The organism is Pseudomonas sp. Marseille-Q5299 (genome assembly GCF_943737035.1).
Taxonomy (GTDB): Bacteria; Pseudomonadota; Gammaproteobacteria; order Pseudomonadales; family Pseudomonadaceae; genus Aquipseudomonas; species Aquipseudomonas putida_E.
In genome coordinates this window covers 340,202-397,872 of the sequence record NZ_CALSFR010000006.1, presented here as the reverse complement: position 1 = coordinate 397,872, position 57,671 = coordinate 340,202, and the positions used below count along the sequence as shown (strand labels likewise).

Here is a 57,671-nt window from a genome sequence, read left to right as displayed (position 1 = left end):
GGCTGCGGCCACCGGACAACACCAGGCAAGCCCGCCCTTTCGCGGCGATGGCTGCGCGCAAGCGCTCGGCCACATCAGCCGCCAATGTTGCCGAAAGTACGCGGGCATCATTCAGCTGATGCGCCTTGACCGATGTCGGCAAATTCAATTCAGATATCCCCATACCACGCCCTCCCATCCCGTGTAATCAGTGCGATCGAGCTCATCGGCCCCCAAGACCCAGCCGCATACGGCTTGGGCGCATCGCCGGCGCTTTGCCAGCCCGCGATCAACTGGTCGCACCACTTCCAGGCATATTCGATTTCATCCTTGCGCACGAACAGGTTCTGGTTGCCGCGCATCACCTCGAGCAGCAGGCGTTCGTAGGCATCCGGAATCCGCGCGGTGCGCCAGGTGTCGGAAAAATTCAATTGCAAGGGGCCGCTGCGCAGTTGCATGCCTTTGTCCAGGCCCTGCTCCTTGGTCATCACACGTAGAGAGATGCCTTCACTCGGCTGCAGGCGGATGATCAGTTTGTTGCCGACCTGCAAGCGCTGCTCCGGGGCGAAGATGTAGTGCGGCGTCTCCTTGAAGTGGATGACGATCTGCGACAGCTTCTGCGGCATGCGCTTACCGGTACGCAGGTAGAACGGTACGCCCGACCAGCGCCAGTTACGAATGTCGGCACGCAGGGCGACGAAGGTTTCCGTGTCGCTCTGGGCGTTGGCGTTGTCTTCTTCCAGGTAACCCGGCACCGGCTGGCCGTCGCTGTAGCCGGCAATGTACTGGCCGCGCACCACGCGGGTACTCAAGCCCTCGCCGGTGATCGGCGCAAGGGCTTTGAGCACCTTGACCTTCTCATCGCGGATGCTGTCAGCCGACAGCTCGCTGGGCGGGTCCATGGCAATCAGGCACAACAGCTGCAGCAGGTGATTCTGAATCATGTCGCGCAGCTGCCCGGCCTTGTCGAAATAGCCCCAGCGGCCTTCGATGCCGACCTTCTCGGCCACGGTGATTTCCACGTGGGAGATGGAGTTCTGGTTCCACTGGGTTTCGAACAGGCTGTTGGCGAAGCGCAGGGCGATCAGGTTCTGCACCGTCTCCTTGCCCAGGTAATGGTCGATGCGGTAAACACGGCTTTCCGGGAAGAACCGCGCCACGGCGTCGTTCACCCGGCGCGACGACTCAAGATCGTGCCCGATGGGCTTTTCCAGCACCACACGGGTGCGCGCGGCGAGGCCCGCCTTGTCGAGGTTTTCGCAGATCGCGCCATACACGGCAGCTGCGGTGGCGAAATAGGCAATCAACGGCAGCTCGGCAGGTGCCTGCTCGGCCAGGGCCTGGTAGCCCTCCGGCTGCAGGAAGTCCAGGTGCTGGTAGCTCAGACGCCCCAGAAAACGCCCCAGCGCCGCAGGTTCCAGATCGGCCTCCGCCACATGTTTGCGCAGATGTGCATCGATGGTATTCAGGTGCTCCTGCACGCTGCCAGGCTCGCGGGCCAGCGCCAGCAAGCGAGTATCGGCGTGCAGCAAATTGGCGCGGTCGAGCTGGTAGAGCGCAGGAAACAGCTTGCGCAATGCCAGGTCGCCCAGGGCGCCGAACAGGGCAAAGGTGCAAGGTTCAACACTGATCGCAGCCATGATGTTGGTTCTTTCCTAAAGTTGGCCTAGGAATACCGCTTTCACATACGGTTTTCAAGAGAAAATGTAGTAAAAACCACAACATTACACACAAGTGTTACAGATAAGTGGTGCGCCACCCGTACCGACAGTACGATAGACGACCGTGCAAAAAGCCTGCTGCTTCGCCAGCCGGCTGTCTTCCCGACCCAAGGACACACCCATGGACCGCGTGCGAAACCTCCTGGAGCAGATCCAGGGACGCCTCGACGAGCTGAACAAGGCCGAACGCAAAGTCGCCGAAGTCATCCTGCTCAACCCGCAACAAGCCACCCGTTTCAGCATTGCCGCACTGGCCCAGGCGGCCAAGGTCAGCGAACCGACCGTCAACCGTTTCTGCCGTTCGTTCGGCGTCAGCGGTTACCCCGAGCTCAAGCTGCAGCTGGCGCAAAGCCTGGCCAGTGGCGCGGCCTATGTCAGCCGCGCCGTCGAGGCCGATGACGATCCTGCAGCCTACACCCAGAAGATCTTTGCCAGTGCCATCGCCTCGCTCGACAGTGCCTGCCAGCAGCTTGACCCGCAGCAGGTCAGCCGCGCCGTGGACATGATGATCCAGGCCCGGCAGATCCACTTCTTCGGCCTGGGCGCTTCTGCCCCGGTAGCCCTGGACGCCCAGCACAAGTTCTTCCGTTTCAACCTCGCCGTCTCGGCCCACGCCGACGTGCTGATGCAGCGCATGCTGGCTTCGGTGGCTCACACTGGCGATCTGTTCGTGATCATCTCCTACACCGGGCGCACCCGCGAATTGGTGGAGGTGGCGCGCCTGGCCCGGGAAAACGGCGCCTCGGTGCTCGGCCTGACCGCCGCTGGCTCACCCCTGGCCCAAGCGTGCAGCCTGAGCCTGCACATCCCGCTGCCGGAAGACACCGACATCTACATGCCGATGACGTCGCGGATCATCCAACTGACCGTGCTCGACGTACTCGCCACCGGGATGACCCTGCGCCGCGGCGTGGACTTCCAGCCGCACCTGCGCAAGATCAAGGAAAGCCTCAACGCCAGCCGCTACCCGATCGAGGACGACGAACTCAGCTGAGCCGGTGCGCCTGCAGCCGCAAATGAGCGCGCTGCCCCGGCGCCAGGCTCAAGCCTTCGCCACTGCCGCTGGCCGCCTCGACACAGACGAAACCCTGGCTCTCGCGCCCGCTCACACCCATCAACGGGCGGTTGCCTGGGTGCCACACCACAGTATCGTCGCTGTCACCCGTATCGATACACAGTTCACGCTGCCAGGCGGGGTCCTGCAACTGCACGCGTGGCGTGCCGGGGTAGACCTTCTGGCAGCCGCCCTTGAGCTTCAATGCGCCCTCCTCGCGGCAGGCTTGCCGGCTCAGACGGTCATAGCCTTCGATATCTTCAAGCCCGGACAGCGCTATCTCGGAAACGTCACTGATACGCCAGTAGGCCAGCAGTGCATGGCTCAACTGGCAGGGTTCGCTGTCCTGGTGCTCGGTACTCAGGCTCAGTTCCATGCGGCTGCCCAGGCGGGCATGCAGGTCGACCTGCCAGTCGCACAAGTCCAGCCGCCACTTCAGGCTCACGCCCTCCTCGTCCTCCCGGCTGTCCACCAGCTTCCAGTCCAGCAGGCGCGCCCAGCCATGGGCCGGCCACAGGTCCTCGCTGGGGTGGCGGCCATACCACGGCCAGCACACCGGCACGCCGCCACGGATTGCCCCCACCTGCGGCCACTGTTCGGCGCACCATAGCCATGGCCGCTCGCCGGCCGGCTGGAAGTGCAGCAACTGTGCGCCCTGGCGGCTGAAAACCGCCTGGCAGCAGGGGTGATCGATGATCAGCACATCGCGCTGCTGGTAACGCTCCCACTCGAATGTCGGCCTCGGCCTCTGTACGGAAAAGAAGCGATGTAGCGGATGTTCAGGCATGGTTCCAAGCTCTTGTTGTTTGAGATAGCGCTGTCTCGGCCTATCCCCGACAACCACTGCAAGCCAGTGGATGCCGGGAGCCGTTTTTGGATTGGCGTAAATTTACAACAAATGTGCTCAGAATGACGACTGAATCTTCAACCCTGCGACCAGCGCGTTGTCCACCTCATCCACGCCACCCGGGCTCTTGATGTACTGAAGGTTCGGGCGCACGGTCAGCCAGTTGGTCACATGGAAGCCGTAATAGAGCTCGGCGTTGTACTCGGTACGCTGCAGCGGCACGAAGCCCGGGTTGTCGTAGTCATTGATGCCGCTCTGGGCGTTAAGCTGTTCGGCGCGCTTCTTCACATCATCGTTGACGTGGATGCGGGCGACACCAAAGCCGATATCATCCTTGGGCCGGGCATCGAAGGCACCTTTGTACACCAACCCCACCTGCTGGTAGTTGTCGACCACGTTGGTGGCCTTGTCGTGCACGGTGAAGTTGGCGAACAGGCTGAGACCGCGGCTGACGTCGCCGCCGTGGGCGGTGACCTGCTGCTGCGCAACCACCCACCAGCCGTGCTTGCTGGAGTGTGATTTGAAACCGGCGCCGCTGATCCCTTGCGGGTTGCCATTGACGTCTTCGTAGACGTCTTCGGCGTCAGCCGTGCTGTAGTAATAGCCCAGGCGGTACTCGCCCGGCAGGCCGTTGACCTTGGGCGACCAGACGGCCTCCACCGGCAGGATCGCACCCTTGGTGCCGCTGCCGCTGAGCTTGAAGCCGTTGCCGGTTTCCAGGTTGGAGGGGTTCTGCTCGAACGCGCCGACCTGCACGAAGAACTCCGGCGTGATGTTGTACTTGACCCGCAGCGCCCACTGGCTGACCGGCCAGTTGTACCAGATGCCGCCGACCCAGTTGCCCACCTGCGATCCACAGAAGGCCAGGTTCTGGAAGTCGCAGGGGAAGCTGTTGAAGTCCTCGCCCTCGCCGAAACGGCCGAATTTCACATCCAGGGCACCGTCGAAGTACTTCTGCTTGATCCACATCTGGGTCAGGCGCCAGGTCTGGCCGCGGCCCCACACCTCCTGCACCGAACTGAACTGGCCAGCACGCGGGTCGCTGATGCGATCATTGGAGAGGTTGCGGCCACTGCGCTCGGTGATCGCCAGCTTGAACTCGGCATCGTGCCAGCCAAGGATCTTCTGCAGGTCCAGGTGCGCGCCGAGGGCGAACTGGTCACTGTAGCGTGCGGTCTTGTCGTCGTTGTAGCCGCCATTGAGGTTGCCGGCGACCTCGCCCACATAGTCGAGGGTGAAGTCATAGCCTTTTTCCAGCAGTTCGGTGCGGGTACCGCCCCAGTCGCCGGTCATCCATTTCGATTCGCTGGAGAAGGCCTCGGCGGCCTGCACCCCGCTACTCCCAACCATGGCCAGAAGGGCCAGCGAGCCCAAGGTCCTTATGCGATTGCGCTGTTCCATCCCTTTGCGTCCTCTTTTTCTTATTGATGGTATCGACGATTCAACGGCTCTTGAGGTGAGTCACGTTGCCCTTCAGTGAAGCGTTGGCAGTATTCAAGTCCAGGCGTTCGCCGCTGGCGGCGTCGAACAGCAGCACCCGTGCCGGGTCGAACTGCAGGTTCAGGCTGTCACCGACCCGGCACGCCACATCCGGCGCCAGGCGGCAGCACACTTTGGTCTGGTTGAGGGTAACGAAGACCAACAGGTCAGGGCCGGTAGGTTCGGTTACCTGCACCTCGGCGCGAATGCCCGGCAGGCCGTTGCCCTCCCCCGTACCCAGGCTGATTTGCTCCGGGCGGATGCCGAGGATGATCTCGCGCCCGTCCAGCTCGTCGCCGGCCACGCCCAACGGCAGCTCACAACGTGCCTGGCCGCTGTCGAGCAGGGCCAGCAGGCGCCCGTCCTGCCTGGTCAGGCGTACCGGTATGAAGTTCATCGGCGGCGAGCCGATGAAGCTGGCAACGAACTGATTGGCCGGGTCGTTGTAGATCTGCTGCGGGGTACCGAACTGCTGGATGATACCGTCCTTCATCACCGCAACCTTGTCGCCCAGGGTCATGGCCTCGATCTGGTCGTGGGTGACATACACCGTGGTGGTCTTGAGCCGCTGGTGCATCAGTTTCATTTCCGTGCGCATCTCGACGCGCAGCTTGGCGTCGAGGTTGGACAACGGCTCGTCGAACAGGTAGATCTTCGGCCGCCGCGCCAAGGCGCGGCCCATCGCCACCCGCTGCTGCTGGCCACCGGACAATTGCGCCGGCTTGCGTGAAAGCAGATGTTCGATCTGCAACAGCTTGGCCACACGCGCCACTTCCTCGTCGATGGCAGCCTGCGGCATCTTGCGGATCTTCAGGCCGAACTCGATGTTCTCGCGCACGCTCATGGTCGGGTACAGCGCGTAGGACTGGAACACCATGGCGATATCACGGTCCTTGGGGCTCATGCCGCTGACATCCTGGTCATCGATGAGAATCGCGCCACCGGTGATGTTCTCAAGGCCTGCGATGCAGTTCATCAAGGTCGACTTACCGCACCCCGAAGGGCCGACCAATATCAGGAACTCGCCGTCTTTGATCGACAGCTGGATGTCCTTGAGCGTATCCGGCAGGCCGCTGCCGTAGGTCTTGTTCACATTACGAAGTTCAAGCGTTGCCATGACTTACCCCTTGACGGCGCCGGCTGTGAGCCCGCGAACGAAATACTTGCCTGCCACCACATAGACCAGCAGGGTTGGCAGGCCGGCGATCATCGCCGCCGCCATGTCGACGTTGTATTCCTTGGCCCCGGTACTGGTATTGACCAGGTTGTTCAGGGCTACGGTGATCGGTTGCGAGTCGCCGCTGGAGAACACCACGCCGAACAGGAAGTCGTTCCAGATCTGGGTGAACTGCCAGATCAGGCAGACCATGATGATCGGTGTCGACATCGGCAGGATGATGCGGCGAAAAATGGTGAAGAACCCGGCACCGTCCAGGCGTGCGGCCTTGACCAGCGCATCGGGAATGCTCACGTAGAAGTTGCGGAAGAACAGCGTGGTGAAGGCCAGGCCATAGACCACATGCACCAGCACCAGGCCACTGGTGGTGCTGGCCAGGCCCAACTTGCCGAGGGTGAACGAGGCTGGCAGCAGCACGGTCTGGAACGGCAGGAAGCAACCGAACAGCAGCAAGCCGAAAAACAGCTGCGACCCGCGGAAGCGCCACATCGACAGCACATAACCGTTGAGCGCACCGATGGTGGTCGAAATCAGCACCGCCGGTACGGTGATCATGATCGAGTTCCAGAAGTACCCGCTGACCGTGCTCCAGGCCTTGACCCAGCCGATGCCGCTGACCACGGTCGGCCAGCTCAGCAGGTTGCCGGTACTGATGTCCTCCGGGGTCTTGAAGCTGGTCAGCAGCATCACCACCAGCGGCACCAGGTAAAGCAGCACGGCCATCAGCAATACAGTGTAAATCGCGATGCGGCTGATGCTCGGCACCGCTTTATCGACAGGGCTATGCATGGCGTTTGCTCCGCAGCTCCGAGTACAGGTAAGGCACGAGGATCGCCAGGATCGCCCCGAGCATGAGGATGGCGCTGGCCGAGCCCATGCCCATCTGGCCGCGGCTGAAGGTGAACGAATACATGAACATCGCCGGCAGGTCGGATGAGTAGCCCGGGCCACCGGCGGTCATTGCGGCCACCAGGTCGAAGCTCTTGATCGCAATGTGCGAGAGGATCATCAGCGAACTGAAGAACACCGGGCGCAGGCTCGGCAGCACGACGGTCCAGTAGATGCGTGGCAGGCTTGCGCCATCCATCTGCGCAGCACGGATGATCGACTGGTCGACCCCGCGCAGGCCGGCCAGGAACATCGCCATGATGAAGCCCGAGGCTTGCCACACGGCAGCGATCACCAGGCAGTACACCACCCGGTCGGGGTCGATCAGCCAGTCCAGGCGAAACCCTTCCCAGCCCCAGTCACGCAACAGCTTGTCCAGGCCCATGCCAGGGTTGAGCAGCCACTTCCAGGCGGTACCGGTGACGATCATCGACAAGGCCATTGGGTACAGGTAGACCGTGCGGATGAAACCTTCGCGGCGGATGCGCTGGTCGAGCAGCACCGCCAGCAGTACGCCGATGGCCAGGCTGATACCGATGAATAGCCCGCCGAACACCAGCAGGTTCTTGCTGGCCACCCACCAGCGATCGTTGTCGAACAGCCTGGCGTATTGCGCAAGGCCCGCCCACTTGTAAGTCGGCAGGAAGGTCGAGGTGGTGAAAGACAGGACGAACGTCCACAGGATGTAGCCGTAAAAACCCACCAGGACGATGAACATGCTGGGTGCCAGCACCAGCTTGGGTAGCCAGCGCTGCAGAGCGTCCAGGGGAGAGGCCCGCAGTCGGGCGGTTGCTGTAGTCATGATTCACCTTGAAGGCACTGCCCATCTGCTGTAGGAGCGGCCTTGCGTCGCGAAAGGGCTGCGCAGCAGCCCCAGGGGCTCGAGAACAAAGACAGACCGTCGAACCTGGCTTGCAGGCTTGGGGACCGCTTCGCGGTCCTTTCGCGACACAAGGCCGCTCCTACAAGAGCGATCGTGCCTGCCTTGAGCTTGGTTACTTGGCCGATCTGATCGCCGCCGCCAGCTTCTTCGCAGCATCGGCAGGGTCGGCCTTGGGGTCGTTGATGTAGTTGGTCACCACATCGAAGAAGGCGCCCTGCACGGCCAACGTGGTGGCCATGTTGTGCGCCATGCTCGGCTGCAGGCCGCCGGTTTTGGCGTCGGCCATGAAGTCCTTGGCAGAAGTCTGGGCGCAAGCGTCGAAGCCGTAGGTGCCCATGTCGGCGAGCATGTCGTTACGCACGGGAATGGAGCCTTTGTTGATGCTGAAGACCTTCTGGAAGTCCTGGCCAAGCACCTTCTTGGCGATGTCCTGCTGGCCAGCGGCCGTGCCCTCGTCGTTCTGCTTGAACACCACCAGTGAGTCGATGTTGTACAGGAAAGCCTTGTCGGTACCAGGGAACGCGACGCACTGATAGTCCTTGCCGGCGGTCTTCTTGGCCAGGGTCCACTCGCTCTTGGCCCAGTCACCCATGATCTGCATGCCGGCCTTGCCATTGATGACTTTGGCTGCTTCCAGGTTCCAGTCCTGGCCTTTGCCGTCGGGGTCCATGTAGGTGGCGACCTTTTTCAGCTCGGTCAGCGACTTGACCATCTGCGGCCCGGTCAGCGTGGCTTCATCGAGGTCGACCAGCGCTTTCTTGTAACCGTCCGCCCCCATCACCGACAGCACCACACTCTCGAACACCGTGCTGTCCTGCCATGGCTGGCCGCCGTGGGCGAGCGGGATGAAGCCGGCGGCCTTGAGTTTGTCGGCGGCGGCGTAGAATTCGTCGAGGGTGGTCGGCGCCTTGTCGATGCCGGCCTTCTTGAACACTTCGGGGTTGATCCACAGCCAGTTGATGCGATGGATGTTCACCGGCACGGCCACGTAGTCACCTTCGTACTTGACGGTGTCGGCGACCTTCTTGTCGAGCAGCGAGTCCCACTTTTCTTGCTTGGCCACATCCTTGAGCACATCCGGGTCCAGCAGGCCGGTGGCAGCCCAGTCCTGGATGTCCGGCCCCTTGATCTGGGCAACGCCGGGCGGGTTGCCGGCCACGGCGCGGCTCTTGAGCACGGTCATGGCCGTGGCGCCACCACCGCCGGCAACCGCACCATCCTTCCAGGTGAAGCCATCCTTCTCGACCTGGGCCTTGAGCACATCGACTGCCGCTTTTTCACCACCGGATGTCCACCAGTGAACCACTTCGACACTGCCTTTGGTGTCGGCGGCGAGAGCACTGAGCGGGAACAGGGAGGCGAAGGAAATCGCGGCAGCGAGGCGGAGAGTCGAATTCATCGGAGTACCTTTCTTGTTGTTATGCCGGGCAAGTCGAGCGCTTGCATTGCATGGAGTCTAATCAGAGTGCCCGCTGCGTCAGGTAACGAAGCGATGCGTGAATGTCATCGTTTGGTTACATTGCGCGCCAGTGCGCTCGCCAGGCTGGGTGCCAGGGGCAGCGTTGGCAGCATTACAGCCTGGTAGGCGTGATAAAGGTCTGGCTTGCCTGCCCAGATCGTCGCCGCTGGCTGGTTGTCCGGGCCGAGTTCGTGGTGCCAGCTTCCGGCTGCGCGGTCGATGAAATGAGTGTCGATGAACGTCCAGAAGCGCCGGTACCATTGCTCGTACTGCTGCTCGCCGGTTCGCCGCAGCAGCGCTGCGGCACTGGCGCACGCTTCGGCATGCACCCAGTGCAGGCGCTCGCGCACCCTGGGCTGATTGTCCCAGCCCAAGGTGTAGACGATGCCCTCGGCACCATCGACGCTCCAGGCATGCTGACAGGCATTGGCGAACAGGCCCCGCGCGCAGGCCAGCAGCCATGCCGGGGCAGGAAGCCCGGCCTGACGCCGCGCAGCCTCAAGGTGCAGGACCAGACGGGACCACTCGAACGCATGGCCAGGCGTTGTGCCGTATGGGCGGAAGTGATCTGCGGGATTGTCCCGGTTGTATTCGGGCAGCGGTTGCCAGTGCACATCGAAATGTTCGATCACTCGGTAGTCACTGGCGCCAGCAGGGCCGTGAATGATGCGCTCGACGATACGCAGGGCGCGCTCCAGCCAAAGTACATCGCCCGTCACATCGGCCAGGGCGAGGAAGGCCTCAGTGGCGTGCATGTTGCTGTTGGCACCACGATAGGCTTCAGGCTGCTGCCAGTCGCTGGAGAAGGACTCGCGCATCGCACCCTCTTGCTCACTCCAGAAACGCTCCTCGATGACCCGTATCGCCTGCGCCAGCAACCCCTGTGCTCCCGCAGCGCCCGCCACGACGGCAGAGCTGGCGGCAAGCGCGACGAAGGCATGCAGGTAAGCCGCCTTGCCGTTGTCGCCCTGGCCGTACGGGCGGGCGAACCAACCGCCGTACCCGGCGTCGCGCAAAGGCCCGCACAAGGCCTGCACACCGTGCTGCACCAATGCCAGGCAGCCTGGCGCGCCCTGAAGGTGGGCCAGGGCGAAGCTGTGGGTCATGCGTGCGGTGTTCATGGTTTCGGCGACAGCCGTAGGGGGCAATTTGCCGCGGGCGTCGAGATTGCCGAAACCTTCGGCGGCTTGCGAGGCCTTGGCGAAAGAGAGCAGCCGCTGGCCCTCGCTTGTGAGCCAGGCGGTATGTTCCGGGGAATCGATGTAGTCCATGCGCCCGCGTCTTCCCTGTATGAGGTTTGCAGATTCTAGCCAGCCGTCCTGGCTGGGATGTCACGAAGGCTTGCGGTTATGTCACCGGTCGGTGACATACCTTCACTCAACGCCACGCGGCAGATAAAGGGTCACGCGCAACCCACCCTCGCGCAAATTGAGCAAGCTCACCTCACCCCCATGGCTATGGGCAATGTTGCGGGCGATCCCCAGCCCCAAGCCATACCCTTGCTGCTGCCCGGCGAGCCTGAAGTGCGGCTCGAACACCTGCTCAAGCTGCTGCTGTGGCACACCCGGCCCGTGGTCATCCACCTGCAGGACAAAGCCCTGTGCGCTGTCGATGATGCGCAGGCGGGCCCGCTCGCCGTACTTGATGGCATTGTCTATCAGGTTGCCGATGCAGCGGCGCAAGGCCAGCGGCTTGCCGGGGTACGGCGCCAGGGCCTGGCCTTCGACGGTGATGCGGCCATCCCCCAGATACGGCTCGGCGAGAATCTCCAGGACCTGGTTGAGGTCGACCGGCTCGATGTTCTCGTGGATGTCAGTGTCTTTCACGCATTGCAAGGCGCCTTTGACCAACAGCTCCAGCTCATCCAGATCCTGGCTGAACTTGGCCTGCAGGCGCTCATCTTCCAGCAGTTCGACGCGCAGCCGCAGCCGGGTGATGGGCGTGCGCAGGTCGTGGGAAATGGCGCTGAACAACTGGCTGCGCTCGGTGAGGTAGCGGCTGATGCGTTCACGCATGCTATTGAACGCACGCCCCACCTCGACCACCTCGCTGCCACCGCCCTCGGGCACTGGCGCCACATCGGCGCCCAGCGACAGGTCCCGCGCGGCCCGCGCCAGGCGCTTGAGCGGCCAGCTCTGCCAGTGCACCAGCAGGCCGATGAACAGCAGCAGCAAGGCGGTGGTCAGGACGATGAAGCCGATCTGCTGGCGTGGCAGGCGCTCGGCTTCAAGGCTGGTGTAGGGCTCAGGTAGCAACGAGGCGATGTACAGCCACTCGTCTTGGCCCAGGCGAATCTGCGTGACCAGTACAGGCGGATTGAGTGGTTCCAGGGTCAGCGAGTAATGCGCCCAGGAACGCGGCAGCTCATCGAGCTTCAGGCCGCTGTTGAAGATGCGCAGGTCATCGGGGGCGACGAACTCGACGGAAACTTCCATCTGCGCGCCCAGCCGCTCATGCAGTACCTGCTGGAACACATCGATCACCGCCTGCTTGCGCGGTGTTATGGGCAATACCGGCATGTCCAGCGGCTTGTCGTTGAGCGACACGAAAAAACGCGTACCACCCATGCTGCGCAACTGGTCCAATACCATCGGCCGATAAGCCACCGGCAAGGAACGGAAATAACTGACGCTGGCACTCATCGAATGGGCCAGGCTGCCGGCACTGGCGCGCAAGCCCTGAAGCTGGCTGGCACGTAACTGCGCGACCCAGATGACGCTGGACAAACCTTGAGCCAACAACACCACCAGCAAGGTCAACAGCAGCATGCGCCCCAGCAGCGAGCGCGGCACCAGGCGCCAGCGCCGCTCAGGAAGCACAGCAGACATGCGCAGCCAGCAGGTAGCCACTGCCGCGCACAGTGCGGATCAGCCGTGGCGGTTTGTCGGTGTCGCGCAGACGCTGGCGCAGGCGGCTGACCGCCATGTCGACGATACGGTCCAGCGGCATCGGCTCGCGGCCACGGGTAGCATTGCCGATGGTATCGCGGTCGAGGATCTGCTGAGGGTGATCGAGAAACAGCTTGAGCAGGGCGAAATCGGCACCGGAAAGGATCACCTCTTCGCCATCGCGGTGGAACAGGCGGTGGCTGACCGTGTCCAGGCGCCAGTCGTCGAAGGCCAGTACCGCTGTGGCTGGCGCGGCCTGGCCGAATTCCGCGCGACGCAGCAGGGCCTTGATTCGCGCCTGCAGTTCCCGCGGGCTGAACGGTTTGCCCAGATAATCGTCCGCACCAAGCTCAAGGCCGATGACCCGGTCGGCCTCGTCGGAGCTGGCGGTCAGCATGATGATCGGCACCCGCGATTGACGCGGGTGCTGGCGCACCCAGCGACACAGGCTGAAGCCGTCCTCGTCGGGCAGCATCACATCGAGAATGACCAGATCGCAGTGAGTGTTTTCCAGAGCGTGGCGAAAACCCTGGCCATCGGCTTCGGCGTGCACCTGGAAACCGGCGCGACTCAGGTAGGTTTGCAACAGCTCGCGGATTTCCTGATCGTCGTCGACCATCAGGATCGATTTTCCGGCAGTGCTCAAGGTATCCCGCCCTCTTGTTGTCACAGGTCTTTTGCCTGCTGTGAGGGCCGCAAAGCGGCCCCCTATCAATGATCCAGAGCCTGCTGTAATGCCACGCCGGCGCCCAGCAGTCCAGAAAACTCTGCCGTCACCAGCCACACCGGCACACCGGCGAAGTAACCGCTCATGCAGCCCTTGTCGGCAAAACTTGCAGCGAACCCGCTGCGCATGAACAGTTCGGCAAACCGCGGGATGACGCCGCCAACAATATAAACACCACCGCGCGCACCCAGGGTCAGAACATTGTTGCCTGCCACGCGCCCCAGGAAGCGGCAGAACTGTTCGACCACCGCCAATGCCCGTGGCTCGCCACTCAGGGCGGCATCGGTAATTTCTGCGGGTGTCTTGTGCCGTACCGTATCACCGTCCAGCGCACAGATGGCCTGGTACAAACGCACGAGGCCGCCACCGCTGAGCACGGTTTCAGCGCTGACATGGCCAATCTGCCCATGAATCTGCTGATGGATCGCCGCTTCGCGGGCATTGCCCACCGGCAGGTCGACATGCCCTCCCTCACCGGGCAGCGCCAGCCAATGCTGCTCACCGAGGCACAGCAGGCTACCGACGCCAAGGCCGGTACCCGGGCCGATCACCAGTGCAGGTCGCGCCGGGTCGGCCTGGCCGGGGCAGACCTGGCGCACCTCGTCCTCTTGCAGGCGGGTCATGCCCAAGGCCATCGCCGTGAAGTCGTTGATCAGCAGTAGCTGTTCGACCTGCAACGTCTTGCAGAATGCGCTGCGGCTCAGCCGCCAATGATTGTTGGTGAAGCGAAATTCATCACCGTCGACCGGCCCGGCCACCGCCAGGCACACTGCCGACAGCCCGCCACGCTCGATACCCTGGCTCTGCAGGTAGGCCTCGATGGCCTGCTCCGGGCTGGTGTAGTCAGCGGTGGCGAAAACTTTCACCTGATGCAGCTGGTTGTCACGCCACAACGCAAACCGGGCATTGGTGCCACCGATGTCGCCAACCAGCAGGTCCTTCATTTGAGGTTCTCCAGGGCCGAGGTAAAGGCGCTGGCGCCCTGCTCGGCCGAGCTGAACGCCATGCGCATGAAGCCGAACAGCTCGCGCCCACAGCCCAGGTCGTTGCCCTGTGGCGCAGGTGGCAGGTCGCGGCGGGCCAGTTCCTCGGCCGACACCTTGAGCTGCAGCGTGCCTTCGACACCATCGACCCGCACGATATCACCATCGCGCACCCGCGCCAGCGGTCCGCCATCAAAGGCTTCAGGGCAGACATGGATTGCGGCCGGGATCTTGCCCGATGCACCTGACATGCGCCCATCGGTGACCAGTGCCACTTTATAGCCGCGGTCCTGCAGCACACCGAGGAACGGCGTCAGCTTGTGCAGCTCCGGCATGCCGTTGCAACGTGGCCCCTGGAAACGCACCACGGCCACGAAGTCGCGCTCCAGTTCGCCGGCCTTGAACGCATCGGCCAGCGACTGCTGGTCCTGGAAAACCCGTGCCGGGGCCTCGACGACCTGATGTTCAGGGGCCACCGCGGACACTTTCATCACGCCACGCCCAAGGTTGCCTGCCATCACCCGCAAGCCGCCTTCGGCCGAGAACGGCCGCGCCACCGGGCGCAGGATGGTCTCGTCCAGGCTCTGCTGCGGGCCTTCGCGCCAGACCAGCTTGCCGTTGTCGAGGAACGGTTCCTGCGTGTAGCGGCGCAACCCGTGGCCGGCGACAGTGTTGACATCCTCGTGTAGCAAGCCGGCATCGAGCAGCTCACGTATCAGGAAGGACATGCCACCGGCGGCCTGGAAGTGATTGATGTCGGCCTTGCCATTGGGGTAAACGTGGGACAGGGTCGGCACCACCTCGGACAGGTCGGCCATGTCCTGCCAGGTGAGCTGGATGCCTGCCGCCTGGGCGATCGCCGGCATGTGCAGGGTGTGGTTGGTCGACCCCCCGGTGGCATGCAGGGCGACGATGGAGTTGACCAGCGATTTCTCGTCGACGACCTCGCCCAGCGGCATGAAGCTGCCACTGGCCTTGGTCATGCGTGTCACTTGCTGTGCGGCCTCGGCGGTCAGCGCGTCGCGAAGCGGGGTGTATGGGTTGACGAACGAGGCCCCCGGCAGGTGCAGGCCCATCACTTCCATCACCAGCTGGTTGGTGTTGGCAGTGCCGTAGAAGGTGCAGGTGCCCGGGCTGTGGTAGGACTTCATCTCCGACTCCAGCAGTTCCTCACGGCTGGCCTTGCCCTCGGCATAGCGCTGGCGCACATCGGCTTTCTGCTTGTTGGAGATGCCGGAAACCATTGGCCCGCCCGGTACGAAAATGGTGGGCAGGTGACCGAAGCGCAGCGCGCCCATCATCAAGCCGGGGACGATCTTGTCGCAGATACCCAGCATCAGCGCAGCGTCGAACATGTTGTGCGACAGCGCCACCGCAGTAGACATGGCGATCACTTCACGGCTGGCGATGGCCAGCTCCATGCCAGGCTCACCCTGGGTCACGCCATCGCACATGGCCGGCACACCGCCAGCGAACTGGCCGACGGAGCCAACTTCGCGCAGTGCCTTCTTGATCTGTTCGGGGAAATGCACATACGGCTGGTGCGCCGAGAGCATGTCGTTGTAGGCCGAGACGATGGCCACGTTGGCGGCATTCATCAGGCGCAGGCTCTGCTTGTCGTCAGCGCCACACCCGGCCACGCCATGGGCGAAGTTGGCGCACTGCAGGCTGGCCCGCATGGGTCCGTCGCTGGCCGCGCCGCGAATCAGCTGCAGGTAGCGTTCACGGGTGGCACGGCTGCGTTCGGTCAGCCGTTGGGTGACCTCAAGGATGCGCGGGTGCATGTACTGGACTCCAGGCTAGCGGTAAGGGCGGTTTACCGGGCATTTCCCCTCCAAACGATTGCGGCCTAGGCTCCTGTGTAAGAGACCCTGCGCATCGAGGCGGCGGCTTGCCCGACCACTCGTTGTATATTTAAACAAAATACTGCCAGTAAAAAGGCTTGTTTTCTATCGCTGAGTGAATAATCTTGTAATTCCAACAACAAAACCGTTTCAGTGAAGCTTCATTTGTGCCACAGGTTTCACTCGAACTGCCAGAGGTACTGCCATGACACTACGTATCGCCATCAACGGATTCGGCCGCATTGGTCGCAATGTCCTGCGCGCACTGTATACCCAAGGCTACCGCCACGACCTGCAGGTCGTCGCCATCAACGACCTGGGCGACAGTGCCATGAACGCCCACCTGCTCAAATACGACAGCGTACACGGTGCTTTCGATGCGTCGGTGGAAGCTGATCACGAGAGCCTGACGGTCAACGGTGACCGTATCGCGGTGAGCGCCATCCGCAATCCGGCCGAGCTGCCCTGGAAGGCTGAAGCGATCGACGTGGTGTTCGAGTGCACCGGGCTGTTCACCGACCGCGCCAAGGCCGCGGCGCACCTGGCGGCCGGGGCTGGCAAGGTGATCGTCTCGGCACCGGCCAAGGGCGCCGACGCCACCGTGGTATACGGCGTCAACCATGACATTCTGCGCGCGTCGCACCAGGTCATTTCCAACGCCTCCTGCACCACCAACTGCCTGGCGCCGATCGCCCAGGTACTGCACCGCGAGTTCGGCATCGAGCAGGGGCTGATGACCACCATCCATGCCTACACCAACGACCAGGTGCTGACCGACGTCTACCACAGCGACCCGTACCGGGCGCGCTCGGCCACCCAGTCGATGATCCCGAGCAAGACCGGCGCCGCCGAAGCCGTGGGCCTGGTGTTGCCGGAACTGGCCGGCAAGCTGACCGGCATGGCGGTACGGGTACCGGTGATCAACGTGTCGCTGGTCGACCTCACCGTCAACCTCAAGCGCGAGGCCACGGCCGAGCAGGTGAACCAGTTGTTCCTCGAAGCCAGCCGGCATTCCAAGGTGCTCGGCTACAACGCCCTGCCGCTGGTCTCGTGCGACTTCAATCACAACCCGTTGTCGTCGATATTCGATGCCAACCACACCCGCGCCAACGGCAGGATGCTCAAGGTGCTGGCCTGGTATGACAATGAGTGGGGGTTCTCCAACCGCATGCTGGATAACTGCCTGGCATTGTGCAGCGCCCGCTGAGCGCAGGCACTTGCTGCGGTAGGAGCGGCCTTGCGCCGCGAAAGGGCCGCGCAGCGGCCCCAACTATATCTCTGGCGCTCAGAAAACCTTGGGGCTGCTCTGCAGCCCTTTCGCGACGCAAGGCCGCTCCTACCGACAATCTTTACCTTTTCCTAACACTTCCAGGCTTGACCTTCAGGCAAGATGATAAGCATTATCATTCACCTTTCGTCGGCCAGGTCCCCCTGTGAGTCAGTCCCGGTTCAACTCTGTCTTCCTCGTTCAGCGCCTCCCCCTATTGCGGACCTTGCAGCGCATGGTCGGCAACCCCAGCACCGCCGAGGACCTGCTTCAGGAAACCTACCTGCGGGTGTCCCGCGCCTTGGGGGAGCGGCCCATCGAACACCTCGAGCCCTTCGTCTTCCAGACCGCGCGAAACCTGGCCCTGGACCATCTGCGCACGCGCCGGGTGCAAGCGCGCATGCTGGTCGACGATGTGCCCGAAGAAATCCTGCACAACGTCGCCGCGCCGCTGAGCAGCAGCGAGGATGCCGCACACGCCGAGCAACTGCTCAAGCACCTGAGCGTCAGCCTAAACCAGTTGAGTGAGCGTCAGCAGCGTATTTTCATCCTCAGCCGCCTGCACGGTGCCAGCTACGTGGAAATTGCCGGGCAACTCAATGTCTCGGCCAGCACGGTCCAGAAGGAGCTGAAACTGATCATGGCAATCTGCATGGGTGTGGCCGAACGCCTGAAGTAAGACGACCGCTGGCCACCCGAGCTCGGCGAAGCGCTTGCCACGCCCCGCCTTAGCCTTGATCATTCGGGAAAATCATTTCAAGGATTCACCGTGACCGACAGCCCCGCCCCTCGCCCGCCGACCGCAGGGCCCGACGCCCGCGCCCGTGCGATGGACGAGGCGCTGGACTGGCTGGTCCGCCTGCAATGCGCCACCGAAGCGGACACGCTGGCCTTCGAGCAGTGGCTCAGCGCCGCGCCGGAAAACGCCGTGGCCTACGTCGAAGCCGAAGCCCTTTGGAACGGCACGCCGGTGCGCCAGGCCGCCACACAAATGCATCAGGTGCGGCGCCGCTCTGTACGCGGGCGTCTGCGGGCTCACTGGAAACCCCTGGCGACCGCCGCAGTACTGCTGGTCGGGCTGTTCACCGTGGGCAACTTGCCGATGCGCCTGCAGGCCGACCACCTGACCGTGGTGGGCGAACGCCAGCGCCTGCAGCTCGATGACGGGGCCAAGGTGCTGCTCAACACCAACTCGGCTTTCGCCAGCGACGTGCGCGAAGGCCGTCAGGTGGCGCGGTTGCTACAAGGCGAGGCGTATTTCCAGGTACCCGGTGGCACCCAACCACCACTGGAAGTTCAGGCCGGCCCGCTGCGGGCACAGGTGCGCGACACCGATTTTGCCGTGCGCTACCTCGATGGTGAGGCACAGGTCCGGGTGCAGCGCGGCGACGTCGACCTGCAGGCCGCCAGCGACCAGCGTATCCGCCTCAGCGCTGGCGACAGCATCAGCGTCGGCCCGCAAGGCTTCGGCCAGCGCCAGCGCCCGGACATGCACAAGGACCTGGCCTGGGTCGATGGGCGCCTGGTGTTCGAGAACTGCCCGCTTAGCCAGGTGCTGGCCGAAGTGCGGCGCTATTACCCAGGCTGGATCATCAACCGCAACGCCCACCTCGAAGACATGGCGGTGACCGGCAACTACCGCCTCGACCAGCCGCTGGAGACCTTGCGCGCCCTGGCGCACATCACGTCAACGCGGCTGCACGAGTATCCCGCGCTGGTCATTCTCAACTGACCTGAAAACTATTTTTACGCGATCGCGCTTCCCCGTCCGTCTCGTTATAGCCAATGCAACTGATTCTTGTTTCAAAACAGGAACGGTCATCACCTATAACAGTTCGCGCGTCAGGGAGCGCTTTCGATGTCCACAGGTCCAACTCGCCCGTCCCCCCTTCCCCGCCGTACCGGCCAATTGTCCCTGCTGACCCTGGCCTTGCTCGCCAGTGGCGCCTGCGGCCTGCCGGCGCTGGCCGCAGAACCTGCGCACGCGACAAGCCCACGCATGGGCGACTACCGCTTCAGCATCGCCCAGCAGCCCTTGGTCGAGGCCATCAACGCCTTCAGCCAGGTGACCGGCTGGCAGGTGGGCTTCAGCGCCGAACTGGCCGACGGTGTGGCTTCGCCAGGTGTACGCGGCTCGCTGCCTCCGGAAGCGGCACTGAAACAACTGCTGCAAGGTACCGGCCTGGGCTATCGCAAGATCGGCAACGGCAATGTGGTGCTCGAACGCCAATCGGCGGGCAATGCCATCGCCCTGCAGCAGATGACCGTCAGCGCCACGCGCAGCGCCCAGGACGTCAGCCAGGTGCCGAGCACCGTGAGTGTGCAGACACGCGAGCAACTGGACCGGCAGAACGTCAATAACATCCAGGAACTGGTGCGCTATGAGCCAGGCGTGTCGGTCGGTGGCACCGGCCAGCGCAGCGGCCTGAACGGTTACAACATCCGTGGCATCGACGGTGAGCGCGTGCTGACCCAGATCGACGGTGTGTCGATCCCTGACAGCTTCTTCTACGGCCCCTACGCCCAGACCCAGCGCAACTACGTCGACCCCGAGATCGTCAAGCGCGTGGAAATCCTCCGCGGCCCGGCCTCGGTGCTGTACGGCAGCAATGCCATCGGCGGTGCGGTGAGCTACTTCACCCTGGACCCGGACGACATCATCAAGCCCGGCAAGGATGTCGGCGCGCGCCTGAAGACCGGCTACAGCTCGGCCGACGACAGCTGGCTGACCTCCGCCACCGTGGCCGGCCGCCAGGGCGACTTCGACGGCCTTTTGCACGTCAGCCAGCGCAACGGCCACGAAACCGAATCCTACGGCGAGCATGGCGGCAGCGGCCTGTCGCGCACCGAAGCCAACCCGGAAGACGTGCGCACCACCAACGTGCTGGCCAAGCTTGGCTGGAACTACGCCGACGACGCGCGCCTGGGCTTCACCTACGAGCGTTACAAGGATGACCGCGACCAGAACATCCTCAGTGCCGTGGGCGGCCCGTTCATTCCAGGCTTAGGTGCCATGAACTCCTACCGCATGCGCCAGGGCAACGACACCGTCACCCGCGAGCGCTTCGGCATCAACCACGAGTTCGGCCTCGACAGCCTGGTCGCCGACCATGTGAAATGGAGCCTGAACTACCAGATCGCCAAGACCGACCAGCGCACCGATGAGCTGTATGTCGCGTCGGGGCGGCAGGTGCTGCGCGACCGCCAGACCACCTACAAGGACCGCCAATGGGTGTTCGATGCCCAGCTGGACAAAGCCTTCAGCATCGGCCAGACCGATCACCTGCTGACCTACGGCACCACCATAAAGCATGAAGAAGTGACCGGCTCACGCAGCGGCTCCGGCACCTGTGTGGCCATTGGCGGTAGCTGCACCGCCATCGGCCAGGACAGCTCGCGCGACGGCCAGGCCCTGGTCAGCGATTTCCCGGACCCGACCATCAACACCTACAGCCTGTTCTTACAGGATGAGATCCGCTGGAACAACTGGACCTTCATGCCCGGTGCCCGCTACGACTACACGCGCATGGAGCCCAAGTTCACCGACGCGTTCCTGCGTGGCATTCAGGGCTCGGGCGCAGCGCCAGGCGCCCTCGACGACTCGGACAAGAAGTGGCACCGCGTGTCGCCCAAGTTTGGCCTGACCTACGCTTTCAACGACAACTACACCTGGTACGGCCAGTACGCCGAAGGCTTCCGCACGCCGACAGCCAAGTCGATGTACGGCCGCTTCGAGAACCCGACACTGGGCTACAGCGTGCAGGGCAACCCCGGGCTTGAGCCGGAGAAGAGCAAGAGCTACGAGACCGGCCTGCGCGGCAACTTCGATGCCGGTAACTTCAGCGCTGCGGTGTTCTACAACAAGTACCGCGACTTCATCGACGAAGACGCCGTGCAGTCGGCTAACCTGGAAACCACCTTCCAGGCCAACAACATCAAGCACGCCACCATCAAGGGCGCAGAGGTCAAAGGCCGCCTCAACCTCGACCACTTCGGTGCGCCAGACGGCCTCTACACCCAAGGCTCGATCGCTTACGCCAACGGCCGCAACGATGACAACGGCCAGCCGCTGAACAGCGTCAACCCACTGACCGGCGTGTTCGGCCTGGGTTACGAGCAACCGAACTACGGCGGCCTGCTGAGCTGGACCGTTGTCAAGCGCAAGACCCGCGTCGACGACACCACGTTCTTCGCCCCGGACGGCCAAAGCTCGCAATTCCGTACCCCTGGCTACGGCGTGCTGGACCTGAGCGGTTTCTACAAGGTGACCGACGACGTAACGGTCAACGCTGGGCTGTACAACCTGACCGACAAGAAATACTGGCAGTGGGATTCGGTGCGCGGCTACGACGGCCAGGGTGAGGCGGGCGTGACCCAGCCTGCCAACCTCGACCGCCTGACCATGCCAGGGCGCAACTTCGCCATCAATGTGGTGTGGGATATCTGACTGAGCCAATCGCTACTGGCCCTATCGCCGGCAAGCCCCCACGGCTACGCCACTGAACCTGAGGGCAGTGGGTACCCTGTGGGGGCCGGCTTGCTGGCGATAGGGCCGGTACTGACAACACAAAAAACCGGTTTTTTTACTCTCCCCACCCCTCTGTTTCGTCTTGTCACTAGACGCCCCAAATTCCCAAGGACACCCCATGACCGACCGCCCAGCCCTGCGCTCGCAACGCCTCAACCAGGTCACCCACGCCCCGCACACCGAGCTCGACGCCCTGGTCAAATCCCACGCACCGTTCGACAGCCGCGAGAGTTTCGCCCGTTTCGTCGTCGCCCAGTACCTGTTCCAGTCCGAACTGCAGGCCCTGTACAACGACCCGAAACTGATCGCCATCGTGCCTGACCTGGCCCAGCGCTGCCGCGCCGATCAAGCCCGCCTGGACCTCGCCGACCTCGATACCGAAGTACCGGCTGCAGTACCCGGCGCCTTGCACGACCCAAGCCTGGCAGAAGCGTTGGGCTGGATCTTCGTCTCCGAAGGCTCCAAACTGGGCGCCGCGTTTCTGATCAAGCGGGCCGTGGCCCTGGAGCTGTCCGACAGCTTTGGCGCCCGCCACCTGGGCGAACCGGCCGGTGGCCGCGCCGAGGGCTGGAAGCAGTTCACCCGAACCCTCGATGGCCTGGCGCTGTCTGCCGAAGAAGACGCTGCTGCCGAGCGCGGCGCAGTGGCCGCCTTCGAGCGCTTCACCGAACTGCTCAAGCATGCCTACGCCGCCGACAGCGCGCTGGCCTGATACGCTTAACCCGGCCACCCTTCCGGTGGCCGGACCGTTTTGTGCAGTGAGACCATGACCCGACCTGCCCGCTCGAAACTGTCGCGCCTGCTGTATGGCATCCTGGCTTACGTAAGCTTGGGTATCGGCCTGGTCGCCATCGTCATTCCTGGCCTGCCGACCACCGAGTTCATCCTTCTGGCCGCCTGGGCAGCGACACGCAGCTCGCCGCGCCTGTCGGCATGGCTGGAGAACCACCGGCTGTTCGGGCCTATCCTGTTCAACTGGCGCAATGGCAAGGTGATCCAGCGCCGGGCAAAGGTCAGCGCAACTCTGAGCATGCTGGTGTGCGCAGGCCTGATGCTGGCCTTCTTTGACCATCGCTGGCCGGTATTTCTGGCCATCACCGGCATGGCCCTGGGCAACCTGTGGATCTGGTCACGGCCAGAGCAGGCATGCCCGCCTGCGTCACAGGCTCAGTAGCCCTGAATACAGCGCATACGCTGCCAGAGCAGCGCCAATCAGCACCGCCGCGAAGATCAACTTCTCCCACGTGGTGAACAGCACCTGGCCTTGTTCACGCTTGGCCCGGGCGAACAGGATTACCCCAGGCGCATACAGCAATGCCGACAGCAGCAGGTACTTGAGCCCACCGGCATACAACAGCCAAAGCGCATACACCAGCGCCACCAACGCCACCAACAGGTCCTTGCGGCGCAGCCCCTCTTGCCCGGCATAACTCTCCCCGCGCAGCGCCAAGAGCACCGCGTAGGCGGCCGACCACAGGTACGGCACCAGGATCATCGACGACGCCAGGTAGATCAGGCTGGTGTAGGTACCCGCCGAAACCAAGGTGATCAGCAAGAACCCCTGGATCATGCAGTTGGTCAGCCACAGGGCATTGGCCGGCACATGGTTGGCATTTTCCTTGGCCAAAAAGCGCGGCATGGTCTTGTCCCGTGCCGTGGCGAAGAGGATTTCGGCGCACAGCAGTGCCCACGAGAGCAAGGCGCCGAGCAGCGAAACTGCCAGGCCGATGCTGATCAGCAACGCGCCCCAGGGCCCGACGATGTGCTCAAGCACCGATGCCAGTGAGGGGTTCTGCAGCCCGGCCAGTTCCGGCTGGGTCATCACCCCCAGCGACAGCACGTTGACCAGCACCAGCAGCGCCAGTACGCCGAGAAAACCGATCACCGTGGCCTTGCCCACATCCGTGCGGCGCAGCGCCCGCCCCGAATAGACACTGGCGCCTTCGATGCCGATGAACACGAATACGGTGACCAGCATCATGTTGCGCACCTGGTCCAGCACATTACCGAACTGCGGGTTGCTAACGCCCCAGATATCCCGGGTAAAGATGTCGGCGCGGAAGGCGAAGGCGGCGATGACGATGAAGATCAGCAGCGGCACCACCTTGGCCACGGTGGTTACCTGGTTGATGAACGCCGCTTCCTTGATGCCACGCAGCACCAGAAAGTGCACCGACCACAACAGCAATGAGGCACAGCCGATGGCAATGGGCGTATTGCCCTCACCGAACACCGGGAAATAAAAGCCCAGTGTACTGAACAGCAGCACGAAGTAGCCGACGTTGCCCAGCCAGGCGCTGATCCAGTAGCCCCAGGCCGAGGAAAAGCCCATGTAATCGCCAAAACCTGCCTTGGCATAGGCATACACCCCTGAATCCAGCTCAGGCTTGCGGTTGGCCAAAGTCTGGAACACGAAGGCCAGCGCCAGCATGCCCACTGCGGTGATACCCCAGCCAATCAGCACAGCACCAACATCCGCGCGCGCCGCCATGTTCTGCGGCAACGAGAAGATGCCGCCACCAATCATCGAACCGACCACCAGTGCGATCAACGCGCCGAGGCGCAGTTTCTGTCCTGGTTCGCTCATGCGATTCCTCGTCTTTTGTGCGTGCTGTCACATCGCTGAAACAGCTTTATCTGCATATAGATACGGCTACTTATAATAGACAAAGCCATTAAAGCTATAGCACTAATAACTCTTTTGTCTATACCGATCGCTCCAGATAAACGCTTGTCCGACGTGCAACTTTGTCAAGCTCGATTACCCATGGAATTTATTGAGAAAAGTTTGCGAAAACGGCAAAAGCGGCTAGCTTCAGAGTTCGCAGGCTGAACAGAGCGTTTGCTCTGGTTGTACATGGAGGTGCCAGCGCACGGGGCCTGCAACAGGGCTGTCGGCACTCTCCAGGAGTCAAGTGAAGGAAATTTCCTACTTCACAACGCCATGAACTGATCCAAGTCAGATCATGGCCCAGGCGACGGATTTATTCTGTGGTCAACTTTCTCCTGGTACGGAGTTGTTAAATGTCTGATTCTTCCGGAAAACTAAAACTCGGCGCACTCGTTGCACTCGTCGTCGGTTCGATGATTGGCGGCGGTATTTTCTCGCTGCCGCAAAACATGGCCGCCAGCGCAGGGGTTGGCGCCGTACTGATCGGCTGGGCGATCACCGCAGTCGGCATGCTGACCCTGGCTTTCGTGTTCCAGACCCTGGCCAACCGCAAACCTGATCTGGACGGCGGGGTATACGCCTACGCCAAGGCCGGCTTCGGCGACTACATGGGCTTCTCCTCGGCGTGGGGCTACTGGATCAGCGCCTGGCTGGGCAACGTCGGTTACTTCGTGCTGCTGTTCAGTACCCTGGGCTACTTCTTCCCCATTTTCGGTGAAGGCAACACCCCCGCTGCCGTCATCGGCGCCTCGGTGTTGCTGTGGGCGGTGCACTTCCTGGTACTGCGCGGCATCAAGGAAGCGGCGTTCATCAACCTGGTCACCACCGTTGCCAAGGTGGTACCGCTGGTGCTGTTCGCGCTGATCTGCGTGTTCGCCTTCCGCCTCGACATCTTCACTGCCGACATCTGGGCCACCGGCACGCCGGAACTGGGCAGCGTGATGAACCAGGTGCGCAACATGATGCTGGTCACCGTCTGGGTGTTCATCGGCATCGAGGGTGCGAGCATCTTCTCCTCACGGGCGGAAAAACGCGCCGACGTGGGCAAGGCCACAGTCATTGGCTTCATCACCGTGTTGCTGTTCCTGGTGCTGGTCAACGTGCTCTCGCTGGGCGTGATGACTCAACCGGAACTGGCCAAACTGCAAAACCCGTCGATGGCTGCCGTGCTGGAGCATGTGGTCGGCCACTGGGGCGCGGTGCTGATCAGCGTCGGCCTGATCATCTCGCTGCTCGGCGCATTGCTGTCGTGGGTGCTGCTGTGCGCCGAGATCATGTTCGCCGCTGCGAAGGATCACACCATGCCGGAGTTCCTGCGCCGCGAGAATGCCAACCAGGTGCCGGCCAACGCCCTGTGGCTTACCAACGCCATGGTGCAGATCTTCCTGGTGATCACGCTGTTCTCCGCGAGCACCTACCTGTCACTGATCTACCTCGCCACCTCGATGATCCTGGTGCCCTACCTGTGGTCGGCAGCCTATGGCTTCCTGCTGGCCATGCGCGGTGAAACCTACGAGCAGGCTGCCAGCGAACGCAGCAAAGACCTGCTCATCGGCGCCATCGCACTGATCTACGCCATCTGGCTGCTGTATGCAGGCGGCATGAAGTACCTGCTGCTCTCCGCCCTGCTGTATGCCCCTGGGGTCATCCTGTTTGCCAAGGCCAAGCGTGAAATTGGCCAACCGATCTTCACCAACGTGGAAAAACTGATCTTCGCAGCTGTGGTCATCGGCGCCCTGGTGGCGGCCTATGGCCTGTATGACGGCTTCCTGACCCTGTGACCCACGTCTTCGCTCAATTGGAGGAAAGAACCATGTCCGCTGAAAAACAGAAGTACGGTGTGCACTCCGAAGCCGGCAAGCTGCGCAAGGTAATGGTTTGCGCCCCAGGGCTTGCGCACAAGCGCCTGACCCCGAGCAACTGCGACGAACTGCTGTTCGATGATGTGATCTGGGTCGACCAGGCCAAACGCGACCATTTCGACTTCGTCACCAAGATGCGCGAGCGCGGCGTGGATGTGCTTGAGATGCACAACCTGCTGACCGACATCGTGCAGAACAAAGACGCGCTGAAGTGGATCCTTGACCGCAAGATCACCCCTGACACCGTAGGTGTGGGCCTGACCAACGAAGTGCGCAGCTGGCTCGAAGGCCTCGAGCCGCGCCACCTGGCCGAGTTCCTGATCGGCGGTGTGGCCGGCCAGGACCTGCCGCAGAGCGAAGGCGCCGACGTGGTCAAGATGTACAACGATTACCTGGGCCACTCCAGTTTCATTCTGCCACCGCTGCCGAACACCCAGTTCACCCGCGACACCACCTGCTGGATCTATGGCGGCGTCACGCTGAACCCGATGTACTGGCCGGCGCGACGCCAGGAAACGCTGCTGACCACTGCCATCTACAAATTCCACCCGCAATTCACCGGTGCCGACTTCAAGGTCTGGTACGGCGACCCGGACAAAGACCACGGCAACGCCACCCTTGAAGGCGGTGACGTGATGCCGATCGGCAAAGGCATCGTGCTCATCGGCATGGGCGAGCGCACTTCACGCCAGGCCATCGGGCAGCTGGCGCAAAACCTGTTCGCCAAGGGCGCAGTGGAAAAGGTCATCGTCGCCGGCCTGCCGAAGTCCCGCGCTGCCATGCACCTGGATACCGTGTTCAGCTTCTGCGACCGCGACCTGGTCACGATCTTCCCCGAAGTGGTGAAAGAAATCGTGCCATTCATCATCCGCCCGGACGAAAGCAAGCCCTACGGCATGGACGTGCGCCGCGAGCACAAGTCGTTCATCGAAGTGGTGGGCGAGCAACTGGGCGTCAAGCTGCGCGTGGTCGAGACCGGCGGCAACAGCTTCGCCGCCGAGCGCGAACAGTGGGATGACGGCAACAACGTGGTGGCGGTGGAGCCTGGCGTGGTCATCGGCTACGACCGCAACACCTACACCAACACCCTGCTGCGCAAGGCCGGCATCGAGGTCATCACCATCAGCGCCGGCGAGCTGGGCCGGGGCCGGGGCGGCGGCCACTGCATGACCTGCCCGATCGTGCGCGACCCCATCGATTACTAACGACCATTTCCCCGGCTACCCCCACAAGGCGGTGGCCGGGCCGATTACCGAACTCAAGGAGAATCACCATGGCGTTCAACATCCATAACCGCAACCTGCTCAGCCTCGAACACCACAGCACCCGCGAGCTGAAGTACCTGCTGGACCTGTCCCGCGACCTCAAGCGTGCCAAATACACCGGTACCGAACAGCAGCACCTGAAGGGCAACAATATCGCCCTGATCTTCGAGAAAACCTCGACCCGCACCCGTTGCGCCTTCGAAGTGGCCGCCTATGACCAAGGCGCCAATGTCACCTACATCGACCCCAACTCTTCGCAGATCGGCCACAAAGAAAGCATGAAAGACACCGCCCGCGTACTCGGGCGCATGTACGATGCCATCGAGTATCGCGGCTTCAAACAGGAAATCGTCGAAGAGCTGGCCAAGTTCGCCGGGGTACCAGTGTTCAACGGCCTGACCGACGAGTACCACCCGACCCAGATGATCGCGGACGTACTGACCATGCGTGAGCACAGCGACAAGCCGCTGCACGACATCAGCTATGCCTACCTGGGCGACGCCCGCAACAACATGGGCAACTCGCTGCTGCTGATCGGCGCCAAGCTCGGTATGGACGTGCGGATCGCTGCGCCCAAGGCGCTGTGGCCGCATGACGACCTGGTCGAGCGCTGCAAGCAGTACGCTGAGGAAAGCGGTGCACGCATCACCCTTACCGAGGACCCGAAAGCTGCGGTCAAAGGTGTGGACTTCGTGCACACCGACGTTTGGGTGTCGATGGGTGAGCCGATCGAAGCCTGGGGCGAGCGCATCAAGCAGCTCAAACCCTATCAGGTGAACACGGAACTGATGAAGTCCACCGGCAATCCGCGGACCAAATTCATGCACTGCCTGCCGGCGTTCCACAACTCCGAGACCAAGGTCGGCAAGCAGATCGCCGAACAGTATCCGGACCTGGCCAATGGCATCGAAGTGACCGACGACGTGTTCGAGTCGCCCGCCTGCATCGCCTTCGAACAGGCGGAAAACCGCATGCACACGATCAAGGCGATCCTGGTGTCGACCCTGGCTGATCTCTGATAAGCACCTCGGTAGTGTGGGAGCCGGCTTGCCGGCGATGAAGGCAACACGGTGCATGGCACCGGCTTCGCCGGTGATCGCCGGCAAGCCGGCTCCCACACAGAAACGAGGCGCTCCCCCCATCTTCGCAAAGGACATTCCCATGCGTATCGTTGTTGCATTGGGCGGCAACGCCCTGCTGCGCCGCGGCGAGCCCATGACCGCTGACAACCAGCGTGCCAATATCCGCACCGCCACCGAGCAGATCGCCAAGATTCACCCCGGCAACGAGCTGGTCATCGCCCACGGTAACGGCCCCCAGGTTGGCTTGCTGTCATTGCAGGCGCTGTCGTACAAACCCGACGAAGCCTACCCGCTGGACGTGCTCGGTGCCGAAACCGAAGGCATGATCGGTTACATGATCGAACAGGAACTGGGTAACCTGCTGGCGTTCGAAGTGCCGTTCGCCACCCTGCTGACCCAGGTCGAAGTCGATGCAAACGATCCGGCCTTCAAGGACCCGACCAAGTTCATCGGCCCGGTCTACAGCAAGGAAGAAGCCGAACGCCTGGCCAAGGAGAAAGGCTGGGTGGTCAAAGCCGACGGCGACAAATACCGCCGCGTGGTGGCCAGCCCCAAACCCAAGCGCATCTTCGAGATCCGCCCGATCAAGTGGCTGCTGGAAAAAAACAGCATCGTGATCTGCGCAGGCGGTGGCGGCATCCCCACCATGTACGATGAAAACCGCAAGCTCAAAGGCATCGAAGCGGTCATCGACAAGGACTTGTGCTCGGCACTGCTGGCCGAACAACTGGAAGCCGACCTTCTGATAATCGCCACTGACGTCGACGCGGCTTACATTGACTGGGGCAAACCCACGCAAAAAGCCATTGCCCAGGCCCACCCCGACGAACTCGAACGCCTGGGCTTCGCCGCCGGCTCCATGGGGCCGAAGGTACAGGCCGCCAGCGATTTCGCCCGCGCCACCGGCAAGGTCGCAGTGATCAGCTCGCTGGAGAATATCGAGGACATCGTCAAAGGCACCGCCGGCACCCGTGTTTCAACGGCCAAGCCAGGCATCAGCTACCGTTGAATGCAGTAGGCGGGCGCAGGGCGCCCGCCATTTTCGACCCTCCGGAGGATTCCGCCATGGCCCAGTACCAACCTGGTCACGTGCATATCGAGCGCACTGCGCTGAACGCCAATGACCACAGCTACGACCTCAACATCGAGTACGAAGCGACTCAGGATCCCAGGGAAGGCCGAGGTATCCAGTTCCGCTTGCATGGCAGCATCGAAGGCAAGCCGGTGGATGAAAAGTTTTACCTGCCCAAAGATCAGGTCTTGCCGAGCTTTTTGATGGTGCTAAGCCGCAAGGCCCAGTCACACCTGCCACCGCACAAGAAATTCGAAACGCTCGGTTCACCGCACAAGATCTACGACCAGATGTTCGAGGACATCCGCGCCAAGCTGGATGTGAAGTCCGGCGACTCGATCAAGCCTGAACATTTAGAGTGAACCCAATCGCCGGCAAGCCGGCTGCCACAGGTACCCCGCTGCCTCAGGTTCTGCGGAGTACCTGTGGCAGCCGGCTTGCCGGCGATTGGGTTTAACACTGCTCCCAAGGCATACTACTGCCCTCCCCGGCCATAACCCCCCGCCTCCCCATGCGCATCCACGTCAGCTTCATCGACCGCGTCGGCATCACCCAGGAAGTCCTCGCCCTGCTCGGTGCCCGCAACCTCAACCTGGACGCCGTAGAGATGGTCCCGCCGAACGTCTACATCGACGCTCCGACCCTCAGCCCCGCCGTTCTCGAAGAACTGCACGACGCGCTGTTCGAAGTACGTGGGGTACAGTCGGTGGACGTGGTCGATATCCTCCCTGGCCAGCGCCGCCACCTGCAGCTCGATGCCCTGCTGGCCGCCATGAGCGACCCGGTGCTGGCCGTCGACAGTGCAGGCCTGGTGCTGCTGGCCAACCCCGCGCTGATCGCCCTGTGCGGGCGTGAGTCAGCGGGGCGGTCTGTTGGCGAACTGTTCGGTGACCCCGCCCTGCTGCAGGCCCTGCTGGACAACAACTTCCACCTGCCGATGCGCGAGATGCAACTCAACGGCCAGAGCCTGCTGCTCGATGCCACGCCTATCACCAACGCCGGCGGCCTATTGACCCTGTACCCGCCCAACCGCATGGGCGAGCGCCTGTCTGCCCTGCACCACGACCACGCCGAAGGCTTCGATGGGCTGCTCGGCGAGTCCCCGGCCATCCGCACCCTCAAGGCCCGCGCCCTGCGCGTGGCGGCCCTGGATGCCCCACTGCTGGTACACGGCGAAACCGGCACCGGCAAGGAACTTGTGGCCCGCGCCTGCCATGCCATCAGCAGCCGCCAAGCGGCGCCTTTCCTGGCCCTCAACTGCGCCGCGCTGCCCGAGAGCCTGGCCGAGAGCGAGCTGTTCGGCTACGCCCCAGGCGCTTTCACCGGCGCCCAGCGCGGTGGCAAACCCGGGCTGATGGAGCTGGCCAACCAGGGCACGGTATTTCTCGACGAGATCGGCGAAATGTCGCCGTACTTGCAAGCCAAGCTGCTGCGTTTTCTCAGTGACGGCAGCTTCCGCAGGGTGGGCGGCGACCGTGAGGTGAAGGTTGATGTACGCATCATCAGCGCCACCCATCGCGACCTTGAACGCATGGTTGCCGAGGGAACGTTCCGAGAAGACCTGTTCTACCGCCTCAACGTACTCAACCTGCAAGTACCGCCCTTGCGCGACCGTGGCCAGGACATTCTGATGCTCGCGCACTACTTCATGCAGCAGGCCTGCACGCAGATCCAGCGCCCATCCTGCCGACTGACCCCGGCCACGCACTCGGCACTATTGGCCAACCCTTGGCCGGGCAACGTACGCCAGCTGCAAAACGTGATATTCCGCGCGGCGGCCATCTGTGAAAGCAACCTGGTGGATATCGGCGACCTGGACATCGCCGGCACCTCAGTGGCGCGTGGGCAGGATGGCGAGGTTGCGAGCCTGGAACAGGCGGTGGGGGATTTCGAGCGTGAACTGCTGCAACGGCTGTACGCCAGTTATCCCTCGACCCGGCAGCTGGCAGGCAGGCTACAAACATCGCATACCGCAATTGCACAGCGGTTGCGCAAGTACGGAATTGCAGGCAAGTCCTGAATTGCCTGGCATTGCCATTCCTCGCAAGGAACCGTAACGATTTAAATACAGTGTATCGAATAAGATACAGTGCCATTCCCGCCCCCGCTTGCAAGGGTTTGATCCTCCAAACCTTTTGCCAGCGCATACATCTGTAGCGTTTTCATTCCAAGAAAGAGAGTCCATTATTACGCAAAAAACGTAACTTACTGATTTAAATGCATTTTTATCTTATGGCCGCATTTTTGCTTAGGGAAATCCAACCCAAGAGCGCGAACCCACCGCGCCCAACGCCCTGCTTTCCGAGGATTCCCCATGAGCGAGTTGCGTTTCACCGAAGATCACGAATGGCTGCGCGTCGAAGCTGACGGTAGCGTCACCGTAGGCATCACCGCCTACGCCCAGAACGCCCTTGGCGATGTGGTCTACGTGCAACTGCCGGAGTTGCAGCAATACGACAAAGGTGCCGAAGCCTCAACCGTTGAGTCGGTCAAAGCCGCCAGCGGCGTGTACATGCCTCTGAGCGGTGAAGTGGTCGCCGTCAATGACGGCCTGAACGACAGCCCTGAGCTGGTCAACGAAGACCCGCTGGGCGAAGGCTGGTTCTTCCGTTTCATTCCGGCCGACATGAATGAAGTGGCTGCCCTGCTCGACCAGGATGCCTACGACCGCCTGATCAAAGCCAACGACGACGCCTGAGGAACCCGAAGATGACCATCAACCTCGGCACCGCCAACGAATTCATCGCCCGCCACATCGGCCCACGCGCCGCAGACGAGCAGGCCATGCTGGCCACCTTGGGCTTCGACTCGCTGGAGGCCATGACCGCCGCAGTCATCCCCGACACCATCAAGGGCACCAGCGTACTGGGCGCCGAAGACGGCCAGAGCGAGGCCGATGCCCTCGCCGCGCTTAAAGCTATCGCCGGTAAAAACCAGCTGTTCAAGAACTATATCGGGCAGGGTTATTACAACACCCACACCCCGGCGCCAATCCTGCGCAACTTGCTGGAAAACCCGGCCTGGTACACCGCCTACACCCCTTACCAGCCAGAAATCTCCCAAGGCCGCCTGGAAGCCTTGCTCAATTTCCAGACCTTGATCAGCGACCTGACTGGCCTGCCGATCGCCAACGCCTCCCTGCTCGACGAAGCCACCGCGGCAGCCGAGGCCATGACCTTCTGCAAGCGCCTGTCGAAGAACAAGGCCAGCCATGCCTTCTTCGCCTCGGTGCATTGCCACCCGCAGACCCTCGACGTCCTGCGTACCCGTGCCGAACCACTGGGTATCGAGATCGTGGTGGGCGACGAGCGTGAACTCGATGACGTCAGCGCCTTCTTCGGTGCGCTGCTGCAATACCCAGCCAGCAATGGCGAGGTGTTCGACTACCGCGAGCTGGTGCAGCGCTTGCACGGCGCCAACGCCCTTGTCGCCGTGGCCGCCGACCTGCTGGCCCTGACGCTGCTGACCCCTCCGGGCGAGTTCGAAGCAGACGTTGCCATCGGCAGCGCCCAGCGCTTTGGCGTGCCACTGGGCTTTGGCGGCCCGCACGCGGCCTACTTCGCCACCCGCGACGCATTCAAGCGTGACATGCCGGGCCGCCTGGTCGGTGTGTCGATCGACCGTTTCGGCAAGACTGCCCTGCGCCTGGCCATGCAAACCCGCGAGCAGCATATCCGCCGCGAGAAGGCCACCAGCAACATCTGTACCGCCCAGGTGCTGCTGGCCAACATTGCCAGCATGTTCGCCGTGTACCACGGCCCTGCGGGCCTCAAGCGCATCGCCGAACGCACCCACGCGCTGACCGCGATCCTCGCTGCCGGCCTGAAAACCCTCGGCGTGCAAGTGGTCGGAGAAACCGCGTTCGACACCCTGACCCTGGCCACCGGCAGCGCTACCGAAGGCCTGCACGACAAGGCACGCGCCCAGCGCATCAACCTGCGCCAGATCGACGCCGCCCACCTGGGCCTGTCGCTCGACGAGACCAGTACCCAGGCTGACGTCGAGGCGCTGTGGCAGCTGTTCGGTGGCCAACAGGCACAACCGGACTTCGCCGCCCTGGCCGCCAGCACCGGCTCGCGCCTGCCTGCCGCCCTGCTACGCCAGTCGGCCATCCTCGAACACCCGGTGTTCAACCGCTACCACAGCGAAACCGAGCTGATGCGCTATCTGCGCCGCCTGGCCGACAAGGACCTGGCGCTGGACCGCAGCATGATCCCGCTGGGCTCGTGCACCATGAAGCTCAACGCCGCCAGTGAAATGATCCCGGTGACCTGGGCCGAGTTCGGCAACCTGCACCCGTTCGCCCCGGCCGAGCAAAGCCAGGGTTACCTGCAGATGACCACCGAGCTGGAAGCCATGCTCTGCGCCGCCACCGGCTACGACGCCGTGTCGCTGCAACCCAACGCCGGCTCCCAGGGCGAATACGCGGGCCTCCTGGCCATCCGCGCCTACCACCGCAGCCGCGGCGAAAGCCATCGCGACATCTGCCTGATCCCCTCCTCGGCTCATGGCACCAACCCGGCAACCGCACACATGGCCGGTATGCGCGTCGTGGTCACCGCGTGTGACGCGCGTGGCAACGTCGATGTCGAGGACCTGCGCGCCAAGGCCATCGAGCACCGCGAGCGCCTGGCCGCGATCATGATCACCTACCCGTCGACCCACGGCGTGTTCGAAGAAGCGATCGGCGAGATCTGCGCGATCATTCACGACAACGGCGGCCAGGTGTACATCGACGGCGCCAACATGAATGCCATGGTCGGCCTGTGCGCACCGGGCAAGTTCGGCGGCGACGTCTCGCACCTGAACCTGCACAAGACCTTCTGCATTCCGCACGGCGGTGGCGGCCCAGGCGTCGGCCCGATCGGCGTCAAGTCGCACCTGGCGCCGTTCATGCCCGGCCACGCTCAGTTGCAGAACCGTGACGGGGCGGTATGCGCCGCACCGTTCGGCAGCGCCAGCATTCTGCCGATCACCTGGATGTACATCCGCATGATGGGTGGTGCCGGCCTCAAGCGTGCCTCGCAGATGGCGATCCTCAATGCCAACTACATCGCCCGCCGCCTGGAAGAGCACTATCCTGTTCTGTATACCGGCGGCAATGGCCTGGTCGCCCACGAGTGCATCCTCGACCTGCGCCCGCTCAAGGACACCAGCGGCATCAGCGTCGACGACGTGGCCAAGCGCCTGATCGACTTCGGCTTCCACGCCCCGACCATGTCCTTCCCGGTAGCCGGCACGCTGATGATCGAGCCGACCGAAAGCGAGGCCAAGGAAGAACTAGACCGCTTCTGCGATGCGATGATCCAGATCCGCGAAGAGATTCGCGCCGTGGAGAACGGTAGCCTGGACAAGGACGACAACCCGCTGAAGAACGCTCCACACACCGCTGCCGAGCTGGCTGGCGAGTGGGCCCACGGCTACAGCCGCGAACAGGCGGTGTACCCGCTGCCAAGCCTGGTGGAAGGCAAGTACTGGCCACCTGTGGGCCGGGTCGACAACGTGTTCGGCGACCGCAACCTGGTGTGCGCCTGCCCGTCGATCGAGAGCTATCAGGACGCCTGACCGCCTGGGGCCGCTTCGCGGCCCATCGCCGGCAAGCCGGCTCCAACCGGGACCGCACAGCTCTGGAGGCCTGCACTGTACCTGTAGGAGCCGGCTTGCCGGCGATGGGCTGCGCAGCAGCCCCAAAGGGTTAACCGGATATGTCAGGAGCAAGCACCATGTCACTGAGCGTCTTCGACCTATTCAAGATCGGCATCGGCCCCTCCAGCTCCCACACGGTCGGCCCGATGCGCGCTGCCGCACGTTTCGCCGAAGGCTTGCGCCGTGACGGCCTGCTGGCCAGCACCGCCAGCGTCAAGGCCGAGCTGTACGGCTCACTGGGTGCCACGGGCAAAGGCCATGGCAGCGACAAGGCGGTACTGCTTGGCCTGGAAGGCGAGCACCCCGATACCGTCGACACCGAAGCCATTCCCGCCCGCCTGCAGGCAATCCGTGAAAGCGGCCACCTGCACCTGCTCGGTGAACACACCATCGCCTTCGTCGAGAAGCAGCACCTGGCGATGATCCGCAAGCCTTTGGCATACCACCCCAACGGCATGATCTTCCGCGCCTTCGATGCCGCCGGCCTGCAAATCCGCAGCCGGGAGTACTACTCGGTGGGCGGCGGTTTCGTGGTCGACGAAGAGGCCGCCGGGCAAGACCGCATCGTCGAGGACAGCACCGTACTCGCCTACCCGTTCAAGACTGCCAAGCAACTACTCGGGCATTGCACCGCGCATCAGCTGTCGGTGAGCCAGGTGATGCTGGCCAACGAGGCGGCCTGGCGCCCCGAGGCCGAAACCCGTGCGGGTCTGCTGCGGATCTGGCAGGTGATGCAGGATTGCGTCGCAGCCGGCTACCGGCACGAGGGCATCCTGCCGGGCGGGCTCAAGGTCAAACGCCGGGCACCGGCACTGTACCGCCAACTCAGCCAGCACCCGGAGGCCAACCTGCGCGACGCGTTGTCGGTACTTGACTGGGTCAACCTGTATGCCTTGGCGGTCAACGAGGAAAATGCCTACGGCGGGCGCGTGGTCACTGCACCGACCAACGGTGCGGCAGGCATCGTGCCAGCAGTACTGCACTACTACATGCGCTTCGTCCCCGGCGCCAGTGAAGACGGCGTCGTGCGCTTTCTACTGACTGCCGCAGCCATTGGCATCCTGTACAAGGAAAACGCCTCGATCTCCGGGGCCGAGGTCGGCTGCCAGGGCGAAGTCGGGGTGGCCTGCTCGATGGCAGCCGGCGCCTTGTGCGAAGTGATGGGCGGCAGCGTGCAACAGGTGGAAAACGCCGCCGAAATCGGCATGGAGCACAACCTGGGGCTGACCTGCGACCCGATCGGTGGGCTGGTACAGGTGCCCTGCATCGAGCGCAACGCCATGGGCTCGGTCAAGGCCATCAATGCGGTGCGCATGGCCCTGCGTGGCGACGGGCAGCACTACGTGTCGCTCGACAAGGTCATCCGCACCATGCGCCAGACCGGCGCCGACATGAAAAGCAAATACAAGGAGACCGCCCGCGGCGGTCTGGCCGTCAACATCATTGAATGTTGACCCGACAACAAAACCAAGGAGTCATCGATGTCCGAAACACTGCACAAGACCCCGCTGCACGCCCTGCACCTGGAACTGGGCGCGCGCATGGTGCCATTCGCCGGCTTCGACATGCCGGTACAGTACCCGCTGGGCGTGCTCAAGGAGCACCTGCACACCCGTGAGCAGGCCGGCCTGTTCGATGTCTCGCACATGGGCCAGATCATCCTGCGCGGCAAGGATGCCGCCCAAGCCCTGGAAAGCCTGGTGCCAGTGGATATCATCGACCTGCCGGTGGGCATGCAGCGCTATGCCATGTTCACCAACGAGCAAGGTGGCATCCTCGACGACCTGATGGTTGCCAACCTGGGCGACGACACGCTGTTCCTGGTGGTCAACGCCGCCTGCAAGGAGCAGGATCTGGCCCACCTGCAGCAGCATATCGGTGACCGTTGCCAGATTCAGCCACTGTTCGAGGAACGTGCCCTGCTCGCCCTGCAAGGCCCGGCCGCAGTCACCGTGCTCGCGCGGCTGGCCCCGGAAGTGGCCGGCATGACCTTCATGCAGTTGCGCCCAGTCACCCTGCTGGGCGAAGACTGCTTCGTCAGCCGCTCGGGGTACACCGGCGAAGACGGTTATGAGATCTCGGTACCGGCCAAGGCTGCCGAAGCCCTGGCCCGACGCCTGCTGGCCGAGCCTGAAGTGCAGCCGATCGGCCTGGGCGCGCGCGACTCTCTGCGCCTGGAAGCGGGCCTGTGCCTGTATGGCCACGACATGGACACCGCCACCACGCCGGTCGAGGCCAGCCTGCTCTGGGCCGTGTCCAAGGTCCGCCGCGCCGACGGTGCGCGCGCTGGCGGCTTCCCCGGGGCCGAGGTGATCTTTGCCCAGCAGCAAGCCGGCGTGGCCCGCAAGCGTGTTGGCCTGCTGCCACAGGAACGTACGCCCGTGCGCGAAGGCGCAGAGATTGTCGATGCAGCTGACAAGCCCGTGGGTAAAGTCAGCAGTGGTGGCTTCGGCCCGACACTTGGCGCACCGGTTGCTATGGGTTATGTCGATATCGAACATGGCGCGCTGGACACTCCGCTGTTTGCCCTGGTGCGCGGCAAGAAGGTTGCCCTGAAAGTCAGCAAAACGCCTTTTGTGGCGCAACGTTACTATCGCGGTTGAACGCGGTACATGAGGTTTGCGAGCAGGTCGACTTATTCGTTTTCGAACCTGCCCCATAACTTATGAACATGGCGCCAGGCCAGGCGCCATGCCGTTTGCGATGAATTGTTCAGTTATCGAAAAAAGCCCGATTTTCCAGCTGACCAAGGGCTTGTTTTTTTCTCGGGAGTTGGCGTAGAGTCATTGCACTGTGTTTGCATGGGTCGCAACAGTTCGTGACCTGGGCCAGTAGCCGCAATCTGCTACAACCCGTTGGACGTGACTTACTTTCCTGCAACCCAGCCCAGTACTCTTTCACTCTTGATAACGTGAAAGTAACTGTCATTAAAATTTAAGCTTCATAGGAAATAAGACAATGGCTGAGCGTCAGAACGGTACCGTCAAGTGGTTCAATGACGAGAAAGGTTACGGCTTCATCACCCCAGAAAGCGGTGCTGATCTGTTCGTGCACTTCCGTGCCATCGAGGGCAACGGCTTCAAGAGCCTGAAAGAAGGCCAGAAGGTTACCTTCGAAGCAGTTCAGGGCCAAAAAGGCCTGCAAGCTGACAAGGTTCAAGTCCTCGGCTAAGCCGGTCGCGACTTCGAAGAAAGCCCCTGCCCAGTGCAGGGGTTTTTTTTTGCCCGTAGAATGGCGGCTTCGCCATTCGGAGCTGTCCTGCATGCCCAAGCCTCTGCTCTCACCCCAAGGTGACTTTCCGCCGGTCGGCCTGGGCCGGCGCCTGGCGGCGATGTTCTACGACTTCCTGTTGTGTACGGCCCTGCTGATCGTCACCGCAGGGGCCTACAAGATGATCCAGATGGCGATCATCGGCGAGGCACGCATGCGCGAGCTGACCGAGGCTGGTGCGCTGGACGGCGACCCGCTGCTGTCGACGATCCTGCTGTTTGCGCTGTTCGGTTTCTTTGCCAAGTTCTGGACCCACGGCGGGCAGACCCTGGGCATGCAGGTATGGGGCGTGCGCGTGCAAAACCTTGATGGCAGCGCAATCAGCCTGTGGCAGGCGCTGCTGCGCTTTATGGTGTCGATCGCCTCATGGCTGTGCCTGGGGCTGGGGTTCTTCTGGTCGCTGATCGACAAGCGCAAGCGCGGCTGGCATGACATTTATTCGCAGACACAGCTGGTGCGGGTACCGAAACAGAAGAAATAAGCCAGTCAGTTGGCGTTGTCAGGGCTGCTTTGCAGCCCATCGCCTGCAAGCCAGCTCCCACTGGGGCCGCGCAATTGCTGAGGTCTGCGCTGTACCTGTGGGAGCCGGTTTGCCGGCGATGGGCCGCAAAACGATTACCTGACTGGTATTAACCCTGAGGTCGGGTTTCTCGTGTCATCAGGCCATCATCCCGCCCGACGCAGCAACCATAAGCCGGCCAGTGCACACACACCGGCCGGGATCACCACCGCCAACAGCGGCGGGAAGCCGAACACCTGGCTCGAAGGGCCAAGCAGGTCGCCGGCAATACGGAACACAAAGCCCACCAGTACGCCAGTGAACACACGCTGGCCGAGGGTCACCGAACGCAGCGGCCCGAAGATGAACGAAATCGCCATCAGGACCAACGCCGCGGTCACCGCCGGCTGCAGCACCTTGGTCCAGAATGCCAACCAGTAACGGGCATTGTTCAGGCCCTGGTCGGACAGGTAGTGGATGTAGTCCCACAGCCCGGTGATCGACAGCGACTCCGGGGCCAGCACCACGGTATTGAGCAGTTGTGGGGTCACCGAGACATCCCAGCGTTCTTCCGAGCTCTTCACCACTTCGGTGTGATCGCCACGGAAGTAGGTGGTGCTGACATCGCTGAGTACCCAATGATCGCTCTCATAACGCGCCCGGCGCGCGAAACTCGACGTGACGATCTTGCGCTCGTCGTCGAAGCGGTAGCGGGTCACACCCAGCAACAGGCCATTGGGCTGTACCGAGTTGATATGCACGAACTCATCACCCTGGCGGTGCCACATGCCGCGCTTGGAGCTCTGCGCCTCACCGCCGCCCTGGGCCAGGGAACGGTCGGCCTGGGCCTTGTTCTCGCTGATTGGCGCCACGTACTCGCCAATCAGCAGGCCGACCAGCATCAGCACCAGCATCGGCTTCATCACCGCCCAGACGATGCGCCCGATGGAAACCCCGGCGGCACGCATGATGGTCAGTTCGCTGCTGCTGGCCAGGCTGCCCAGGCCGATCAGGCAGCCGATCAGTGCCGCCATCGGCAACATGTCGTAGAGCCGGCGGGGCGCTGTAAGAAGCGTGAACCAGCCAGCATCCATGACGGTATAGGTATCGCTCAGGTCGCTCATTTCGTCGATGAAGGCGAACAACGAAGCCAGGCCCAGAATGATGCCCAGTACGGCCATGATGGCCATCAGCACGCTCTGGCCGATGTAGCGGTCCAGCTTAACCATGGGCCACCTCCGCACGACGGGCGGCACGCTTGAGCCGTAGCGGCTCCCAGTACATCAGGCCCAGGCCGATGAGCAGGAACAGGCCATGCACCCACCACATGCCCAGGGCGATCGGCAGCTTGCCTTTCTCCAGAGCGCCACGTACGGAAATCAGCATCGTCAGGTAGGCCATGTACAGAAGAATCGCCGGCAGCAGCTTGAGGAAGCGGCCCTGGCGTGGATTGACCCGGGACAGCGGCACTGCCAGCAGGGTCACGATGAATACCAGGATCGGCAAGGAGATGCGCCATTGCAGCTCGGCACGTTCGCGTAGCCCGGCATTGCCGATCAGTTGGGAGGTAGGAATGGCTTCACGCTCGGTCACTTCCTCGCTGACTTCAGGCTTGGGCAACAGCACGCCATAGGTGTCGTACTTGATCGCCCGGTAATCGGCCTGGCCAGGGTTGCCGTCATAGCGGTAGCCATTCTGCAACACCAGATAGCGATTGCCGTCGGCCTGCACTTCCTGATGGCCCTTTTCGGCTACCAGCACGGACGGTGCACGGTCCTTGGTCTTGTCCTGGTTGAAGCGCTTCTCGGAGATGAACACACCGGTGAGGTTGCTGCGATCATCGGTCAGCTCCTCGGTGTAGGTCACCCGCGAACCGTCGCGCAGGGTCTGGAAGCGGCCCGGCACCAAGGTATCGAACTCGGTCAGGGCATCCTGCTGGCCAATGATCTGCTGCACCTGGGCAACGCCCAGTGGCGCCAGGCTCAGGCTCAGCCAGGCCACCAGCAAGGCGACCAGTGCCGCAGGTGCCATGGTCAGGCCGAGCAGGCGTTGCTGGCTCATGCCGGTGGCCGACAGCACGGTCATCTCGCTTTCCAGATACAGCCGGCCATAGGCCAGAAGGATGCCGAGGAACAGCCCCAATGGCAGGATCAGTTGCAAGAAACCGGGCAGGCGGAAGCCCATGATCAGGAACAGCACGCTCGGGTCGAGCACGCCCTGGGCCGCCTGGGCCAGGTACTTGATGAAACGCCCGCTCATGATGATCACCAGCAGCACTGCGCTGACGGCGCTCAAGGTCACCAGGACCTCGCGGGAGAGATAACGAAAGACGATCAAACCAGACACTCCTGGGTTGTCAGGGGCGGACTGCCAAACAAAGGCTTACGACAGCCAAGACCAATGCCGGTTCGCCGGGGGCGAACCTCCTTGTAAAGTGCGCGCATTATCCTGTGATTGGCCGCGCCTGTCACTTGGCCGCGCATCAAGGCTGACAACGGGGTTGTCAGCACGCTTGCCGCAGGCTCAAACTGGCAGCTTTTCCACTGGCCCGCGACCACGCGGCCAGGCCCGCCCAGAGCGCAAGAACTCAAAGCGCCAACTGCACAGATCATTCGGGGACCCTGACATGGAACTGGTTGTAAAAAGCGTAGCTGCTGCATCCGTAAAAACCGCCACCCTGGTCGTACCGGTCGGCGAAGGGCGCAAGCTCGGCGCCGTTGCCAAAGCTGTCGACCTGGCCACCGACGGTGCCATCAGTGCCGTGCTCAAGCGTGGCGACCTGGCCGGCAAGCCAGGCCAGACGCTGCTGCTGCAAAACCTGCCTGGCCTCAAGGCCGAGCGCGTACTGCTGGTGGGCAGCGGCAAGGACGAAGCCCTCGGTGACCGCGCCTGGCGCAAACTGGTCACCAGCGTTGCCGGCGTGCTGAAAGGCCTCAACGGCAGCGACGCGGTACTGGCACTGGACGACATCGCCGTCAGCAACCGTGATGCCCACTACGGCAAATACCGCCTGCTGGCCGAAACCCTGCTCGATGGCGAATACGTGTTCGACCGTTTCAAGAGCCAGAAAGCCGAGCCACGCGCGCTGAAAAAGATCACCCTGCTGGCCGACAAGGCCGGCCTGGCCGAAGTGGAGCGCGCGGCACACCACGCCACCGCCATCGCCACCGGCATGGCCTTCACCCGCGACCTGGGCAACCTGCCGCCGAACCTCTGCCACCCGAGCTACCTGGCCGAGCAGGCCAAGGAGCTGGGCAAGGCTCACAAAGGCCTCAAGGTCGAAGTGTTCGACGAGAAGAAGATCAAGGACCTGGGCATGGGCGCGTTCTACGCGGTCGGCCAGGGCAGCGAACAGCCGCCACGCCTGATCGTCCTGCAATACCAGGGCGCCAAGAAGAGCGACAAACCGTTCGTGCTGGTCGGTAAAGGCATCACCTTCGACACCGGCGGCATCAGCCTCAAGCCCGGTGCCGGCATGGACGAGATGAAGTACGACATGTGCGGCGCCGCCAGCGTGTTCGGCACCCTGCGCGCCGTACTTGAACTGAAGCTGCCGATCAACCTGGTATGCATCCTGGCCTGCGCCGAGAACATGCCGAGCGGCAACGCCACCCGGCCGGGCGACATCGTCACCACCATGAGCGGGCAGACCGTTGAAATCCTCAACACCGACGCCGAAGGCCGCCTGGTGCTGTGCGATGCACTGACCTACGCCGAACGTTTCAAGCCACAAGCGGTGATCGACATCGCGACCCTGACCGGCGCTTGCATCGTTGCCCTGGGCAGCCACACCGCAGGCCTGCTGGGCAACAACGACGAGCTGATCGGCCAGTTGCTCGACGCCGGCAAGCGCGCCGACGACCGCGCCTGGCAGCTGCCGCTGTTCGATGAGTACCAGGAGCAGCTGGACAGCCCGTTCGCCGACATCGCCAACATCGGTGGGCCGAAGGCCGGCACCATCACCGCCGCCTGCTTCCTGTCGCGGTTCGCCAAAGCCTACAACTGGGCGCACCTGGACATCGCCGGCACCGCCTGGGTCAGCGGGGGCAAGGACAAGGGCGCCACCGGCCGCCCGGTTCCGCTGCTGACCCAGTACCTGCTCGACCGCGCCAGCGCCTGATGCCGTGAGGCCGGTGATGCCCCAAGGCGTCACCGGCCGGCAGAGCGAACCATGAGTAAAGTCGATTTCTACATCCTGCCCACCGACTCGCTGTCGGCACGGCTGGATTTCGCCTGCAAGCTGTGCGAAAAGGCCTGGCGCCTCGGCCACCGGGTCTACCTGCATTGCCAGGACGCCGAACAGCGCAGCGAGCTGGACCAACGCCTGTGGCGCTTCAAGGGCGAAGCGTTCGTACCCCACGACCTGGCGGAGGCACATGCCGACGCCACAGTGGCCTTGGGTGTGTCCGACAACGCCGGCGAGCATCGGGACCTTCTGATAAACCTGGGCGCTGATGTGCCCGGCTTTGTCGGGCAATTCGAGCGGGTTGCCGAAATCGTTGTCGAGCAAGCGGATATCCGCCAATCGGCCCGCGAACGATTCCGTTTCTACCGCGAACAGGGCTATGCTCTGCAAGACCACCGCTTACAGCGACTTTGACGACGATGGACAAGCCTTCCGCCCTACCCGATTCCGCCCATCTGCTCGACGACCTCGAGTCGATTCGCCAGTTGCTGGGCGACGCCGACCTGCAACCACCGCTGCTCACCGAGACGGTGGAACAGATTCCGCTGCTACTCGACACCCCGGCCGGCAACACCCTGCCAGCACCTGAACCGGCTGCCGCACCCGCCGAAGCAGAACCCGAAGAAGACCCGCAGACCCGCCGCCAGGACACACTGCTGCACCTGGAGGCCGAGCTACGCGCCGCAGCGCAATTGATCATGCAGGACGTGATCAACGACTTCACCCCGCATATCGAAACCGAGATCAAGCGCCGGCTCGATGCGCGTATCGAGCGGCTGATCAAGCGTTCTGAATAAGCCTGACAAACGCGGCGCACTCTTCGCGGATTTACCCCGCGAAGAGTGCCCATAGGTCTTGCAGCTTGTCGCTTGAAGCTCGCAGCTCCGTTATACTTCCCGGCTTTCCCGAATAAATGCACAGGGTCCCGCCGCGCATGGATAAGACCTACCAGCCGCACGCCATCGAAACTTCCTGGTACAACACCTGGGAGTCCGAAAACTATTTCGCTCCACAAGGTGCAGGTGAGTCCTACACCATCATGATCCCGCCACCGAACGTGACGGGCAGCCTGCACATGGGCCACGGTTTCAACAACGCGATCATGGACGCCCTGATCCGTTTCCGTCGTATGCAGGGCCGCGACACCCTGTGGCAGCCAGGTACCGACCACGCCGGTATCGCCACCCAGATGCTGGTCGAGCGCCAGCTCGAAGCCAAGGGCCAGAACCGTCACGACCTTGGCCGTGACGCCTTCCTGGACAAGGTCTGGGAATGGAAAGAGCAGTCTGGCGGCAACATCAGCCGGCAGATCCGTCGCCTGGGCTCGTCGGTGGACTGGAGCCGCGAACGCTTCACCATGGATGACGGCCTGTCCGAAGCGGTCAAGGAAGCCTTCGTACGCCTGCACGAAGACGGCCTGATCTACCGTGGCAAGCGCCTGGTCAACTGGGACACCAAGCTGCACACGGCCATCTCCGACCTCGAAGTGGAAAACCATGACGAGAAGGGCCACCTGTGGAACCTGCGCTACCCGCTGGCCGACGGTGCCAGAACTGCCGACGGCCAGGATTACCTGGTGGTTGCCACCACCCGCCCGGAAACCCTGCTGGGTGACGCTGCGGTAGCGGTCAACCCGAACGATGAGCGCTACCAGGCACTGATCGGCAAGTTCGTCGAGCTGCCACTGGTCGGCCGTCGCATCCCGATCATCGCCGATGACTACTGCGACCCCGAGTTCGGTACCGGCTGCGTGAAGATCACCCCGGCCCATGACTTCAATGACTATGAAGTGGGCAAGCGCCACAACCTGCCGCTGCTCAACATCTTCGACAAGAACGCCTTGGTGCTGCCCGCCGCCCAGGCATTCAACCTCGATGGCAGCGTCAATGAGCAAGCGGACACTCGCCTGCCCGCCCAGTACGCCGGCCTCGACCGGTTCGTCGCGCGCAAGCAGATCGTCGCCGACCTGGACGCTCAGGGGCTGCTGGTCAGCATCGACGACCACGCTTTGAAAGTACCGAAGGGCGACCGCTCCGGCACCATCATCGAGCCATGGCTGACCGACCAGTGGTACGTTTCCACCAAACCGCTGGCCGAACCTGCGATTGCCGCCGTTGAAGATGGCCGCATCCAGTTCGTGCCCAAGCAGTACGAAAACATGTACTTCTCCTGGATGCGCGACATCCAGGATTGGTGCATCAGCCGTCAGCTGTGGTGGGGCCACCGGATCCCGGCGTGGTACGACGAGGCCGGCCAGGTCTATGTCGGCCGCAACGAAGCCGAAGTGCGCGCCAAGCACGACCTGGGCGCCGACGTGGTACTGCGCCAGGACGACGACGTGCTCGACACCTGGTTCAGCTCGGGGCTGTGGACCTTCTCCACCCTCGGCTGGCCGGAGCAGACCGAATTCCTCAAGAAATTCCACTCCACCGACGTGCTGGTCACAGGCTTTGACATCATCTTCTTCTGGGTTGCCCGGATGATCATGCTGACCATGCACCTGATCAAGAACGAGGATGGCACGCCGCAGGTCCCGTTCAAGACCGTGTACGTGCACGGGCTGGTACGTGACGGCCAGGGCCAGAAGATGTCCAAGTCCAAGGGCAACGTGCTCGACCCGCTGGACATCGTTGACGGCATCACCCTGGACGCCCTGCTGGAAAAACGCACCAGCGGCATGATGCAGCCCAAGCTGGCCGAGAAAATCGCCAAGCAGACCAAGGCCGAGTTCCCGGAAGGCATTGCCAGCTACGGCACCGACGCCCTGCGCTTCACCTTCTGCTCGCTGGCCTCCACTGGCCGCGACATCAAGTTCGACATGGGCCGCGTCGAAGGCTATCGCAACTTCTGCAACAAGATCTGGAACGCCGCCCGCTATGTGCTGGACAAAGGCGAGGACTGCGGCCAGAACGGCGAAGCCTATGAACTGTCGCTGGCCGACCGCTGGATCATCTCGCAGCTGCAGCGCACCGAAGCCGAAGTGACCCGCCAGCTCGAGCAGTTCCGTTTCGACCTGGCCAGCCAGGCCCTGTACGAGTTCATCTGGAACCAGTACTGCGACTGGTATCTGGAACTGTCCAAGCCGGTACTGTGGGACGAAAACGCTCCGGTAGAGCGCGCCCGCGGCACCCGTCGCACCCTGGTGCGCGTGCTGGAAGTGGCGCTGCGCCTGGCTCATCCGTTCATGCCGTTCATCACCGAAGAAATCTGGCAGCGCATCGCGCCGCTGGCAGGCATCGACGGCAAGACCATCATGCTGCAGCCGTGGCCAGTGGCCAACGAAAGCCGCATCGATACCGCCGCCGAAGGCGATATCGAATGGCTCAAGGAGCTGATGGTCGGCCTGCGTAACATCCGCGCCGAAATGAACATCGGCCCGGGCAAGCCCCTGCCACTGTTCCTGAAGAACGCCAACGCCGACGACCAGCGCCGCCTGCAGGAAAACGAAGCCCTGCTCAAGAAGCTGGCCAAGGTCGAGTCGTTCACCGTGCTCGGCGAGGCCGACGAAGCGCCGCTGTCGGCCACCGCACTGGTGGGCGATCTGCAGGTGCTGGTGCCGATGGCCGGCCTGATCGACAAGGACGCCGAGCTGGCTCGCCTGAACAAGGAAATCCAGCGCCTGCAAGGTGAAGTGCAACGCGTCGGCGGCAAGCTGTCGAACGCCGCCTTCGTCGACAAGGCACCGCCTGCGGTGATCGAGAAGGAGCGCGCCAAGCTGGCCGAGTCCGAGCAGGCCCTGGCCAACTTCACCGAGCAGCATGCGCGGATCGCTGCGCTGTAACAGTTACATCGCTGACTGACCGGCGGGGGCTTCGCCCCCGATCGCGACACAGGGCCGCCCCTACAGATTCGATGCCGGATTCAACGGCACCGCTTCCTGTAGGAGCGGCCTTGTGTCGCGAAAGGGCCGCACAGCGGCCCCAGGCCAGCGATGCCCATTTGGATTCAAGCATGACCCAGAAACCCACCCTGCACCCGCGCAACCGCCATCAGGGGCGCTACGACTTCCCCAGCCTGATCAAGGCCCACCCGGACCTGGCCCGTTTCACCATCACCAACCCCCACGGCAAACCCAGCATCGACTTCGCCAACCCCGAAGCCGTGCGGGTGTTCAACCGCGCCTTGCTCAAGGCCCAGTACGGCATCCAGCACTGGGACATTCCCGCCGATTACCTGTGCCCGCCGATACCCGGCCGCGCCGACTATATCCACGTCGCCGCCGACCTGTTGGCCGAGGACAACGCTGGCGAAGTGCCCAAAGGCGCTCAGGTGCGCGCCCTGGACATTGGCGTGGGTGCCAACTGCATCTACCCGCTGCTCGGCCACAGCGATTACCGCTGGCGCTTCCTCGGCTCGGACATCGACCCGGTGGCACTGGCCTCGGCCAAGGCGATCGTCCAGGCCAACAACCTGAGCAAAGCCATCGCACTACGTCAGCAGAACAACGCCAAGCTCATTCTCGGCAGCCTGCTCGAGGAAGACGAACGCTTCGACCTGACCTTGTGCAACCCGCCCTTCCACGCCTCACGCGAGGAAGCCACCCGTGGCAGCCAGCGCAAGTGGAAGAACCTCGGCAAACAGGACCCCAAGCGCAAGCTGCCCGTGCTCAACTTCGGCGGGCAGAACAACGAGCTGTGGTGTGAAGGTGGCGAGATCCGCTTCGTCAGCCAGCTGGTTGGCGAAAGCGTGCAGTACGCTTTGCAAGTGCTGTGGTTCACCAGCCTGGTGTCCAAGGCCGGCAACCTGCCCGGCATCGAAGCGGCGCTGAAAAAGGCCGGCGCCAAGGCCGTACGTATCGTTGAGATGGGCCAGGGGCAGAAACAGAGCCGTATGGTCGCATGGAGCTTCCACGACCTTGGCCAACGCCAGGCCTGGAACGAGCGACGCAAATCACAGGCATGAAAAAACCGCGCCCGGGCAAGCCGGGCGCGGTTTGGTCAATGCATCAACGAATTACTTGTTGATAGCGTCGGTCAGCGACTTGGCCGGCACGAACTTGACGACTTTCTTGGCAGCGATTTCGATGGCGGCGCCAGTCGAAGGGTTGCGGCCGGTACGGGCAGGACGCTCGGAGACTTTCAGCTTGCCGATGCCTGGCAGGGTGATTTCAGCGCCGTTTTCCAGCTGGTCGGCAACGATCTGGCCCAGTTGCTCCAGAGCGTTTTTGGCGGTGGCTTTCGGCTGAGCGATCGACTCGGCGATATCGGCAATCAGTTGGTCTTTGGTCAATGCCATGGTGGTGTTCCTTCCCTATCAAATTCAGTGGTTATGCAGCGCTCTACGACGTTATCGGGCCAGCCCCTGAAGTTTGGAGGGCCGCGCCAATCGGGCATGTAGATGCGTAAATCGGCGTTTGGTTCGACACGGAACGAGCGCGCTGCCAGCAATGCGCCACCCGAGGTGCGCAAGACCGCGCAAAGCTACCACAGGAATGGATAAATATCCGCTGCCCGCTTCAATTTAGTGCAGGTTTTTCGGGGGTTTTAGCCAAATTCGCAAAAAATTGAACAAAAAAACAACAACCGGCATTTCTGCCAACATCCGGCCACTGCATCACCTGTCGTCTGGGGTAAACTTGACGACTTTTGCAGCGCGGCGCCTGGCCGCCCACGACTGACCGAGAATTCCATGCCAATCCGTCATTGCATCGTTCACCTGATCGACAAGAAGCCCGATGGCAGCCCCGCCGTGCTCCACGCACGGGATACCGAGCTGGGTGCATCGGACGCTATCGAAAACCTGCTGGCCGACCTCAACGACAGCTACAACGCCAAGCAGGGCAAAGTCTGGGGCTTCTTCCACGGCGAATCCGGCGCCTACCCGCTGAGCGGCTGGCTCAAGCAGTACCTGGAACAGGAAAAGGACTTTGCCGCCTTCAGCCGCGTTGCCGTCGAGCATCTGCAAAAGCTGATGGAAGAATCCAACCTGTCCACCGGCGGCCACATCCTTTTCGCCCACTACCAGCAAGGCATGACCGACTACCTGGCCATCGCCCTGCTGCACCACAGCGAAGGCGTGGCGGTGAACGCCGAGCTGGATGTGACACCCTCGCGTCACCTGGACCTCGGCCAGCTGCACCTGGCGGCACGCATCAATCTGTCGGAGTGGAAGAACAACCAGAACTCCAAACAGTACATCTCGTTCATCAAGGGCAAGAATGGCAAGAAGGTTTCGGATTACTTCCGCGACTTCATCGGCTGCCAGGAAGGCGTCGACGGCCCAGGCGAAACCCGCACCCTGCTCAAAGCCTTCAGCGACTTCGTCGAAAGCGAGGACCTGCCAGAAGAAGCCGCACGCGAAAAGACCCAAACCCTGGTCGACTACGCCACCACCCAGACCAAACTGGGCGAGCCGGTAACCTTGGAAGAGCTGTCCAGCCTGATCGACGAAGACCGGCCTAAAGCCTTCTACGACCACATCCGCAACAAGGACTACGGCCTGTCGCCAGAGATCCCGGCGGACAAACGCACCCTCAACCAGTTCCGCCGCTTCACCGGGCGCGCCGAAGGCCTGTCGATCAGCTTCGAAGCGCACCTGCTGGGGGACAAGGTGGAATATGACGAGGTGGCGGGCACACTGATCATCAAAGGCCTGCCGACGCAGCTGGTAGACCAGCTCAAGCGCCGCAAGGACTGATCAACCGCTGGCATAGGAGGCGACCAAAGCCTCCTTCGCGGCCTTGCGCAACTTCTTCACCAGGCGCTCCTGGCGCAATGCCTCGCCCTTGTCCGGCCATTGCTCGACGTAGACCAGCGCCTGCGCCGGGCTGGTCTTGAAATAACGCGCCCCCTGCCCTTTCTGATGCGCCATGAAACGCCGCTGCGGATCATCACTGATGCCGCAGTACAGCGAACCATTGGCAGCCCTCACCAGGTAGACATACCAAGGTTTGCAGATGGGGTTCTCGGATACGTCGCTCACGATGCTTGTGCCTGGCTGCAAAGCCGACAGCTTAACCGCTCAGTTCGCCTGCTGGAACGCACGCAGCCCTTTGAACGCCTGCTGGCGCACCTTGTTCTGCAGCATGGGCGACCACCCCAGCAACACACCGGGTGCACCCAGCGCCTGACGCGACCAGCGCCACAGGTCGAAGCTGTCGTCATGCTGGCAGATCAACCCGTCGCGGATGACGAAGCGCGCCTGGATATCGTTGACCACGGTACGGCCGGTCTGGCTGAACAAGTAGGTCGCCACCCAATGTGCACAGGCGCTGCGCTCGTCTGCGCGGACCTGGTCGAACGTCAGCGAGAAGTCCTTGGCGCGGGTGGTGAGCATACGCCACATGTCACCGGCATCACGGCCGCGCAGGGTACCGAAAACCGGGTCACTGAAGACGATGTCATCGCTGTAGCAAGCCACCATCGCTTCGGCGTCCAGCCGCTGGAAAGCTTGATAGAAGCGGGTGATCAGGTCACGGTTGGCGTCGCTCATGGGCAGGCCCGTCCTGGGAATGGAAAGCTGCACGATAATCCGTGGGCACAGGCAATGCCATGCCCATTTACAACATGAATGCCAGGTGGCTCCATGCAGGCTTCAGAGCCTTTCGCTACTGACTTTGACATGCAGCGCCCGCCCTGCCCCGAGGCCGAACACGATGGCCCCCACACCCAATACGGCAAAGATCCAGCCCACTGCGGCCCAGCCGCCCGTCATGTCATGTACCAAGCCCACCGCAAAGGGGCCCATGGAGGCAAGGGTGTAACCCACGCCCTGGGCCATGCTCGACAGGTTGGCCGCCACGTGGGCGTCTTTCGAACGCAGCACGATCAACGTCAGCGCCAAGGCAAAAGTACCGCCCTGCCCCAGGCCCAGCAGCACCGCCCAGCCCCACAGGCCAGACAGCGGCGCATACAGGCAGCCGAACAGGCCGGCCAGGGTAATGAGCATGACTAGCACGATTGCCAGCCGCTGGTCTTTGCCCCGCGTGGCCAGCCAGGGTGCACTCAGCGAGCTGACCAGTTGCACGATCACCGAGCCGGAGAGCACCAGGCCCGCCTCGGTCGGGCTCAGACCACGGCCAATGAGGATAGACGGCAACCAGCCGAAAACGATATACGCCAGCGACGACTGCAACCCCATGTACAAAGTCACTTGCCAGGCCAGTGGATCGCGCCACAGCCCTCTCACTCGGTAAGCCACCTTGTGCAGGCCATGCCCCTGGCGCGCCTGGGGCAACCAGACCAGCATGGCCAGTAATGCAGGGATCATCCAGAAACCCAGGCCCAAAGCCCAACTGCCGTGCAAATGCTCGGTCAGCGGTACGGTGGCGCCTGCCGCCATGGCTGCGCCCAGGCAAAGGGCCATGGTGTAGACCCCCGTCAATGTGCCGGCATGCTTGGGAAAATCACGTTTGACGATGCCAGGCAACAGCACACCGATGATGCCAATGCTGGCACCGGCCATGATGCTGCCAAGAAATACCCCGGTCGCCCCCCAAGCACTGCGCAGAACGATGCCCAGCGCCAGCGTCAGCAAGATGCCGACGATCACCCGCTCGCTGCCCCAGCGCCGCGCAAGCAGCGGTGCAAGCGGCGCGAACAGCCCAAGGCAGAGCACTGGCAAGGTCGTCAGAAGCCCCGCCTGAGAGGCACTAAGGCCAAGGCTTTCACTGACCAGGCCAAGTACCGGGGCCATGCTCGACAGCGCCGGGCGCAGGTTCAGGGCGACCAGTACCAGGCCCAACAGCAGCAACCAGGGCCGCTGCAGCACCACAGGCTGGCCCTGCACTTGCGCATCATCGGCTTCGGCATCGATCAGCAGTTCATCCAGCTCGCGCTCGCGGGCAGGTGTGTCACGGGTCATTGGTTCAGCCATGGCCTTCTCGTGGTCAGGATTCGATGAGGGTCCGGCTCAGGCCCTTGGCCCGCTCCGGATCGCGTTGTTCGATGGCGTCGAGGATCTGGCCATGCAGATCGAAAGTGGCCTGACAGCGCGGGACAGTGGCCATGTTGTGCTGCAACGCGGCAGCCACGACACCCGAGAAATAGCGGTACAACTCGCTCAGCGCCGGGTTGTGTGCAGCGTCGATCAGGCGTTGGTGGAACGCCAGGTCGCAACTGATATAAGCATCCACATCACCATGAAAATGTTCGGCGCTGCCTTTTAGCGCGATGCGCAGGGCATGCAAGTCGTCATCGGTACGCCGCAGTGCTGCCAGGCCTATCGCCTCGGTTTCGAGGATGTGCCGCGTTTCCCTCGCCTGCTCCAGGGTGCAGCGGGACATTGCCTGCACCGCCTGCAGTGGGTCCTGGCAAGTACGCAGGTAACTGCCGTCTCCCTGGCGGATTTCCACCAGGCCGCTGAAGGCCAGCACGCGCATGGCCTCACGCACGGTATTGCGGCTGATGCCCAACTCCAAAGCCAGCTCCGGCTCGGTGGGCAGGCGCTGCCCTACCCGCCAGTCACCTTGGAGGATGCGCTCACGCATGCGCTCCACCGCGAGCTCTACCAAGGATCGCTTGGTCAATTCACTGCCCATGCCTAATCAACCAATCATCCGACGAATTTGCGTATGTTAAGCCAGCGTGGGGGGCAGATCAAATCACCGCGCCGGCCAAACCAGTGGGGCCGCTATGCGGCCCCACTGGATATCAGCTCAGCGCATCAATCAGCGCCTGGTTCATTTCTGGCGTACCGATGGTGATACGCAGGAACTGGGCAATCCGCTGTTGCTTGAAGTGGCGCACAATCACACCTTGCTCACGCAGACGTGCCGCCAGCTGCGCCGCATCCTCCTGCGGGTGGCGGGCGAAGATGAAGTTGGCCGCCGATGGCAGCACCTCGAAACCCTTGGCAGTCAACTGCTCCACCAGTGCCTCACGGCTGTCGATCACCTTGCGGCAGGTGTCTTCGAAGTACGCCTGGTCTTCGAATGCCGCAGCGGCACCGACGATCGCCATGCGGTCCAGTGGATACGAGTTGAAGCTGTTCTTGATCCGCTCCAGCGCCTCGATGAGGTCCGGGTGCCCTACCGCCAGGCCAACCCGCAGGCCCGCCAGCGAGCGCGACTTCGACAGGGTCTGGGTCACCAGCAGGTTGTCGTAGCGGTTCACCAGGCTGATAGCCGTCTGGCCACCAAAGTCGATATAGGCTTCATCGACCACCACCACCGAGTCGCGGTTGGCCTGCAACAACTGCTCGATTGCCTGCAGCGGCAACAGGCAACCGGTCGGCGCATTCGGGTTGGGGAAGATGATCCCGGCGTTAGGCTTATGGTAGTCCTCGACACGGATCTGGAACTGTTCATCCAGCGCCACAGGCTCGAACGGGATGCCATACAGGCCGCAGTAGACCGGGTAGAAGCTGTAGCTGATGTCCGGGAACAACAGCGGGCCGCCGTGCTGGAACAGGCCGTGGAAAATGTGCGCCAGCACCTCGTCCGAGCCGTTGCCTACGAACACCTGCCCGGTGGTTACACCGTAATACTCGGCTACCGCCTGCTTGAGCCGGTCACCATTGGGGTCCGGGTACAGCCGCAGGTTGTCGTTCAGCTCGCCGCGCATGGCCTCCAGCGCCTTGGGCGACGGGCCATAGGGGTTTTCGTTGGTATTGAGCTTGACCAACCGGGCCAGCTTGGGCTGCTCCCCGGGGACGTAAGGCACCAGGCCCTTGACGAAGGGGCTCCAGAATCGACTCATGCTCAGTTCCCCTTGTCTTGGGTCAGGATACGGTATTCGGCGCTGCGGGCGTGGGCGGTCAGCGACTCGCCACGGGCCAGGACCGAGGCGGTGTGGCCCAGCTCGGATGCACCCTGCTCGGAGCAGAAGATGATCGACGAACGCTTCTGGAAGTCATAAACACCCAGTGGCGACGAGAAACGCGCGGTACCGGAAGTCGGCAGCACATGGTTGGGGCCGGCGCAGTAGTCGCCGAGCGCTTCGCTGGTGTGACGGCCCATGAAGATCGCGCCCGCGTGACGGATCTGCCCCAGCCAGGCCTGCGGATCGGCGACCGACAGCTCCAGGTGTTCGGGGGCAATGCGATTGGCCACCTCGATGGCTTGCTGCATGTCGCGCACCTGGATCAACGCGCCCCGGCCATTGATGGATTTCTCGATGATCTCGGCGCGTTCCATGGTTGGCATCAGCTTGTCGATGCTGGCAGCCACACGATCGAGGAATTCGGCATCCGGGCTGACCAGAATGGCTTGGGCATCTTCGTCGTGCTCGGCCTGCGAGAACAGGTCCATGGCGATCCAGTCGGGGTCCGTCTGGCCGTCGCACACCACGAGGATTTCCGAAGGGCCGGCAATCATGTCGATACCCACTTGGCCAAACACGTGACGCTTGGCGGTGGCCACGTAGATGTTGCCTGGGCCGACGATTTTGTCTACCTGTGGCACGCTCTCGGTGCCATATGCCAGGGCCGCGACCGCTTGGGCACCACCGACGGTGAACACGCGGTCGACACCTGCGATGCAGGCTGCAGCCAGGACCAGCTCGTTGACTTCACCGCGCGGCGTAGGCACCACCATGACCACTTCAGCCACGCCCGCGACCTTGGCCGGGATGGCGTTCATCAGTACCGACGACGGATAGGACGCTTTACCGCCAGGTACATACAAGCCGGCGCGATCGAGCGGGGTAACCTTCTGCCCCAATACGGTACCGTCGGCCTCGGTGTACTGCCAGGAGTCCTGCTTTTGCCGCTCGTGGTAGATACGCACCCGCTCGGCGGCCTTCTCCAGGGCGGTACGCTGGGCGTCGGTGATGCGGGTCAGGGCCAGTTCCAGACGTTCACGCCCAAGGATCAGGTCGTTGATGGACGTAGCGCTTACACCATCGAAACGCTGGGTGAATTCCACCAGCGCCGCATCGCCACGCTCGCGCACGGCCTTGATGATGTCGAGCACGCGCTGGTTGACCGCGTCATCGGACACACTTTCCCAGCTCAGCAGATGATCCAGATGTCGGGCGAAATCCGGATCAGCGGCGTTGAGACGGGCAATTGCAGTGGACACGGTCATGGCGAGGGCCTCGATTATTAGCGAATGCTCAGGCGCCCTAGGCTACCAGTCCATCCGCGCGGGCACCCGAGAAAAGTGGCTATGACGCGGATAGACGGGCGCGACAGCAGAGGTCGCGCGTTCGAGTCAGCCGCGGTGTCGCGTTTCGACAGCGTGACGCAGGGTGTCGATCAGGCTCTGGATGCGGGCATGCTGCATCTTCATGGACGCCTTGTTGACCACCAGGCGCGAGCTGATCGTGGCGATCAGGTCCTGAGGCTCCAGGCCATTGGCGCGCAGGGTGTTGCCGGTGTCGACCACGTCGATGATCTTGTCGGCGAGGTTGATCAGCGGCGCCAGCTCCATCGAACCGTACAGTTTGATGATGTCGACCTGGCGGCCTTGCTCGGCATAGTAGCGCTTGGCTACGTTGACGAATTTGGTGGCAACCCGCAAGCGGCCCTTGGGCTCGGGAGCACCGACCACGCCTGCGGTCATCAGCTTGCAGCGGGCGATCTGCAGGTCCAGCGGCTCATACAAGCCCTGGCCGCCGTACTCCATCAGCACGTCCTTGCCCGCCACACCGAGGTCGGCGGCACCATGCTCGACATAGGTCGGCACGTCGGTGGCGCGCACGATCAGCAGACGCACGTCGTCCTGGGTGGTTGGAATGATCAGCTTGCGGCTCTTGTCCGGATTCTCGGTCGGCACGATACCGGCCTCGGCCAGCAATGGCAGGGTATCGTCGAGGATGCGGCCTTTGGAAAGCGCGATGGTCAACATTGGAACGTCGGTCCTTAAGCGGCTACAACCGACCCGGTCATCGACCCGGCCGTGTTCAATTCAATGGGCGCATCCTTGCGCCGACGAGGCACTAGCCCGGTACGCGACGGATCTTCGCACCCAGCATCTGCAGTTTCTCTTCGATGCACTCGTAACCACGGTCGATGTGGTAGATGCGGTCGATCAAGGTATCGCCTTCGGCGACCAGCGCCGACAGCACCAGGCTGGCGGAAGCACGCAGGTCAGTGGCCATGACCGGTGCACCCTTGAGTGCCGGCACGCCCGTGACGATGGCGGTGTTGCCCTCGACCTGGATATGCGCGCCCATGCGGTGCATTTCGTACACGTGCATGAAGCGGTTCTCGAAGATCGTCTCGATGACCGCGCCGGTGCCTTCGGCAATGGCGTTGAGCGAGATGAACTGTGCCTGCATGTCGGTCGGGAACGCCGGGTACGGGGCGGTACGCAGGTTGACGGCTTTTGGCCGCTTGCCATGCATGTTCAGCTCGATCCAGTCCTCGCCGGTGGTCAGGTCGGCACCCGCTTCCTTGAGCTTTTCCAGCACGGCTTCAAGGATGGTCGGGTCGGTGTCCTTGACCTTGACGCGGCCACCGGTCACGGCAGCTGCAACCAGGTAAGTACCGGTCTCGATACGGTCGGGCATGACGCGGTAGCTGGCCGAGTGCAAACGCTCGACGCCATCGATGGTGATGGTGTCGGTACCCGCGCCTTGCACGTTGCCGCCCATGGCATTGATGAAGTTGGCCAGGTCGACCACTTCCGGCTCGCGTGCGGCGTTTTGCAGCACGCTGCGGCCCTTGGCCAGGGCAGCAGCCATCATGATGTTTTCGGTACCGGTCACGCTGACGGTATCGAAGAAGAAGTGCGCACCGCGCAGGCCGCCTTCAGGTGCCTTGGCCTTGATATAGCCGCCTTCGACTTCGATCTTTGCACCCATGGCTTCCAGGCCGCGGATGTGCAGGTCGACCGGGCGCGAACCAATGGCGCAGCCGCCTGGCAGGGCCACTTCGGCCTCGCCGAAACGGGCAACCATCGGGCCAAGCACCAGGATCGAGGCGCGCATGGTCTTGACCAGCTCGTAAGGTGCGACCAGGGTCTTGATGGTGCGTGGGTCGATTTCCACCGCCAGCTTTTCGTCGATCACAGGCTCGATGCCCATGCGGCCGAACAGCTCGATCATGGTGGTGATGTCGTGCAGGTGTGGCAGGTTGCCCACGGTGACCGGGCCGTCAGCCAGCAGGGTCGCTGCCAGAATCGGCAGGGCCGCGTTCTTCGCGCCCGAAATGCGGATCTCGCCGTCAAGGCGAGCGCCGCCAGTAATAATCAGTTTGTCCATTGGAGTCTCGCCGCCAAGTTGGCTCAGGTGCGCTCAGCCCAGGCTGCGCTGCTGAAAAATTTCATGGTTACCGCATGGATGCTACCGTTGGCGATCCAGGGATTAAGGTGAGCATAGATCGCCTGCTGACGCTTGACCGGGCTCAGGCCAGCCAACTCGTCGCTGATCACGTTCAACTGGAAGTTGCAGCCTTCGCCTTCAACTTCGACCCGGGATCCCGGCAATTTTTCTTCAAGGAAGCTCTTAACTTCTACAGCCTGCATGCTCAACCTCAATCGGCGCCCGATGCGCACGGGTCGGCCATCATACA

The 57,671-nt window shown here is 62.8% G+C and carries 51 protein-coding genes (1 of these 51 cut by a window edge); 25 read left to right on the top strand and 26 right to left on the bottom strand.

The window, feature by feature from the left end; genetic code table 11:
* On the bottom strand, positions 1 to 163 hold the start of the coding sequence (pgl, locus tag NGJ21_RS19115; RefSeq protein ID WP_251962501.1) for a 6-phosphogluconolactonase. Its footprint begins 551 nt before the window's first position; the window shows 163 of its 714 coding nt (coding positions 1-163); the start codon lies at positions 161 to 163; its stop codon lies beyond the left edge, outside the window.
* Entirely contained in the window at positions 150 to 1,619 is a 1,470-nt protein-coding gene (gene zwf / locus NGJ21_RS19110; protein WP_251962500.1) for a glucose-6-phosphate dehydrogenase, read from the bottom strand. The genes pgl and zwf overlap by 14 nt, the downstream gene beginning before the upstream one ends.
* A 211-nt stretch (positions 1,620 to 1,830) precedes the next feature.
* Here zwf and hexR point away from each other — a divergent pair, with 211 nt between their 5' ends.
* Positions 1,831 to 2,694, top strand: coding sequence for a DNA-binding transcriptional regulator HexR (gene hexR, locus NGJ21_RS19105; RefSeq protein ID WP_174141604.1), 864 nt, complete (start codon positions 1,831 to 1,833; stop codon positions 2,692 to 2,694).
* Here hexR and NGJ21_RS19100 read toward each other — a convergent pair.
* From NGJ21_RS19100 to edd, 11 genes are all read right to left on the bottom strand, one after another.
* Positions 2,687 to 3,541, bottom strand: coding sequence for a D-hexose-6-phosphate mutarotase (locus tag NGJ21_RS19100; protein WP_115273973.1), 855 nt, complete (start codon positions 3,539 to 3,541; stop codon positions 2,687 to 2,689). The two genes, hexR and NGJ21_RS19100, sit on opposite strands and share 8 nt — an antisense overlap.
* 117 nt (positions 3,542 to 3,658) lie before the next feature.
* Positions 3,659 to 4,951 (bottom strand): carbohydrate porin, encoded by a 1,293-nt coding sequence (locus NGJ21_RS19095; RefSeq protein WP_223255080.1) that lies wholly within the window; start codon positions 4,949 to 4,951, stop codon positions 3,659 to 3,661.
* A 91-nt stretch (positions 4,952 to 5,042) separates the two neighbouring features.
* Entirely contained in the window at positions 5,043 to 6,197 is a 1,155-nt protein-coding gene (locus NGJ21_RS19090; protein ID WP_251962499.1) for an ABC transporter ATP-binding protein, read from the bottom strand.
* Between the two features lie 3 nt (positions 6,198 to 6,200).
* On the bottom strand, positions 6,201 to 6,980 hold the full coding sequence (locus tag NGJ21_RS19085) for a carbohydrate ABC transporter permease (RefSeq protein ID WP_371316861.1): 780 nt from the start codon (positions 6,978 to 6,980) through the stop codon (positions 6,201 to 6,203).
* Positions 6,981 to 7,038: 58 nt separating this feature from the next.
* Complete coding sequence (locus tag NGJ21_RS19080) at positions 7,039 to 7,947, bottom strand: carbohydrate ABC transporter permease (protein WP_012316021.1); 909 nt, start codon at positions 7,945 to 7,947, stop codon at positions 7,039 to 7,041.
* A gap of 193 nt (positions 7,948 to 8,140) precedes the next feature.
* Positions 8,141 to 9,427, bottom strand: a complete 1,287-nt coding sequence (locus NGJ21_RS19075) for an ABC transporter substrate-binding protein (RefSeq protein WP_046784411.1) — start codon at positions 9,425 to 9,427, stop codon at positions 8,141 to 8,143.
* A gap of 104 nt (positions 9,428 to 9,531) precedes the next feature.
* Positions 9,532 to 10,758 (bottom strand): D-mannose isomerase, encoded by a 1,227-nt coding sequence (locus NGJ21_RS19070; protein ID WP_251962498.1) that lies wholly within the window; start codon positions 10,756 to 10,758, stop codon positions 9,532 to 9,534.
* A 102-nt stretch (positions 10,759 to 10,860) separates the two neighbouring features.
* Positions 10,861 to 12,315 (bottom strand): ATP-binding protein, encoded by a 1,455-nt coding sequence (locus NGJ21_RS19065; RefSeq protein WP_046784413.1) that lies wholly within the window; start codon positions 12,313 to 12,315, stop codon positions 10,861 to 10,863.
* Positions 12,296 to 13,021, bottom strand: a complete 726-nt coding sequence (gene gltR / locus NGJ21_RS19060) for a two-component system response regulator GltR (RefSeq protein WP_046784414.1) — start codon at positions 13,019 to 13,021, stop codon at positions 12,296 to 12,298. Before gltR ends, NGJ21_RS19065 begins: the two co-directional genes overlap by 20 nt.
* Positions 13,022 to 13,086: 65 nt before the next feature.
* Positions 13,087 to 14,046 carry a glucokinase gene (locus tag NGJ21_RS19055; RefSeq protein ID WP_251962497.1) on the bottom strand — a complete coding sequence of 320 codons (960 nt, stop codon included), beginning with the start codon at positions 14,044 to 14,046 and terminating at the stop codon, positions 13,087 to 13,089.
* Positions 14,043 to 15,869 (bottom strand): phosphogluconate dehydratase, encoded by a 1,827-nt coding sequence (gene edd, locus NGJ21_RS19050; RefSeq protein WP_251962496.1) that lies wholly within the window; start codon positions 15,867 to 15,869, stop codon positions 14,043 to 14,045. The genes NGJ21_RS19055 and edd overlap by 4 nt, the downstream gene beginning before the upstream one ends.
* 265 nt (positions 15,870 to 16,134) lie before the next feature.
* Here edd and gap point away from each other — a divergent pair, with 265 nt between their 5' ends.
* From gap to NGJ21_RS19020, 6 genes are all read left to right on the top strand, one after another.
* Positions 16,135 to 17,136, top strand: coding sequence for a type I glyceraldehyde-3-phosphate dehydrogenase (gene gap, locus NGJ21_RS19045; protein ID WP_046784417.1), 1,002 nt, complete (start codon positions 16,135 to 16,137; stop codon positions 17,134 to 17,136).
* A 226-nt stretch (positions 17,137 to 17,362) separates the two neighbouring features.
* Positions 17,363 to 17,875, top strand: a complete 513-nt coding sequence (locus tag NGJ21_RS19040; protein ID WP_046784418.1) for an RNA polymerase sigma factor — start codon at positions 17,363 to 17,365, stop codon at positions 17,873 to 17,875.
* A gap of 90 nt (positions 17,876 to 17,965) precedes the next feature.
* The gene (locus NGJ21_RS19035; protein WP_115273965.1) at positions 17,966 to 18,928 is read left to right on the top strand and encodes a FecR family protein; all 963 of its coding nucleotides are present in this window, start codon (positions 17,966 to 17,968) and stop codon (positions 18,926 to 18,928) included.
* Positions 18,929 to 19,054: 126 nt separating this feature from the next.
* The gene (locus NGJ21_RS19030) at positions 19,055 to 21,643 is read left to right on the top strand and encodes a TonB-dependent receptor (protein ID WP_251962495.1); all 2,589 of its coding nucleotides are present in this window, start codon (positions 19,055 to 19,057) and stop codon (positions 21,641 to 21,643) included.
* Positions 21,644 to 21,842: 199 nt separating this feature from the next.
* Positions 21,843 to 22,436 carry a biliverdin-producing heme oxygenase gene (locus tag NGJ21_RS19025; RefSeq protein WP_046784421.1) on the top strand — a complete coding sequence of 198 codons (594 nt, stop codon included), beginning with the start codon at positions 21,843 to 21,845 and terminating at the stop codon, positions 22,434 to 22,436.
* 54 nt (positions 22,437 to 22,490) lie between these two features.
* A complete protein-coding gene (locus tag NGJ21_RS19020; protein WP_125924445.1) occupies positions 22,491 to 22,898 on the top strand; it encodes a YbaN family protein in 408 nt (135 codons plus the stop codon).
* Here the strand turns inward: NGJ21_RS19020 and arcD (NGJ21_RS19015) are convergent.
* Positions 22,884 to 24,311 carry an arginine-ornithine antiporter gene (arcD, locus tag NGJ21_RS19015; protein ID WP_046784423.1) on the bottom strand — a complete coding sequence of 476 codons (1,428 nt, stop codon included), beginning with the start codon at positions 24,309 to 24,311 and terminating at the stop codon, positions 22,884 to 22,886. The genes NGJ21_RS19020 and arcD (NGJ21_RS19015) overlap by 15 nt on opposite strands.
* Before the next feature lie 437 nt (positions 24,312 to 24,748).
* On the opposite strand from arcD (NGJ21_RS19015), the gene arcD (NGJ21_RS19010) reads away from it, so the two are divergent.
* From arcD (NGJ21_RS19010) to NGJ21_RS18955, 12 genes are all read left to right on the top strand, one after another.
* Positions 24,749 to 26,176: an arginine-ornithine antiporter gene (gene arcD, locus NGJ21_RS19010; protein WP_046784424.1), complete on the top strand. Its 1,428-nt coding sequence runs from the start codon at positions 24,749 to 24,751 to the stop codon at positions 26,174 to 26,176.
* Positions 26,177 to 26,208: 32 nt separating this feature from the next.
* Complete coding sequence (gene arcA / locus NGJ21_RS19005) at positions 26,209 to 27,462, top strand: arginine deiminase (protein ID WP_251962494.1); 1,254 nt, start codon at positions 26,209 to 26,211, stop codon at positions 27,460 to 27,462.
* Positions 27,463 to 27,530: 68 nt separating this feature from the next.
* Positions 27,531 to 28,541 carry an ornithine carbamoyltransferase gene (locus tag NGJ21_RS19000; protein WP_012316037.1) on the top strand — a complete coding sequence of 337 codons (1,011 nt, stop codon included), beginning with the start codon at positions 27,531 to 27,533 and terminating at the stop codon, positions 28,539 to 28,541.
* A 142-nt stretch (positions 28,542 to 28,683) separates the two neighbouring features.
* Positions 28,684 to 29,613: a carbamate kinase gene (arcC, locus tag NGJ21_RS18995; protein WP_115273960.1), complete on the top strand. Its 930-nt coding sequence runs from the start codon at positions 28,684 to 28,686 to the stop codon at positions 29,611 to 29,613.
* Positions 29,614 to 29,669: 56 nt separating this feature from the next.
* Positions 29,670 to 30,038 (top strand): DUF5064 family protein, encoded by a 369-nt coding sequence (locus tag NGJ21_RS18990; protein ID WP_012316039.1) that lies wholly within the window; start codon positions 29,670 to 29,672, stop codon positions 30,036 to 30,038.
* A 149-nt stretch (positions 30,039 to 30,187) separates the two neighbouring features.
* Entirely contained in the window at positions 30,188 to 31,696 is a 1,509-nt protein-coding gene (gene gcsR / locus NGJ21_RS18985; RefSeq protein ID WP_204918808.1) for a transcriptional regulator GcsR, read from the top strand.
* Between the two features lie 294 nt (positions 31,697 to 31,990).
* Entirely contained in the window at positions 31,991 to 32,374 is a 384-nt protein-coding gene (gene gcvH / locus NGJ21_RS18980; RefSeq protein WP_039603903.1) for a glycine cleavage system protein GcvH, read from the top strand.
* A gap of 11 nt (positions 32,375 to 32,385) precedes the next feature.
* Entirely contained in the window at positions 32,386 to 35,241 is a 2,856-nt protein-coding gene (gcvP, locus tag NGJ21_RS18975; protein WP_115273955.1) for an aminomethyl-transferring glycine dehydrogenase, read from the top strand.
* A 158-nt stretch (positions 35,242 to 35,399) separates the two neighbouring features.
* A complete protein-coding gene (locus NGJ21_RS18970) occupies positions 35,400 to 36,776 on the top strand; it encodes an L-serine ammonia-lyase (protein ID WP_204918812.1) in 1,377 nt (458 codons plus the stop codon).
* Between the two features lie 27 nt (positions 36,777 to 36,803).
* The gene (gene gcvT, locus NGJ21_RS18965; protein ID WP_046784431.1) at positions 36,804 to 37,925 is read left to right on the top strand and encodes a glycine cleavage system aminomethyltransferase GcvT; all 1,122 of its coding nucleotides are present in this window, start codon (positions 36,804 to 36,806) and stop codon (positions 37,923 to 37,925) included.
* A 355-nt stretch (positions 37,926 to 38,280) separates the two neighbouring features.
* The gene (locus NGJ21_RS18960) at positions 38,281 to 38,493 is read left to right on the top strand and encodes a cold-shock protein (protein WP_012316046.1); all 213 of its coding nucleotides are present in this window, start codon (positions 38,281 to 38,283) and stop codon (positions 38,491 to 38,493) included.
* Between the two features lie 91 nt (positions 38,494 to 38,584).
* Positions 38,585 to 39,073 carry an RDD family protein gene (locus tag NGJ21_RS18955; protein ID WP_251962493.1) on the top strand — a complete coding sequence of 163 codons (489 nt, stop codon included), beginning with the start codon at positions 38,585 to 38,587 and terminating at the stop codon, positions 39,071 to 39,073.
* 185 nt (positions 39,074 to 39,258) lie between these two features.
* Here the strand turns inward: NGJ21_RS18955 and lptG are convergent, their stop codons facing one another.
* Together lptG and lptF are read right to left on the bottom strand one after the other, a co-directional pair.
* Positions 39,259 to 40,320, bottom strand: coding sequence for an LPS export ABC transporter permease LptG (lptG, locus tag NGJ21_RS18950; protein WP_251962492.1), 1,062 nt, complete (start codon positions 40,318 to 40,320; stop codon positions 39,259 to 39,261).
* Entirely contained in the window at positions 40,313 to 41,428 is a 1,116-nt protein-coding gene (gene lptF, locus NGJ21_RS18945) for an LPS export ABC transporter permease LptF (protein WP_012316049.1), read from the bottom strand. The genes lptG and lptF overlap by 8 nt, the downstream gene beginning before the upstream one ends.
* Positions 41,429 to 41,717: 289 nt before the next feature.
* Here lptF and NGJ21_RS18940 point away from each other — a divergent pair, with 289 nt between their 5' ends.
* The 5 genes from NGJ21_RS18940 (at position 41,718) to rlmF (ending at position 48,179) form a co-directional block, all read left to right on the top strand.
* Positions 41,718 to 43,211: a leucyl aminopeptidase gene (locus NGJ21_RS18940; RefSeq protein WP_046784433.1), complete on the top strand. Its 1,494-nt coding sequence runs from the start codon at positions 41,718 to 41,720 to the stop codon at positions 43,209 to 43,211.
* Between the two features lie 51 nt (positions 43,212 to 43,262).
* Positions 43,263 to 43,691 (top strand): DNA polymerase III subunit chi, encoded by a 429-nt coding sequence (locus NGJ21_RS18935; RefSeq protein WP_115273953.1) that lies wholly within the window; start codon positions 43,263 to 43,265, stop codon positions 43,689 to 43,691.
* 5 nt (positions 43,692 to 43,696) lie between these two features.
* A complete protein-coding gene (locus tag NGJ21_RS18930; RefSeq protein WP_012316052.1) occupies positions 43,697 to 44,074 on the top strand; it encodes a hypothetical protein in 378 nt (125 codons plus the stop codon).
* A gap of 137 nt (positions 44,075 to 44,211) precedes the next feature.
* Positions 44,212 to 47,058: a valine--tRNA ligase gene (locus tag NGJ21_RS18925; protein ID WP_115273952.1), complete on the top strand. Its 2,847-nt coding sequence runs from the start codon at positions 44,212 to 44,214 to the stop codon at positions 47,056 to 47,058.
* Positions 47,059 to 47,228: 170 nt separating this feature from the next.
* Positions 47,229 to 48,179 (top strand): 23S rRNA (adenine(1618)-N(6))-methyltransferase RlmF, encoded by a 951-nt coding sequence (gene rlmF, locus NGJ21_RS18920; protein ID WP_115273951.1) that lies wholly within the window; start codon positions 47,229 to 47,231, stop codon positions 48,177 to 48,179.
* Positions 48,180 to 48,230: 51 nt separating this feature from the next.
* On the opposite strand, the gene NGJ21_RS18915 is transcribed toward rlmF, so the two are convergent.
* Positions 48,231 to 48,512, bottom strand: coding sequence for an HU family DNA-binding protein (locus tag NGJ21_RS18915; protein ID WP_012316055.1), 282 nt, complete (start codon positions 48,510 to 48,512; stop codon positions 48,231 to 48,233).
* Between the two features lie 393 nt (positions 48,513 to 48,905).
* Here NGJ21_RS18915 and yejK point away from each other — a divergent pair, with 393 nt between their 5' ends.
* On the top strand, positions 48,906 to 49,913 hold the full coding sequence (gene yejK, locus NGJ21_RS18910; RefSeq protein WP_174141552.1) for a nucleoid-associated protein YejK: 1,008 nt from the start codon (positions 48,906 to 48,908) through the stop codon (positions 49,911 to 49,913).
* On the opposite strand, the gene NGJ21_RS18905 is transcribed toward yejK, so the two are convergent.
* From NGJ21_RS18905 to NGJ21_RS18865, 9 genes are all read right to left on the bottom strand, one after another.
* Positions 49,914 to 50,201 (bottom strand): GIY-YIG nuclease family protein, encoded by a 288-nt coding sequence (locus tag NGJ21_RS18905; RefSeq protein WP_237859922.1) that lies wholly within the window; start codon positions 50,199 to 50,201, stop codon positions 49,914 to 49,916.
* A 36-nt stretch (positions 50,202 to 50,237) separates the two neighbouring features.
* Positions 50,238 to 50,708: a nuclear transport factor 2 family protein gene (locus NGJ21_RS18900; RefSeq protein ID WP_046784437.1), complete on the bottom strand. Its 471-nt coding sequence runs from the start codon at positions 50,706 to 50,708 to the stop codon at positions 50,238 to 50,240.
* A 102-nt stretch (positions 50,709 to 50,810) separates the two neighbouring features.
* Entirely contained in the window at positions 50,811 to 52,091 is a 1,281-nt protein-coding gene (locus NGJ21_RS18895; protein WP_251962491.1) for a CynX/NimT family MFS transporter, read from the bottom strand.
* 13 nt (positions 52,092 to 52,104) lie between these two features.
* A complete protein-coding gene (locus tag NGJ21_RS18890; RefSeq protein WP_115273948.1) occupies positions 52,105 to 52,755 on the bottom strand; it encodes a FadR/GntR family transcriptional regulator in 651 nt (216 codons plus the stop codon).
* A gap of 112 nt (positions 52,756 to 52,867) precedes the next feature.
* Entirely contained in the window at positions 52,868 to 53,914 is a 1,047-nt protein-coding gene (gene hisC, locus NGJ21_RS18885; RefSeq protein ID WP_251962490.1) for a histidinol-phosphate transaminase, read from the bottom strand.
* Positions 53,915 to 53,916: 2 nt separating this feature from the next.
* Positions 53,917 to 55,242 carry a histidinol dehydrogenase gene (gene hisD / locus NGJ21_RS18880; RefSeq protein ID WP_046784441.1) on the bottom strand — a complete coding sequence of 442 codons (1,326 nt, stop codon included), beginning with the start codon at positions 55,240 to 55,242 and terminating at the stop codon, positions 53,917 to 53,919.
* A gap of 126 nt (positions 55,243 to 55,368) precedes the next feature.
* Complete coding sequence (hisG, locus tag NGJ21_RS18875; protein WP_046784442.1) at positions 55,369 to 56,004, bottom strand: ATP phosphoribosyltransferase; 636 nt, start codon at positions 56,002 to 56,004, stop codon at positions 55,369 to 55,371.
* Positions 56,005 to 56,095: 91 nt separating this feature from the next.
* Positions 56,096 to 57,361, bottom strand: a complete 1,266-nt coding sequence (gene murA / locus NGJ21_RS18870) for a UDP-N-acetylglucosamine 1-carboxyvinyltransferase (protein ID WP_012316064.1) — start codon at positions 57,359 to 57,361, stop codon at positions 56,096 to 56,098.
* Between the two features lie 23 nt (positions 57,362 to 57,384).
* A complete protein-coding gene (locus tag NGJ21_RS18865) occupies positions 57,385 to 57,624 on the bottom strand; it encodes a BolA family protein (RefSeq protein WP_003255121.1) in 240 nt (79 codons plus the stop codon).
* Positions 57,625 to 57,671 lie beyond the last annotated feature (47 nt).

Bases quoted from the DNA above. Each gene is read 5' to 3' on its own strand.
- NGJ21_RS18930 (WP_012316052.1), top strand. From the start codon at position 43,697: ATGGACAAGCCTTCCGCCCTACCCGATTCCGCCCATCTGCTCGACGAC.
- NGJ21_RS18990 (WP_012316039.1), top strand. From the start codon at position 29,670: ATGGCCCAGTACCAACCTGGTCACGTGCATATCGAGCGCACTGCGCTG.
- gcvH (WP_039603903.1), top strand. From the start codon at position 31,991: ATGAGCGAGTTGCGTTTCACCGAAGATCACGAATGGCTGCGCGTCGAA.
- hisG (WP_046784442.1), bottom strand. From the start codon at position 56,004: ATGTTGACCATCGCGCTTTCCAAAGGCCGCATCCTCGACGATACCCTG.
- gcvT (WP_046784431.1), top strand. From the start codon at position 36,804: ATGTCCGAAACACTGCACAAGACCCCGCTGCACGCCCTGCACCTGGAA.
- NGJ21_RS19080 (WP_012316021.1), bottom strand. From the start codon at position 7,947: ATGACTACAGCAACCGCCCGACTGCGGGCCTCTCCCCTGGACGCTCTG.
- NGJ21_RS18900 (WP_046784437.1), bottom strand. From the start codon at position 50,708: ATGAGCGACGCCAACCGTGACCTGATCACCCGCTTCTATCAAGCTTTC.
- NGJ21_RS18940 (WP_046784433.1), top strand. From the start codon at position 41,718: ATGGAACTGGTTGTAAAAAGCGTAGCTGCTGCATCCGTAAAAACCGCC.
- NGJ21_RS19025 (WP_046784421.1), top strand. From the start codon at position 21,843: ATGACCGACCGCCCAGCCCTGCGCTCGCAACGCCTCAACCAGGTCACC.
- gcsR (WP_204918808.1), top strand. From the start codon at position 30,188: ATGCGCATCCACGTCAGCTTCATCGACCGCGTCGGCATCACCCAGGAA.
- NGJ21_RS18890 (WP_115273948.1), bottom strand. From the start codon at position 52,755: ATGGGCAGTGAATTGACCAAGCGATCCTTGGTAGAGCTCGCGGTGGAG.
- lptG (WP_251962492.1), bottom strand. From the start codon at position 40,320: ATGGTTAAGCTGGACCGCTACATCGGCCAGAGCGTGCTGATGGCCATC.
- arcD (WP_046784424.1), top strand. From the start codon at position 24,749: ATGTCTGATTCTTCCGGAAAACTAAAACTCGGCGCACTCGTTGCACTC.
- gcvP (WP_115273955.1), top strand. From the start codon at position 32,386: ATGACCATCAACCTCGGCACCGCCAACGAATTCATCGCCCGCCACATC.
- NGJ21_RS18915 (WP_012316055.1), bottom strand. From the start codon at position 48,512: ATGGCATTGACCAAAGACCAACTGATTGCCGATATCGCCGAGTCGATC.
- NGJ21_RS19055 (WP_251962497.1), bottom strand. From the start codon at position 14,046: ATGAAGGACCTGCTGGTTGGCGACATCGGTGGCACCAATGCCCGGTTT.
- murA (WP_012316064.1), bottom strand. From the start codon at position 57,361: ATGGACAAACTGATTATTACTGGCGGCGCTCGCCTTGACGGCGAGATC.
- edd (WP_251962496.1), bottom strand. From the start codon at position 15,869: ATGCACCCGCGCATCCTTGAGGTCACCCAACGGCTGACCGAACGCAGC.
- rlmF (WP_115273951.1), top strand. From the start codon at position 47,229: ATGACCCAGAAACCCACCCTGCACCCGCGCAACCGCCATCAGGGGCGC.
- NGJ21_RS18895 (WP_251962491.1), bottom strand. From the start codon at position 52,091: ATGGCTGAACCAATGACCCGTGACACACCTGCCCGCGAGCGCGAGCTG.
- arcA (WP_251962494.1), top strand. From the start codon at position 26,209: ATGTCCGCTGAAAAACAGAAGTACGGTGTGCACTCCGAAGCCGGCAAG.
- hisD (WP_046784441.1), bottom strand. From the start codon at position 55,242: ATGACCGTGTCCACTGCAATTGCCCGTCTCAACGCCGCTGATCCGGAT.
- NGJ21_RS19095 (WP_223255080.1), bottom strand. From the start codon at position 4,951: ATGGTTGGGAGTAGCGGGGTGCAGGCCGCCGAGGCCTTCTCCAGCGAA.
- NGJ21_RS19000 (WP_012316037.1), top strand. From the start codon at position 27,531: ATGGCGTTCAACATCCATAACCGCAACCTGCTCAGCCTCGAACACCAC.
- gap (WP_046784417.1), top strand. From the start codon at position 16,135: ATGACACTACGTATCGCCATCAACGGATTCGGCCGCATTGGTCGCAAT.
- NGJ21_RS18865 (WP_003255121.1), bottom strand. From the start codon at position 57,624: ATGCAGGCTGTAGAAGTTAAGAGCTTCCTTGAAGAAAAATTGCCGGGA.
- zwf (WP_251962500.1), bottom strand. From the start codon at position 1,619: ATGGCTGCGATCAGTGTTGAACCTTGCACCTTTGCCCTGTTCGGCGCC.
- NGJ21_RS18955 (WP_251962493.1), top strand. From the start codon at position 38,585: ATGCCCAAGCCTCTGCTCTCACCCCAAGGTGACTTTCCGCCGGTCGGC.
- NGJ21_RS18970 (WP_204918812.1), top strand. From the start codon at position 35,400: ATGTCACTGAGCGTCTTCGACCTATTCAAGATCGGCATCGGCCCCTCC.
- NGJ21_RS19020 (WP_125924445.1), top strand. From the start codon at position 22,491: ATGACCCGACCTGCCCGCTCGAAACTGTCGCGCCTGCTGTATGGCATC.
- arcC (WP_115273960.1), top strand. From the start codon at position 28,684: ATGCGTATCGTTGTTGCATTGGGCGGCAACGCCCTGCTGCGCCGCGGC.
- yejK (WP_174141552.1), top strand. From the start codon at position 48,906: ATGCCAATCCGTCATTGCATCGTTCACCTGATCGACAAGAAGCCCGAT.
- hisC (WP_251962490.1), bottom strand. From the start codon at position 53,914: ATGAGTCGATTCTGGAGCCCCTTCGTCAAGGGCCTGGTGCCTTACGTC.
- NGJ21_RS19030 (WP_251962495.1), top strand. From the start codon at position 19,055: ATGTCCACAGGTCCAACTCGCCCGTCCCCCCTTCCCCGCCGTACCGGC.
- NGJ21_RS19085 (WP_371316861.1), bottom strand. From the start codon at position 6,980: ATGGCCGTGCTGCTTTACCTGGTGCCGCTGGTGGTGATGCTGCTGACC.
- NGJ21_RS19075 (WP_046784411.1), bottom strand. From the start codon at position 9,427: ATGAATTCGACTCTCCGCCTCGCTGCCGCGATTTCCTTCGCCTCCCTG.
- NGJ21_RS18925 (WP_115273952.1), top strand. From the start codon at position 44,212: ATGGATAAGACCTACCAGCCGCACGCCATCGAAACTTCCTGGTACAAC.
- NGJ21_RS18935 (WP_115273953.1), top strand. From the start codon at position 43,263: ATGAGTAAAGTCGATTTCTACATCCTGCCCACCGACTCGCTGTCGGCA.
- NGJ21_RS19100 (WP_115273973.1), bottom strand. From the start codon at position 3,541: ATGCCTGAACATCCGCTACATCGCTTCTTTTCCGTACAGAGGCCGAGG.
- NGJ21_RS19090 (WP_251962499.1), bottom strand. From the start codon at position 6,197: ATGGCAACGCTTGAACTTCGTAATGTGAACAAGACCTACGGCAGCGGC.
- NGJ21_RS19065 (WP_046784413.1), bottom strand. From the start codon at position 12,315: ATGTCTGCTGTGCTTCCTGAGCGGCGCTGGCGCCTGGTGCCGCGCTCG.
- NGJ21_RS19070 (WP_251962498.1), bottom strand. From the start codon at position 10,758: ATGGACTACATCGATTCCCCGGAACATACCGCCTGGCTCACAAGCGAG.
- arcD (WP_046784423.1), bottom strand. From the start codon at position 24,311: ATGAGCGAACCAGGACAGAAACTGCGCCTCGGCGCGTTGATCGCACTG.
- NGJ21_RS18960 (WP_012316046.1), top strand. From the start codon at position 38,281: ATGGCTGAGCGTCAGAACGGTACCGTCAAGTGGTTCAATGACGAGAAA.